This is a genomic window from Enterococcus sp. H57 (assembly GCF_003112495.1).
GTDB lineage: Bacteria > Bacillota > Bacilli > Lactobacillales > Enterococcaceae > Enterococcus_B > Enterococcus_B faecium.
Window position 1 is genome coordinate 57,672 of record NZ_BEHC01000007.1, and the last position, 57,671, is coordinate 115,342.

56 protein-coding genes, 1 tRNA gene and 1 pseudogene (1 of these 58 only partly in view) are annotated in these 57,671 nt (G+C 36.4%); 10 read left to right on the plus strand and 48 right to left on the minus strand.

Translation table 11 applies throughout. The annotated features are described in order from the left end of the window. Together DIZ30_RS02365 and DIZ30_RS02370 are read right to left on the minus strand one after the other, a co-directional pair. Positions 1-800: the 5' portion of a hemolysin family protein gene (locus tag DIZ30_RS02365; RefSeq protein ID WP_002295395.1), read on the minus strand. The gene continues 577 nt to the left of window position 1, outside the view; only the first 800 of its 1,377 coding nucleotides appear in the window; the start codon lies at positions 798-800; the stop codon falls past the left edge of the window. Positions 801-927: 127 nt separating this feature from the next. Next, the gene (locus tag DIZ30_RS02370; RefSeq protein ID WP_002290821.1) at positions 928-2,046 is read right to left on the minus strand and encodes an AI-2E family transporter; all 1,119 of its coding nucleotides are present in this window, start codon (positions 2,044-2,046) and stop codon (positions 928-930) included. A 141-nt stretch (positions 2,047-2,187) separates the two neighbouring features. On the opposite strand from DIZ30_RS02370, the gene DIZ30_RS02375 reads away from it, so the two are divergent. Then, positions 2,188-2,622, plus strand: coding sequence for a GNAT family N-acetyltransferase (locus DIZ30_RS02375; protein ID WP_002290819.1), 435 nt, complete (start codon positions 2,188-2,190; stop codon positions 2,620-2,622). Positions 2,623-2,699: 77 nt separating this feature from the next. On the opposite strand, the gene DIZ30_RS02380 is transcribed toward DIZ30_RS02375, so the two are convergent. The 3 genes from DIZ30_RS02380 to recX all read right to left on the minus strand — a co-directional run bounded on the left by DIZ30_RS02380 (position 2,700) and on the right by recX (position 5,295). After that, on the minus strand, positions 2,700-3,233 hold the full coding sequence (locus DIZ30_RS02380) for a DUF402 domain-containing protein (protein WP_002290817.1): 534 nt from the start codon (positions 3,231-3,233) through the stop codon (positions 2,700-2,702). Between the two features lie 93 nt (positions 3,234-3,326). Further along, positions 3,327-4,505, minus strand: coding sequence for an A/G-specific adenine glycosylase (mutY, locus tag DIZ30_RS02385; protein ID WP_002296955.1), 1,179 nt, complete (start codon positions 4,503-4,505; stop codon positions 3,327-3,329). After that, on the minus strand, positions 4,498-5,295 hold the full coding sequence (gene recX, locus DIZ30_RS02390) for a recombination regulator RecX (RefSeq protein ID WP_002326064.1): 798 nt from the start codon (positions 5,293-5,295) through the stop codon (positions 4,498-4,500). The genes mutY and recX overlap by 8 nt, the downstream gene beginning before the upstream one ends. Positions 5,296-5,401: 106 nt before the next feature. On the opposite strand from recX, the gene rlmD reads away from it, so the two are divergent. Continuing rightward, positions 5,402-6,784 carry a 23S rRNA (uracil(1939)-C(5))-methyltransferase RlmD gene (rlmD, locus tag DIZ30_RS02395; protein WP_002295399.1) on the plus strand — a complete coding sequence of 461 codons (1,383 nt, stop codon included), beginning with the start codon at positions 5,402-5,404 and terminating at the stop codon, positions 6,782-6,784. Between the two features lie 173 nt (positions 6,785-6,957). On the opposite strand, the gene DIZ30_RS02400 is transcribed toward rlmD, so the two are convergent. Next, positions 6,958-7,536: a lytic polysaccharide monooxygenase gene (locus tag DIZ30_RS02400; RefSeq protein ID WP_002292856.1), complete on the minus strand. Its 579-nt coding sequence runs from the start codon at positions 7,534-7,536 to the stop codon at positions 6,958-6,960. Positions 7,537-7,857: 321 nt separating this feature from the next. On the opposite strand from DIZ30_RS02400, the gene DIZ30_RS02405 reads away from it, so the two are divergent. Next, positions 7,858-8,328, plus strand: coding sequence for a TspO/MBR family protein (locus tag DIZ30_RS02405; RefSeq protein ID WP_010722490.1), 471 nt, complete (start codon positions 7,858-7,860; stop codon positions 8,326-8,328). 107 nt (positions 8,329-8,435) lie between these two features. Here DIZ30_RS02405 and DIZ30_RS02410 read toward each other — a convergent pair whose 3' ends face one another. The 5 genes from DIZ30_RS02410 to DIZ30_RS02430 all read right to left on the minus strand — a co-directional run bounded on the left by DIZ30_RS02410 (position 8,436) and on the right by DIZ30_RS02430 (position 12,876). Continuing rightward, the gene (locus tag DIZ30_RS02410; RefSeq protein WP_002295400.1) at positions 8,436-9,662 is read right to left on the minus strand and encodes an LCP family protein; all 1,227 of its coding nucleotides are present in this window, start codon (positions 9,660-9,662) and stop codon (positions 8,436-8,438) included. Positions 9,663-10,416: 754 nt separating this feature from the next. Beyond that, a complete protein-coding gene (locus tag DIZ30_RS02415; RefSeq protein ID WP_002292860.1) occupies positions 10,417-10,617 on the minus strand; it encodes a cold-shock protein in 201 nt (66 codons plus the stop codon). Between the two features lie 133 nt (positions 10,618-10,750). Continuing rightward, positions 10,751-11,359 carry a superoxide dismutase gene (locus DIZ30_RS02420; RefSeq protein WP_002298541.1) on the minus strand — a complete coding sequence of 203 codons (609 nt, stop codon included), beginning with the start codon at positions 11,357-11,359 and terminating at the stop codon, positions 10,751-10,753. A gap of 84 nt (positions 11,360-11,443) precedes the next feature. Then, complete coding sequence (locus tag DIZ30_RS02425) at positions 11,444-11,914, minus strand: GtrA family protein (RefSeq protein WP_002292862.1); 471 nt, start codon at positions 11,912-11,914, stop codon at positions 11,444-11,446. A gap of 47 nt (positions 11,915-11,961) precedes the next feature. Further along, positions 11,962-12,876: a cation diffusion facilitator family transporter gene (locus DIZ30_RS02430; protein WP_033624212.1), complete on the minus strand. Its 915-nt coding sequence runs from the start codon at positions 12,874-12,876 to the stop codon at positions 11,962-11,964. Between the two features lie 145 nt (positions 12,877-13,021). Between DIZ30_RS02430 and DIZ30_RS02435 the strand changes: the two genes are divergently transcribed. Both DIZ30_RS02435 and DIZ30_RS02440 read left to right on the plus strand, forming a co-directional pair. Further along, on the plus strand, positions 13,022-13,825 hold the full coding sequence (locus tag DIZ30_RS02435; RefSeq protein WP_002289147.1) for a DUF1189 domain-containing protein: 804 nt from the start codon (positions 13,022-13,024) through the stop codon (positions 13,823-13,825). Between the two features lie 177 nt (positions 13,826-14,002). Beyond that, positions 14,003-14,950, plus strand: coding sequence for a phosphoglycerate dehydrogenase (locus DIZ30_RS02440; RefSeq protein WP_002289148.1), 948 nt, complete (start codon positions 14,003-14,005; stop codon positions 14,948-14,950). A gap of 67 nt (positions 14,951-15,017) precedes the next feature. On the opposite strand, the gene DIZ30_RS02445 is transcribed toward DIZ30_RS02440, so the two are convergent. The 7 genes from DIZ30_RS02445 to mltG form a co-directional block, all read right to left on the minus strand. Continuing rightward, a complete protein-coding gene (locus DIZ30_RS02445) occupies positions 15,018-15,311 on the minus strand; it encodes a HesB/YadR/YfhF family protein (RefSeq protein WP_002289149.1) in 294 nt (97 codons plus the stop codon). 27 nt (positions 15,312-15,338) lie between these two features. Next, the gene (locus DIZ30_RS02450; RefSeq protein WP_002289151.1) at positions 15,339-16,004 is read right to left on the minus strand and encodes a TrkA family potassium uptake protein; all 666 of its coding nucleotides are present in this window, start codon (positions 16,002-16,004) and stop codon (positions 15,339-15,341) included. A 139-nt stretch (positions 16,005-16,143) separates the two neighbouring features. Beyond that, positions 16,144-16,776 (minus strand): response regulator transcription factor, encoded by a 633-nt coding sequence (locus DIZ30_RS02455; RefSeq protein WP_002295404.1) that lies wholly within the window; start codon positions 16,774-16,776, stop codon positions 16,144-16,146. 6 nt (positions 16,777-16,782) lie between these two features. After that, entirely contained in the window at positions 16,783-17,850 is a 1,068-nt protein-coding gene (gene liaS, locus DIZ30_RS02460) for a two-component system sensor histidine kinase LiaS (protein WP_002318624.1), read from the minus strand. Continuing rightward, the gene (liaF, locus tag DIZ30_RS02465) at positions 17,847-18,578 is read right to left on the minus strand and encodes a cell wall-active antibiotics response protein LiaF (protein ID WP_002295408.1); all 732 of its coding nucleotides are present in this window, start codon (positions 18,576-18,578) and stop codon (positions 17,847-17,849) included. The genes liaS and liaF overlap by 4 nt, the downstream gene beginning before the upstream one ends. 167 nt (positions 18,579-18,745) lie before the next feature. Then, positions 18,746-19,225, minus strand: coding sequence for a transcription elongation factor GreA (gene greA, locus DIZ30_RS02470; RefSeq protein WP_002295409.1), 480 nt, complete (start codon positions 19,223-19,225; stop codon positions 18,746-18,748). A gap of 135 nt (positions 19,226-19,360) precedes the next feature. Beyond that, on the minus strand, positions 19,361-20,536 hold the full coding sequence (mltG, locus tag DIZ30_RS02475; RefSeq protein WP_002295410.1) for an endolytic transglycosylase MltG: 1,176 nt from the start codon (positions 20,534-20,536) through the stop codon (positions 19,361-19,363). A 164-nt stretch (positions 20,537-20,700) separates the two neighbouring features. Between mltG and DIZ30_RS02480 the strand changes: the two genes are divergently transcribed. Then, a complete protein-coding gene (locus DIZ30_RS02480) occupies positions 20,701-21,861 on the plus strand; it encodes a serine hydrolase (protein WP_010777078.1) in 1,161 nt (386 codons plus the stop codon). Between the two features lie 39 nt (positions 21,862-21,900). Here DIZ30_RS02480 and DIZ30_RS02485 read toward each other — a convergent pair whose 3' ends face one another. The 27 genes from DIZ30_RS02485 to map form a co-directional block, all read right to left on the minus strand. Beyond that, positions 21,901-22,848 (minus strand): NAD-dependent epimerase/dehydratase family protein, encoded by a 948-nt coding sequence (locus DIZ30_RS02485; RefSeq protein WP_002295412.1) that lies wholly within the window; start codon positions 22,846-22,848, stop codon positions 21,901-21,903. Between the two features lie 201 nt (positions 22,849-23,049). After that, a complete protein-coding gene (locus DIZ30_RS02490) occupies positions 23,050-24,474 on the minus strand; it encodes a lipopolysaccharide biosynthesis protein (protein WP_002295413.1) in 1,425 nt (474 codons plus the stop codon). Positions 24,475-24,484: 10 nt separating this feature from the next. After that, positions 24,485-25,456: a glycosyltransferase gene (locus DIZ30_RS02495; protein WP_002295415.1), complete on the minus strand. Its 972-nt coding sequence runs from the start codon at positions 25,454-25,456 to the stop codon at positions 24,485-24,487. Positions 25,457-25,521: 65 nt separating this feature from the next. Continuing rightward, positions 25,522-26,346 carry a phosphorylcholine transferase LicD gene (locus tag DIZ30_RS02500; protein ID WP_002295416.1) on the minus strand — a complete coding sequence of 275 codons (825 nt, stop codon included), beginning with the start codon at positions 26,344-26,346 and terminating at the stop codon, positions 25,522-25,524. Positions 26,347-26,381: 35 nt separating this feature from the next. Beyond that, positions 26,382-27,815 (minus strand): O-antigen ligase, encoded by a 1,434-nt coding sequence (locus tag DIZ30_RS02505; protein ID WP_002330257.1) that lies wholly within the window; start codon positions 27,813-27,815, stop codon positions 26,382-26,384. Between the two features lie 66 nt (positions 27,816-27,881). Next, on the minus strand, positions 27,882-28,853 hold the full coding sequence (locus DIZ30_RS02510) for a glycosyltransferase (protein WP_002295420.1): 972 nt from the start codon (positions 28,851-28,853) through the stop codon (positions 27,882-27,884). Then, a complete protein-coding gene (locus tag DIZ30_RS02515) occupies positions 28,846-29,913 on the minus strand; it encodes an NAD-dependent epimerase/dehydratase family protein (protein ID WP_002324408.1) in 1,068 nt (355 codons plus the stop codon). The genes DIZ30_RS02510 and DIZ30_RS02515 overlap by 8 nt, the downstream gene beginning before the upstream one ends. Before the next feature lie 7 nt (positions 29,914-29,920). Next, on the minus strand, positions 29,921-30,622 hold the full coding sequence (locus tag DIZ30_RS02520; RefSeq protein ID WP_002297058.1) for a 2-C-methyl-D-erythritol 4-phosphate cytidylyltransferase: 702 nt from the start codon (positions 30,620-30,622) through the stop codon (positions 29,921-29,923). Continuing rightward, positions 30,619-31,491, minus strand: coding sequence for a phosphorylcholine transferase LicD (locus DIZ30_RS02525; RefSeq protein ID WP_109023071.1), 873 nt, complete (start codon positions 31,489-31,491; stop codon positions 30,619-30,621). Before DIZ30_RS02525 ends, DIZ30_RS02520 begins: the two co-directional genes overlap by 4 nt. Positions 31,492-31,670: 179 nt before the next feature. After that, positions 31,671-32,711 carry a glycosyltransferase family A protein gene (locus tag DIZ30_RS02530; protein ID WP_010777076.1) on the minus strand — a complete coding sequence of 347 codons (1,041 nt, stop codon included), beginning with the start codon at positions 32,709-32,711 and terminating at the stop codon, positions 31,671-31,673. Between the two features lie 19 nt (positions 32,712-32,730). Continuing rightward, positions 32,731-34,122, minus strand: coding sequence for a sugar transferase (locus tag DIZ30_RS02535; protein WP_010727881.1), 1,392 nt, complete (start codon positions 34,120-34,122; stop codon positions 32,731-32,733). Positions 34,123-34,415: 293 nt separating this feature from the next. After that, positions 34,416-36,554: a glycosyltransferase family 2 protein gene (locus tag DIZ30_RS02540; RefSeq protein WP_109023072.1), complete on the minus strand. Its 2,139-nt coding sequence runs from the start codon at positions 36,552-36,554 to the stop codon at positions 34,416-34,418. A gap of 38 nt (positions 36,555-36,592) precedes the next feature. After that, positions 36,593-38,179, minus strand: a complete 1,587-nt coding sequence (locus tag DIZ30_RS02545; RefSeq protein WP_002294528.1) for a bifunctional 2-polyprenyl-6-hydroxyphenol methylase/3-demethylubiquinol 3-O-methyltransferase UbiG — start codon at positions 38,177-38,179, stop codon at positions 36,593-36,595. Beyond that, complete coding sequence (locus tag DIZ30_RS02550; protein ID WP_002289079.1) at positions 38,169-39,389, minus strand: ABC transporter ATP-binding protein; 1,221 nt, start codon at positions 39,387-39,389, stop codon at positions 38,169-38,171. The genes DIZ30_RS02545 and DIZ30_RS02550 overlap by 11 nt, the downstream gene beginning before the upstream one ends. A gap of 11 nt (positions 39,390-39,400) precedes the next feature. Continuing rightward, positions 39,401-40,207, minus strand: a complete 807-nt coding sequence (locus DIZ30_RS02555) for an ABC transporter permease (RefSeq protein ID WP_002289081.1) — start codon at positions 40,205-40,207, stop codon at positions 39,401-39,403. A gap of 209 nt (positions 40,208-40,416) precedes the next feature. Further along, positions 40,417-41,697: an EpaQ family protein gene (locus tag DIZ30_RS02560; protein ID WP_002322625.1), complete on the minus strand. Its 1,281-nt coding sequence runs from the start codon at positions 41,695-41,697 to the stop codon at positions 40,417-40,419. Between the two features lie 43 nt (positions 41,698-41,740). Then, the gene (locus DIZ30_RS02565) at positions 41,741-43,774 is read right to left on the minus strand and encodes a hypothetical protein (protein ID WP_109023073.1); all 2,034 of its coding nucleotides are present in this window, start codon (positions 43,772-43,774) and stop codon (positions 41,741-41,743) included. Between the two features lie 33 nt (positions 43,775-43,807). After that, positions 43,808-44,659, minus strand: coding sequence for a dTDP-4-dehydrorhamnose reductase (gene rfbD / locus DIZ30_RS02570; RefSeq protein ID WP_002294531.1), 852 nt, complete (start codon positions 44,657-44,659; stop codon positions 43,808-43,810). Between the two features lie 97 nt (positions 44,660-44,756). After that, positions 44,757-45,785: a dTDP-glucose 4,6-dehydratase gene (gene rfbB, locus DIZ30_RS02575; RefSeq protein WP_002294532.1), complete on the minus strand. Its 1,029-nt coding sequence runs from the start codon at positions 45,783-45,785 to the stop codon at positions 44,757-44,759. A 21-nt stretch (positions 45,786-45,806) separates the two neighbouring features. Beyond that, entirely contained in the window at positions 45,807-46,379 is a 573-nt protein-coding gene (rfbC, locus tag DIZ30_RS02580; protein ID WP_002286442.1) for a dTDP-4-dehydrorhamnose 3,5-epimerase, read from the minus strand. Positions 46,380-46,392: 13 nt separating this feature from the next. After that, positions 46,393-47,259: a glucose-1-phosphate thymidylyltransferase RfbA gene (gene rfbA, locus DIZ30_RS02585; RefSeq protein WP_002286449.1), complete on the minus strand. Its 867-nt coding sequence runs from the start codon at positions 47,257-47,259 to the stop codon at positions 46,393-46,395. A 99-nt stretch (positions 47,260-47,358) separates the two neighbouring features. Then, positions 47,359-48,066, minus strand: a complete 708-nt coding sequence (locus DIZ30_RS02590; protein ID WP_002286451.1) for a glycosyltransferase family 2 protein — start codon at positions 48,064-48,066, stop codon at positions 47,359-47,361. A gap of 4 nt (positions 48,067-48,070) precedes the next feature. Next, positions 48,071-48,898 carry a glycosyltransferase gene (locus tag DIZ30_RS02595; protein WP_002323264.1) on the minus strand — a complete coding sequence of 276 codons (828 nt, stop codon included), beginning with the start codon at positions 48,896-48,898 and terminating at the stop codon, positions 48,071-48,073. Further along, complete coding sequence (locus DIZ30_RS02600) at positions 48,898-49,698, minus strand: glycosyltransferase (protein WP_002286455.1); 801 nt, start codon at positions 49,696-49,698, stop codon at positions 48,898-48,900. Before DIZ30_RS02600 ends, DIZ30_RS02595 begins: the two co-directional genes overlap by 1 nt. Further along, positions 49,691-50,830, minus strand: coding sequence for an MraY family glycosyltransferase (locus tag DIZ30_RS02605; protein ID WP_002286457.1), 1,140 nt, complete (start codon positions 50,828-50,830; stop codon positions 49,691-49,693). Before DIZ30_RS02605 ends, DIZ30_RS02600 begins: the two co-directional genes overlap by 8 nt. A gap of 75 nt (positions 50,831-50,905) precedes the next feature. Further along, a complete protein-coding gene (locus tag DIZ30_RS02610) occupies positions 50,906-51,829 on the minus strand; it encodes a YihY/virulence factor BrkB family protein (protein WP_002286461.1) in 924 nt (307 codons plus the stop codon). 31 nt (positions 51,830-51,860) lie between these two features. Next, positions 51,861-52,625 (minus strand): type I methionyl aminopeptidase, encoded by a 765-nt coding sequence (map, locus tag DIZ30_RS02615; protein WP_002294533.1) that lies wholly within the window; start codon positions 52,623-52,625, stop codon positions 51,861-51,863. A 157-nt stretch (positions 52,626-52,782) separates the two neighbouring features. On the opposite strand from map, the gene DIZ30_RS02620 reads away from it, so the two are divergent. After that, positions 52,783-53,223: a flavodoxin gene (locus DIZ30_RS02620; protein WP_002286465.1), complete on the plus strand. Its 441-nt coding sequence runs from the start codon at positions 52,783-52,785 to the stop codon at positions 53,221-53,223. A 177-nt stretch (positions 53,224-53,400) separates the two neighbouring features. On the opposite strand, the gene DIZ30_RS02625 is transcribed toward DIZ30_RS02620, so the two are convergent. Continuing rightward, positions 53,401-53,970, minus strand: coding sequence for a TetR/AcrR family transcriptional regulator (locus DIZ30_RS02625; RefSeq protein WP_002286467.1), 570 nt, complete (start codon positions 53,968-53,970; stop codon positions 53,401-53,403). A gap of 254 nt (positions 53,971-54,224) precedes the next feature. On the opposite strand from DIZ30_RS02625, the gene DIZ30_RS02630 reads away from it, so the two are divergent. Together DIZ30_RS02630 and DIZ30_RS13615 are read left to right on the plus strand one after the other, a co-directional pair. Then, positions 54,225-55,457, plus strand: a complete 1,233-nt coding sequence (locus tag DIZ30_RS02630; RefSeq protein ID WP_109023074.1) for an aminopeptidase — start codon at positions 54,225-54,227, stop codon at positions 55,455-55,457. A 382-nt stretch (positions 55,458-55,839) separates the two neighbouring features. Beyond that, positions 55,840-55,953, plus strand: a pseudogene (locus DIZ30_RS13615) (tyrosine-type recombinase/integrase); the annotation flags it as partial. 45 nt (positions 55,954-55,998) lie between these two features. Here DIZ30_RS13615 and DIZ30_RS02645 read toward each other — a convergent pair. Then, positions 55,999-56,072 (minus strand) — tRNA-Arg (locus DIZ30_RS02645). Positions 56,073-56,225: 153 nt separating this feature from the next. Between DIZ30_RS02645 and DIZ30_RS13485 the strand changes: the two genes are divergently transcribed. Next, the gene (locus DIZ30_RS13485) at positions 56,226-56,390 is read left to right on the plus strand and encodes a hypothetical protein (RefSeq protein ID WP_002286676.1); all 165 of its coding nucleotides are present in this window, start codon (positions 56,226-56,228) and stop codon (positions 56,388-56,390) included. Positions 56,391-56,460: 70 nt separating this feature from the next. On the opposite strand, the gene eis is transcribed toward DIZ30_RS13485, so the two are convergent. Then, positions 56,461-57,642 carry an enhanced intracellular survival protein Eis gene (gene eis / locus DIZ30_RS02650; protein ID WP_002286589.1) on the minus strand — a complete coding sequence of 394 codons (1,182 nt, stop codon included), beginning with the start codon at positions 57,640-57,642 and terminating at the stop codon, positions 56,461-56,463. Positions 57,643-57,671 lie beyond the last annotated feature (29 nt).

Consider the following 57,671-nt stretch of genomic DNA (forward strand, 5'->3'; position numbering starts at 1 on the left):
TTTGTATGAAGGATTCCGACTACTTTATCTTTGTCTTCGTTATAAACAGGGATTCTTGAATAGTTTTCGGATAAAACTTCATTCACATTTTCTTCCACAGTGTCGTTGATATCAATCATAAATGCATCCGTTCGTGGGACCATGACTTCTCGGGCAACTTTCGTATCAAGAGAAAAAACCCCTTGGAGCATTTCTAATTCTTCATTATTCAATACGCCTTCGTTTTCAAGCATATAACGCATTTCATCTCTGGTCATTTTTGAATCTTCATCATCAAAAGTCATCGGCGTGATCCGCGCCAATAAACTTGTGGAAGCAGAAAGCAGCCAGACGAAGGGCTTAGCTACTACACCAATCAAGCGTATCAGCCCTGAAGTGAACTTTGCGACTTCTTCTGATTTATTTAAAGCAATACGTTTAGGGTACAATTCTCCAAAAACAATCGATACATAGGTCAAAATAGCCAGCACAATGATATTTGCAATATTTTTTGCCGCTGTGCCGCCACCTAATACCGGAGCTAACCGTTCCGATAAAGTATTAGCTAGTGAAGCACCAGACAAAATGTTGACCAAAGTGATTCCTACTTGGATTGTCGATAGGAAATTATTTGGATTCTGCAATATTTTTAAAAGCTTTTGAGATTTCACATCTCCTTCATCAGCTTTTTGCTCGATTCGATTCTTATTGATCGAAACAACAGCAATTTCGGAAGCTGCTAAAAAAGCATTGATCAATGTCAAAACGATCAATAATAAAATCTGCGCTAACAGCGACTGACTCTCAGGGTCAGCATTCATAATCGCATTCTCTCCTTATAAAATTAATTTTTAGTTTACGATAGAAAAAAACGTGGCACTATAGCCACGTTAAAATGGTATCACAAAGCAATTTTCTTTGCAATAAAAACAAGTGTACTAAAACTACCTACGAGGTCGTAGCAATTTTCTTCTTGTTTTCATTTTGCTTGTCTTCTTTGACGATTTTGATTATATAGGAAATGATCGTCTTGCAGATTGCGTAAAAAGGAACACCTAAGAAGATACCAAGCAATCCGGCAATATTTCCAGCTACTAGAAGAACGATAATGATCGTTAATGGATGGATTTTCAGTGATTTCCCAATTACATTAGGATAAATGATATTCCCATCCAACTGTTGAACGATTAGCACAACCACACAACAAAGTAATGCTTTTACCGGATCATTGAAGACTGTTACTAGAAATGCAGGTGCTAGTCCTAGATAAGGTCCTAAATATGGAATTAGGTTTGTCAATCCCGCAATGACCCCAAATAAGAAAGCATAATCCACACCAATTACCATATATCCTAAAAATGTGAAGGTACCAACGAATAAACATTCGATTGCTTGTCCGCTAATGTAATTAGCCAATGTTTTATTCAGTTGCCCCAATAACTCCACAATTTGGTTTCTTCTTTTTTCTGGGAAAAACTGTTGGATGTTTGGGACTAGTTTTTCTCCGTCTTTCAACATATAGAACAAGATGAATGGTGCTGTAATGATTACTACGGTTGCCGAAGCGATCGTTCCAACGATCGAACCTAAACTATTGGATACTCCACTAAGGAATTGCTGAATGATTGTCCCGTAAGAAATGTCTAATTGCTCAAAATATTTATTGATATCTACTTCCTTGAACAAAGGCAATTCGGCTACCTCTTTTAACCAGCTTTCTACCTGTTTGATGAAATCAGGCATATTAGATGCCAATGAGGAAATTTGCTGTACTAGACTTGGGATGACACTAAGTAAAATCCAAATAATTGCTGCAACTAAAAGGAGCAGCACAATTGCGACAGCCCATATTCTTTTGATTTTTGCTTTCATCAACAGCTTGACAATAGGATTCAATAAATAGTAAAGAAAGCCTGCAATCAGTACAGGTGCAAATAACGTGGAAAAAAATGTCCCGATCGGTTCGAAAATAAAGTTTATTTCTGATGAAATCATGATCAATGCAGCTATGATCAATAATTCAAGCGACCAAAACATTAGTTTAGACTGTCTAAGTTTTTCAAACAATAGATTTCCTCCTTTCTTTCTTACTAGTATATATTATATTCGTTAAAAATTCTTTTATTCTTTTTTTATTTTTGAAAACTTGCCATACTTTTTATTTGTTTTATTTTCCAGTATACTATACGAAAGGAAGGTGGCTAGACCATGAAAGTTGTACAAACAAAAGATACAATGAGCAATATTTACTTAGATGCTGTACGGATCAGGCATCAAGTTTTTGTAGTCGAACAGGGTGTGCCTTTGTCTCGAGAAATAGACAAAGATGAAGCCCATTGTATCCACTTCGTCCTGTACTCAGATAAAAAAGAACCGCAAGGAACTGTACGTCTTTTGCCTTTAGAAAACGGAAAAATGAAATTACAGCGGATGGCGATTCTTTCTGAATACAGACACCAAGGGTTAGGAAAAATATTGATTGAAGAAGCAGAAAACTTTGCTAAGAATCAAGGCTATAATACGATTTTATTAGGGGCACAGTCCACAGCTGAAACTTTTTACGAAAAACTAGGATATACAGCTTACGGCGATCCTTTTGAAGATGCTGGCATGCCTCATATTTATATGAAAAAGACTTTATAAAAATTTATTTCGAAAAAAGCAAAAAACAGCAAGCTTTTGAGAAAAATCTCTCACTGGCTTACTGTTCTTTTTTGTGTTTACTTACGCGACAATTGCTTGTAACGGTTATACCAAATATCAATATAGCCTTCCGAGAACGGGCCATCTCCATTATTGATCCAGTCAACCAGAATCTTCACATTTTCTTTTAGGATGAAGTCAATATCGTTCGGATAATTCATCATTTTGCTGTGCATCTCATATTCATCGACATCCAATAGTCGTTTCTCGCCGTCAGGAAATACCTTGATATCCAAGTCATAGTCGATATATTTCAAGGCCTCATCGTCCAGCAAAAAAGGTGAAGCTAGATTACAATAATAGGAAACCCCCTTTTCTCTGATCATTGCTATTACATTGAACCAGTATTTTTTATGAAAATAAACAATCGCTGGTTCGCGCGTTACCCATCGGCGTCCATCAGATTCAGTGACTAATGTGTGATCATTCACGCCGATCATAGAGTGTTCGCTTGTTTTTAATACCATGGTATCTCGCCACGTTCGATGCAATTTGCCGTCGTGCTTGTAACTTTGGATCGTCACAAACTCTCCTTCTTTTGGAACTCCCATAGCAACCCTTCCTTAAGCAGCATTTTGTGCTTTGTGTTTGGGTGTTCATTACACCGACATCATAATTATTATATCAATAAAAATGAGCTTTGCCTAGAAAGGATTCCTATTGTTTCGATTTTTCTCTAACTGATCTACCAGTTTCATTTGGACCTTAGGAAAAACGACCGAATCAAATGCATCAGGCTTCAACCACTTCGAAGTTTTGTTCTCGGTAAATTCTTGTTCTGCTCCCTCGGTTGCCCGTCCGTAAAAAAGGAGAACATGCCATTTCAGATGACTAAAAATATGAGTAACTTCTCCTAAATGTCGTGTCTGCCAAACAAAGAGTTCCTGCTTTTCAAATGGGAGATTTTGCTCTTCTTCTGCTACTAGGTCATCAAACAGATCGATTTCTGGCTTTGTTTCCCATTCTTTTTTCAATCGCTCATACTCCTCTTGTGTCACTTCCATCATTGGAAATGTCCACATATTCGCCAGCAATTTTTGGCTATCTCTTTCTTCAAAATAATACGCTCCAGAATGATTTTGAAGAGCCGCACTGATATAATAAACGTCTTTTGGCTTTGCTTTTTTTGTTTTTACAGGAAAACTCGTTTGGATTCCTCGTTTGTTAGCTAAACAAAAGGCTTGGATCGGACAAGTCTCACACTTTGGAGAAGTTGGTGTACAGATAGCTGAACCTAGATCCATCATTGCTTGGTTGAATTCACCTGGATGCTTTTCATCAATGATTTTCCGCATCGCTTCATCAAAGATTTTCCTGCTAGAAGCTTTTGCGATGTCTGCTTCAATGCAAAACAATCTGCTGACTACTCGCATCACGTTGCCGTCAACTGCAGGTTCTGGAAGTCCAAATGCGATACTTGCAATCGCGCCTGTCGTATATGGTCCTATTCCCTTCAATGAGCTAATTTCTTCAGGCGTTTGCGGCATTTCCCCATCAAATTCTGACATGATCTGTTTAGCAGCAGCTTGGATGTTCCGGGCTCTTGAGTAATAACCAAGGCCCTCCCATGCTTTTAAAAGCTTTTCTTCTGGAGCATTTGCTAGCTCTTCAATTGTAGGAAACCATTCCATGAAACGATAAAAATAATCGATCACTGTGTCTACTCTGGTTTGCTGAAGCATGATCTCAGAGATCCAGATACGATAAGGATCACGATTATAGCGCCAAGGCAGGTTTCTTTTTTCTTGTTCATACCATTGAATGAACTGATCTTGAAATTCTTTTGTTTCTTTATCTGTCCATTTTTCCCATTCTTTATTCACTTTCCTCTTCCTTTTCCGTAATGAATCGCTGGATCATATCCAAATCAAATCCTTTTTGATATAAGCTTTGCTTTACTTTTAGATTTCTTTTTTTAGGTTCAAACCTTAAATTTCTTCGCCATAGTTTATCTCCTTGTTTGACTAAATAATCATATTCTATTTCTTGATCTGCTTCTTGCGGAAGATCAGCCATCGCTTGTTGGATCACTTCTTGAGAAAAGCCTTTCGTCATCAATGTTTGTTGGATTTTTCTCAATAATTCTTTTTGGCTTTTTCCGTGATTTTTTCCAAACGCTTTTTCGGCTGTCTGATGTGCATTTTGAACTTGGTCTTCAAATGTATATTGGCTGAGCGCTTGTTCAATGATTTCAGGTTTCAAACCTTTTTGCTGCATCTGCTGCGCTAATTTCTTTGGTCCTTTGTCACTTAAGCGCATATTCGTGCGCACATAACTTTCCCCATAGACCAAATCATCGACAAGGTCCAATTCTTTTAAGCGGGCTACGATTTTATTTCGATCTTCTTGAAGGATTTCCTTTTCTTTTAAGTATGTTCGGATTTCTTTTTCCGATCGCAACTGATAACTTAAGTAATTCATTGCTAGGTGAAAACCGAAATCAGCTCCGCTACTCTTCTTGATCTCTTGGATAGTTTCTTCGTCTAATTCCCGTCCTTTTAATAATCGATAGCGTACTAATACATCTTCAGATACTTGTAAAGCTTCTCCTTCAGATAAATCTACGCGATAGAAAGGGCCTTTGCCTTTACTGATTCTCGTAACGGTTAACATAAACATCCTCCTCGAACATATATTCTCTATCATACCACAGAAAATCCCCGTAATCAGGTATTATATGTTAGAATAAACCACAGAAAAAAGAAAAAGGGAGATACTTATGGCAGAAACAATTGTCAAAACTGGACAAACGGTTCCTTTGAAAATCAAGCGTTTAGGCATAAATGGTGAAGGAATCGGTTATTTCAAACGGTTGATCATATTTGTTCCATATGCACTACCAAAAGAAGAAGTACTAGTGAAAATCACGAAAGCAACTCCTCGCTATGCAGAAGGAGAATTAATAAAAGTCAAAAAAACAAGCAAAGATCGCGTAGTGGCACCATGTCCTGTTTACTATGAATGCGGTGGCTGTCAATTACAACACTTAGCTTATCAAGCTCAATTGGATTTTAAAAAGGATCTGCTTTTGCAAGCATTGGAAAAATTCAAACCAGCAGGCTTTCGATCTTATCAACTTTTGCCGACGATCGGGATGGATGAGCCTTGGCATTATAGAAACAAAGCACAATTTCAGTTACGAAAAAATAAGCAGACTCAAAAAATTGAAGCTGGTTTATACGAAGCAAACTCTCATCAGTTAGTCCCTATAACAGACTGCTTGGTTCAAGAACCTCGAACACAAAAAGTAATGAATACTGTTGTTCAACTATTGAATAAATTTGATGCACCCATCTATGATGAACGGACAAACAGTGGAATCTTCCGCACAATCATGGTTAGAATCGGTGTCAAAACTGGGGAGTTACAAGTTGTTTTTATTACTCGCAGTAAAAAATTCCCGCAAAAAAACGCAATGATCCGTGAGATCAATGAACGACTGCCCGAAGTTGTTTCAATCATGCAAAATGTCCAGGCACAAAAAACGTCTCTCGTGATGGGGGATGAAACGATCCACTTATGGGGAAAAGAAGCCATTGAAGAACAAATCAATGAAGTGACTTTCGATCTTTCTCCTCGTGCCTTCTTTCAACTCAATCCTCAGCAGACCGAATTGCTTTATGGCGAAGGAATCAAAGCATTAGATGTCCAGCCTAATGAAACGATCGTGGATGCTTATTGCGGAGTTGGGACGATCGGCTTAAGTGTAGCAAAACAAGCCAAAGAAGTACGGGGAATGGATACCGTTCCTCAAGCAATCGCTGATGCAAAAAAAAATGCGGAAAGATTAGGATATCACAACACTCGATATGAAGTCGGGACAGCAGAGCAAGTTCTGCCTAAATGGTTGAATGAAGGTTTTCAGCCTGATGGTATCATCGTAGATCCACCACGTACGGGTTTGGATAACGCATTGATTCAATCATTATTGAAATACCCTCCAAAAAAACTTGTTTATATCTCCTGTAATGTTTCTACACTTGCCAGAGATCTGGTTAATTTAAGTAAAAAGTTCAAGATTGAATATTTACAGTCTGTCGACATGTTTCCTCAGACTGCACGTTGTGAAGTTGTCGTGAAGATGACGAGACTCGCTGACTAAATGAAAGAGGTTGTGAAAAAGTCTGCCCTGTATCAAGTAATAAGAATAGCCAAACAAAAATAGCTCTTCATGTTTTATGAATACTGTACTTGTGACCGAAGAGTTAACAGGAGGTCACTATTTATTTAAAAAAAGGGTTGTGACATAGTTTTTGTCACAGCCCTTTTTGATTATTATTGGATATTCACGTCTATCACTTGATAAAATGCATTTGTCGTATCGCTGATATTCCATACTGCTAAAATCACATTATATCCTTTTCGATCCTGCGGAAGTGTGATCGTTTGGTTGACTGTTTTTGGTGGAACAGTTGCTTTGTCGTCTATTTTTGTGATCAATTCAAAATCACTAAATTTCAAAGGTTGATTAGGATTCCAAGTTGGTTTGGTAATGTAGTAATCCCAAGTACTTGTCCGATGTTGTGCTGTTAAATTCCAAGTAATATTTAATGTTCCTGGATTAACCATGTTTTTATGCCATCTGTTAGATGTCTGTTCATCTAAAGGCTCAAAGCCGCTGACTCCTGCACTAGCAATTTTTCCATCAATGAATGTATTTTTGGTAGCTTCGATACTTTGCGGTTCCCATTGTGCTCTTCCGACATTTTGATTTAAGTTTCCTGCTGCTGATGTTCCTAGGTATGCACGGCTTCCTGGAGAAGTAATATAACCATGCGCAAAACCTGGAATGCTAAAACCGAACAACCCTAAACTAACTAACCCAATAAACAATAACGTACTAATCTTTTTCATGTAGAAACCTCCTTCATTTGATAACCACATTGTAAACGCTTTATTGCATTAACCCAAACATTATGCTTTTATAATTTTATGTTGAAGTAAAAAAGGTGAAAAAAGTAAGATGCAGATTATAACAGAAGTAGACGAGAAAAGTACAAATAGAAAACATGAGAATCAAATCATATGATCTTTTTCAAAAACATCATTCATATAAACAAATGTTCAACTTTTTAATAACAACAATCATCAATTTTTTTCTTACTTCACAAACTAAATACAGGTCTTGCTGTGAGCCTTCATGGTAAACTAATATTATAGAAAGGAGTTAGTAAAATGAAGATGATAAAAGATATTCGTTTTTGGGTTTTTGTTATAGGAATTGTCATATTAGGCTTTTTATCAGGGTTGCTTAGCGGAAATCCCGGAGAATATTACTATTCTTTGCAACTTCCACCATTTGCACCACCTAGCTGGATATTTGGGCCGATGTGGACCTTACTGTATATATTGATGGGTATTTCTCTTTATTTGTTACTTAATCACAACAACAAAAAACAGCGAAACAATCTTGTCGGTCTTTTTGTGATTCAGTTCATTTTTAATTTTATATGGTCTGCTCTATTTTTTAATTTAAGAAATATTTTCATTGCAGCAATCGATATTACACTTTTAGTTATTTTCTTGTCAGTGCTTATGTATCAGTTGTGGCTGCATCATCGCCTGGCAATGTGGCTCATGATTCCTTATTATTTATGGGTACTATTCGCAACTCTATTGAATTATTCAATTTATTTTTTAAACTAAGCGCTAAAAAGAGACGTCCTGTAATTTAACACATAGAAAAAGTGCCACCTAAGTTAGATTTTTTGTCTAATTTAGGTGGCACTCTTTATTAACCAAACTATTTTTTTCTAGTACCCACTTGTTGTTCCATACTCATTATTCTGGTCATAACCATAACCATTTTGTTCCTGTCCAGCGTAAGGATCATAACTTTGAGTATCTTGACTTGGTGTATAGTACTGACTTGTATCTTCTGTTTGCTGATAATAGGTATTCGGATCTTGGTACTGATCATATGTGTTTTCTGAATAGGAAGAATAATCGGTGTACCCTTCACTATTCGATCCATCACCGTTTGTCGAATCGCCATCTTCCGAATCATCAAAGAACATCATTGAAGCATTCTCATTTTTCAAATTAGGTAATGTATCGCTTGTTTTTATATTTAATTGTTTCTTCAGTTCATTTTGGATCGAAAGAAGATCATTTTTTCCTAAAATTTGATAGTAGATATCATTGATCATTTGTCCTTCGCCTTGCAACTGGTCTTGTTTGATTGTTTCAAACGCCGGGGTGTAGTTCGTCGCTACATCAAGCATGTCATCCCAATCTAAGTCCGTCGTCACATTGTTCTCAACTGCTTTTAAAATTTTTCTATAATTGCTTACACCATCTAAACTTAAAACTTTATTGACGATTTTCGTCACTACTTCCCGCTGACGACGTTGTCGACCGATATCGCCTTCTGGATCTTCGTGTCGCATTCGAGAATAGGCTAAACCTTTTTCTCCATTCAATGTTTGTTCACCTACTGGTACATGGACACCATCCAAAGTAAAGTCAATTTTATTATTCACTTTGATGCCACCGACCGCATTGATCAAATCTTCCATGCCATCCAAATTGATCGTTACATAATGATCAATAGGAATATCGAGCAGTTGCTCAATTGAATCCATGGCCATTTCGACACCACCAAATGCATAGGCATGATTTAATTTATCTACCGTTCCATAACCTACGATATTCGTATAAATATCTCGGTCCAAACTGATGATCGTTGATTTTTTTTGTTTCGGATTAACTGTTACTACCATCATCGTATCAGAACGTCCTTGTTCCGTTCTTCCTAATCCACCGGTATCTAAACCTAATAGCAAAACCGAAAAAGGTTCTTTGTCATCAATGCTTACTCTCTCAGAACGTTTGGAGGATATTCGATTAGAGTTTTTAGAAATTTTGTTTACTGTTTGGCTCGCTTCTCCCATAAATCTGATTCCGTATGCTGATAATCCGGCAATCAGCAAAACGAATACCCCTAACAAGGTTAATAGAACTTTTTGCCATCGCTTCATAATACACCTCTGTTTCACATTTTCTAAAATATTGTCTCATATAACTGTTCAATCAGCAAATTCACTTTTTAATCATAAGAAAACTTTAAAAAACATTTTTGTGTAACGATTATTATTTTTTAAAATTTCTCAAAATTCTTAACTATCATACCATACCGTGAAAAAGATCGAAAGACCGAATACACGCAGTTCGCAATCGTTTTATCTTTTTTTATGTATTTTTTCCAGAAAAAGCGAACAACAAGGTATTTTCCAAATAATCGTGCAGTAAAATGATCGCACATACCTTTCTCATCTTTTTAACAGTCTTTGCCTACCGTTCAGATTATCATTCGATTTCACGAAAATTTCTTCCTATGACTGGTCCTTTTGTTAAACCCATCTTCTATTCGTTTTATTTCCAGCTCACTGCATGGCTATTAAAATGACTCGAACTAGTGATTGCATTACCATCATCTTTTAATGGATAGATATGCTCCTCTTCAAAGTAAAACGATTTTCTTTTAAAGTAATAGAATTGACATGGTAATGAGTATGTATACTAGTGGTTTCACAAATGGTCTTTTATTCAACATCCAAAAAACTGAAATTTCTTTAAAATCTATTACTAACGAAGAAAATGTTCCTTGCTTGATAATTAGTTAGGACATGTCAAGTGAACAAATGCATTTACTTAGCCAAAAAATCTAAAAACTTCATAAATAGACAAAAAGACACGACTCTCTAAGAAGTCGTGTCTTTATTCAACAAATTATTATAATTTAGTCACTTCAGCAGCTTGAGGTCCGCGTGCACCTTCAACAATCGTGAATTCTACTTCTTGACCTTCTTCTAGGCTCTTGAAGCCGTCTCCTTGAATTGCTGAGAAATGAACAAATACGTCATCTCCGCCGTCTACTGTAATAAACCCAAATCCTTTTTCATTGTTGAACCATTTAACCGTTCCGTGTTCCATAAATGTATAGCCTCCAAAAAAGTTCTTGCAAGTAACCTTGCAAGAACATTATACCCAATTTAGAAAACGCTAGCAAGCTTTCGCTCTTTTATTTTCCAAATTATTTTTAAGACTGATATGACGGAGGAAATGGTTATTTTGCTGCTTCGAAACGTTTGTTTACTTCATCCCAATTAATAACATTCCAGAATGCTGCAATATAATCTGGTCGGACATTTTTATATTTCAAATAATAAGCATGTTCCCAAACGTCCAAACCTAGAATTGGTGTCTTTCCTTCCATCAATGGAGAATCTTGATTTGCAGTAGAGGTAATAGCTAATTTTCCATTTTCCATTACAAGCCAAGCCCATCCAGAACCAAATCGTCCAGCGGCTGCTTTTTTGAATTCTTCTTTAAAAGAAGAAAAATCACCAAAAGCTTCATTAATCGCTTCTTTTATTTCTCCTGTAGGTTCGCCACCAGCATTTGGTGCCATGATTTCCCAGAAAAATGAATGGTTAGCATGTCCGCCACCATTGTTACGTACAGCTGTCTTGATATCTGTTGGAATAGCGTCCATATCAGATAATAATTCTTCTATTGTTTTTTCGCCTAATTCTGGGTATTTCTCAATTGCTGCATTTAAATTCGTCACATAAGTATTGTGATGCTTATCATGATGCAGATGCATCGTTTCTTCGTCAATATAAGGTTCCAATGCGTCATATGCATAAGGTAGATCTGGTAATGTGTAAGTCATAAAAAAATTCCTCCTCAATGTTTTCTTAATAATGTCTACATTACAAAGAGTAACAAAGAGAAGGAAATTCTTCAATTGTTATGCCTAGTCGTCTTTTTCACTTTGACCTACTTCTTCTTCAAAAACCTCAGTTTCTTTAAAAATAAACAACTTGCTGAAAATATAGTTCGCTAGGATAACAATAATTTGAGTGATGATTTTCGCCACATACTCATTGCTGTTCATAACATTGATCAACAATACCATTGCCCCCATGTCCAATCCGTAAGAAAGGATACGGTAGAAGAAGAACTTACCGCATTCAATAAGTGCATGTGTAAAATTCGGTGATTTTGAATGGAATACCCAAAGTTTGTTCGTTACAAAAGCAAACAATACAGAACAAAACCACGAAATAGAATTGGATAAGGCCATACTTAAATCAAAATATTGGCGTGCGAGAGCAAAACTAACAAAATTTACAATCGTAGCCAAACCACCAAAAAAGAGATAGACTAGTATCTCCCAATATCCTTTTGCTTCTAAATATCCTTTTAACTGTCGATACTGCTTCATGAGCCAACCTACCTTATTAAAAATTCTTATTTATCATACTCTATATTTCAATAACTTTCATCTTTATTTAAAAAAATTAATTTTTTTTGATCCTTTGCCTTTGTCTCTGCTTGGATCGTCACATGTGTAATACCATATTTTAATTTTAATAAAGAAATTATACGAGGATATATCTTTTCAATCTCGCTTAGTAGCTGATCTTCAAAATCAATATGTCCGTCGAAAATAATTATCTTTTCGCTATACTGCCAAATATGGACATGATGAACATCCTTTACCCCATCGATTGCTTCAATTTCTTGTTCCATTTTTTCATAGTCGATAGCAGGTGCACTTTGTATCAAAATAGCGGCAGCTTTTTTGATCACCATTATCGCTTCTATCAATATATATATCGAAATGATCAGTGTAATAACTGGATCGATCCAGTAGATATCGAAAAAACGGATCAAAATTGCTCCGATAATCACACTTACCGAAGACAGTGTATCACTTAACAAATGCAAATAACTAGATTTTATATTCAAACTTTCATCTGCTTCTTGTCGTAATAATAATACTGAGAACAAATTCGCGAGCAATCCAACAACTGCTACTGTTAGCATCAAATGACTATTTATCTTTTCTGGTGAAGTGAAGCGCTTGAATGCTTCAACGGTTAAAAACAAGGATAATATGATCAATATGAATGAGTTGATGAAAGCACTCAATATTTCTAAACGCTGGTAGCCATACGTACGTTTTTTATTTGCTTCTTTTCGGGCCATTTTTTGTGCCCCGTAAGAAAAAATAATTGCCAATGTATCACTAAGGTTATGGAAAGCATCTGAAACAAGAGACAAACTCCCTGACATAATCCCTCCAATAAATTCTGATAAAGTGATCACCGCATTCAAAACCACTACTCCAAATAGTTTTTTTGATGATCTCTGTGGCTGTGTAGGCACTATACCTTCCTCCATTTTATTTATATTGGATAGTCTTTAGACAAGAATAACATTTTTTTGATATTTCACCAATCATTCAGCTGTTTCCCTAAAGCACTTGTATTTCACTTGATACTTCGCTAGAATTGCAAGTGATGACACTACTAGATGAGGAGTACTTATGACAACAAAACAATTAATTATCAGTTCCTTTATACGATTCAAAGACCTAAAGGAGGCGAGAAATGTCCCATTTTGGAAAGCCATTGTCTATCTTTTAGTTTTGAGTATAATTATGGCTTTGCCAATCTCTTTTCAAGTTTTTCAAGTCTTAAACAACATTCAATTGGATGGGCAAAAGATTGCTACTCGCATTCCTGATTTTACAATCCAAAACGGGCAGCTTCAAACCGAAGAAAAAGAAGGATTCATTTACCAAACAAACTCCATTATCTTCACATTTGATCCAGAGGGAAAACGAACAGAACAGGACATCTCTACTGATTTGATGGGGAATTTTGTTAGTGTCGGGATGTTAAAAAACAAACTTATCATAGCTCTTCCTAATACAGGCACGACTTCTGCTTTGTTGAACAATAACCAATTAGAACTTCCCTACACCAATGAATCTTTAAAAAACTTAACAGGTAAGCAGCTCCGTTCTTTTTTAAGTGAAGCATCTATACCACTTTGGATAAAAGTCCTGACATTTATATTTTCTATTTATCCTAGTTTTCTGAATCTGCTGATCACTTTGCTATTTACCAACATTGCTGCTTTTCTCTATGCACGCTTTCGACTAACAAAAGCTACTTTTCTTGATTGTTTAAAAACATTGATCTATTCAATTTCATTGCCTACTATAATTGCAACAATCTTGATGGTCTTTCTTCCTTCTTTTGACACTAGCGCCTTCATTGCTTTTGCAGGAATCTTTATTTTTGCTCAAGCTGTCAAAGGATGGGCAAAAATATCGATCAATTAAGAAATAAAGACAACTCGTTATTTCTACTTCAATAGACCCTTTTAGAGGTTGTGACATTTTTTTGTCACAGCCCCTTTTTTATTTGAAAAATATTTCTTTCTCAAAAAACAAGCAAGGCGCTTCAAAGTTCTTCTTGTATGCGCTACACTTAGAGTAAAGAAAGGCGGGAAATTAACTATGTCAGAAAGAATCATTTATGCAGATCGTCCATTTCGTGATGAATTTATCGAAGAAATCCATACTATAGCGCCTGGTTATATCTTTAAAACAGAATTACAACCAGAGGATCTACAAAATGTAGAGATCAGTTTGGGCTGGAACTCAGACTACCAAGAAAAACTATTAGCCTCTTCTACCTTGAAATGGGTCCAATCTATCTCAGCTGGTGTTGATCAGCTACCCCTTGAGACTTTTTCAAAGAAACATATTTTACTTTCAAATGGTAGTGGCATCCACAGTGAATCGATTACGGAGCATGTCTTAGGAATCATCCTTGGGTATTCTCGTGGTCTTTTTCAAGCACAAAAGGCACAGAGTGACATGAAATGGTTAGGTTCATCGGTCCATTACCAATCTATCCAAGGGAAAAAAATACTAATCATTGGAACTGGCCATATTGGAAAAATGATTGCAAAAAAATGCAAAGCATTAGACATGAACTGCTATGGAATCAATACATCCGGTCATCCAGCAGAAGGAATGGAAAAGACTTTTTCTTTAAATCAACTAAAGGAAGTTCTTCCTGAAGTAGATTTCGTAGTCAATATCTTACCTCTAACGGAGGAAACAACTGGGCTCTTTGATCAGCATATGTTTGAACACTTTGATCCAAAATCTGTATTCATCAATGTTGGCCGTGGTGCTTCTGTTAAGACACAAGATCTGGTGCAGGCTTTAAATAACCAGCAACTTTCCTTTGCAGCATTAGACGTTTTTGAGGAAGAGCCTCTTCCACAAGATCATCCTCTTTGGAAAATGGACAATGTACTGATTACTTCCCACATTGCAGGTTTGACACCTGATTTTCAAAAGAAATTAATGGCTATTTTTTTAACCAATCTGAAAAGCTACTTTGCCACCCATGAGCTTCAAACCAATCAAGTAAAATTGTCTGCAGGATATTAATAGCTGAAAACAATATTTTCAAAAGAAAAAAGAGAAGGTGACAAAAATTGTGTCACCCTCTCTTTTTTTATTGTTTTTTAAAGTGATAGGTTGGCTCCTCCAGGTTGGGATCATAATCAACAAGTAAATCATATCCTTTAAAGAACCATTCATCTGCTTCCTCGATAAAAAAAAGTGTCCCATCCATTTCCACTTTCTTTACAGGATGTTCTGGCTGTTCAACTGACATTCCAATCGAAAAACCATCATGAACCTCTGTTTTGCCGTAGACTTTTCCAAAAAAACGTATTCCGTAAGTTTCTGGCAGATCAATTTCTGAGTCAAACCACTTTTGTGCTTTTGGCGTTACCGTTAATTTCATCCCAACAACCTACTTTCTCTTTTCTTTCTATTGATTCATCTTATCGTCTAGAATATCCACATCGCCTGTCTCTCCAATAACCAGTAGATTATCATTTTCACGAACATATTCATCTGCTGCAGGAGAAGCGATAACCGTTTGATCTACTCTTCGTATGGCGACTACTGTTAAGTCAAAACGTTGCCTGAAATTTAATTCAGCTAATGTTTTGTTGAAAAATTTAGGATTGGAGACTCGGATTTCTGCTAAAGAATATTTATCTGACAGCTCTAAGTAGTCTAGAATATTCTTTGATACTAAGTTATGTGCAATCCGTATCCCCATGTCTCGCTCAGGGTGTACGACACGATCTGCTCCGATCTTCTCTAGTACACGGGCATGGTACTCATTTTGGGCTTTTGCTAAAATATTCGGTACGCCCATTTCCTTTACCATCAGAGTAACTAAGATGCTGGCTTGGATATCTTCTCCAATAGCGACAATTACATGATCGAAATTTCTTATACCTAATGAACGAAGTGTCATCTCATCCTGTGCATTTGCCACAACAGCATGAGTGGCTATATTCATATATTCATTGACTCGATCTTCATTACTGTCAATAGCCAGTACTTCTTGTCCAGCTTCGATCAGTGTACGGCAGATGCTTCCGCCAAATCGTCCAAGGCCTACAATTGCAAAATTTTGTTTCACCATTTTCCTCCTTTAGTATCTTCTTTTCTCAGTATAACAAAGCCTTTCCAAAAACAAAAGCAAGCATCATTATTGTAAAAAAGCCAAGAAAAATAATAGTTATTTTCTCAGCTTTTGATTATCCTCTTTATCATCGTTTTTATTTCACCAAACCATGTTTAAACGCATAGATAGCTGCTTGAGTTCGGTCTTCTACCTCTAACTTAGCTAATATATTCGACACATGCGTTTTAACTGTTTTCAGTGTGATAAACAATTCATCCGCGATTTCCTGATTACTTTTCCCTTCAGAAATCAGCATCAAAATTTCATTTTCTCGATTCGTTAATTCTTCATGCAATACTGGATCATTTCGCCGACTCATTTTTTCCATCATTTTTGTTGTCACTTCAGGTTCCAATACTCGCTCGCCGCGTTGCGTAGCCCTTATAGCATCAGCTATTTCATGTGCGGTAGACGTCTTCAATAAATATCCTGCTGCTCCTGCTTCAATTGCAGGATAAACTTTTTCATCATCAATAAAACTTGTGACGATAATGATTTTGGCTTTTGGCCAATCTTTTAAGATTGCTTTTGTTGATTCGATGCCATCCATTTCTTCCATGACTAGATCCATTAAAATGACATCTGGTCGAAGTGCCATCGCCTTTTCATAGCCTTGACGTCCATTTTCAGCTTCTCCAATCACTTCAATGTCTTCTTGGATAGATAAATAAGAAGAGACGCCTAAGCGTACCATTTCATGGTCATCTACTAATAAAACTTTTATCATCTTTATCTATGCCTCCTTCATCAAAGGGACCTTGATCTCCACGCTCGTACCTTGCCCTTTAAAACTAATGATTTTTACTGTTCCACCAATACCAGCTACTCGTTCTTTGATATTGTTCAATCCATAACTTCCCGTTTTGGTTTCATTCATATTAAAGCCTGTCCCGTCGTCAATGATACGTAATAAAAGATTGTTATCTATTTTATGCAAATAGACTTCTAATTCATTAGCCTTAGCATGTCTTAATGTGTTTGATAACAATTCTTGAACGATTCGGAACAAGTGATCCTCAATGGAACTAGTTAATTTTACATCTTCTACATCCCATTTTAGCGAAATCTGGATTTTATTCTGCAATTCCTTCAATAACTGCTCAATGCCTTGTTTTAAACTTTTTTCTTCTAAATTGACTGGACGCAGATGAAGAAGCAGCGCACGCATCTCAGACTGGGAAGCGTTGATGATCTCTGCCACCATTTTCAACTGCTTACGGAACATTTCTGGTGTCTCACTTTTTTCTGCTTGCTCCGTCAATGCCGACATCATCATCATCGCTGCAAATAATTGCTGTGAAACTGAATCATGAAGCTCACGAGCTAATCGATGCCTTTCTAATTCTAAAATCTCTTCTTTGGTTTGTCCATCTACATATTGAGGACGGCTAGTCATAATCTGTAATTCACTGGATACTTCGATCATTTTTTCTTTTATTTTAGTAATTTCCATATCAATATCTTTGATGTACAGATCATCCGACGCGCTTGGGATCGGCTGATGCAAAAGTTTGGATTCATAATTGCCAGAAGAAAGTGCACGAAGCTTTTCTTCGATTTTCCCGTATTTTGCCTTTTGAATAAGTGATAACAATAGAAATACGATCAATCCTACACCTAATGAAATTGCCATCAAATGGAAGATAAGCGGAACGTATAATAAACGCGCACGCAGCAATTCTCCCCACCAATGACTTTGGTTACTGGCATAAAAATAAGTGAAAAGTGAAAATAGAATAATAAGGAAAGCCGCAATCCCCGAATAAACAGCTAGCATTGCTTTGGATATTCTTCCCATCATATTCGTATCACCTCGACATCTCCAACCAAGGTATTGGTAATGATCTTCAATCTGCGAGGATTTTCATCATAATCACTGCTGCAGATTTTGATCTGTTCGTTTTTTAAGGAAAACTGCTCTTCTTCAAACAAGACATTTCCTACTAATGTCGCATGCTCTAAACGAATAGCCACTCCCAGGGGTACTAAGATCCGTGTTCTGCCTATCCCTTTTCTTACAATCACAATATTATCATCTTTTGGCAAAAGTGTATTGCCCAAATCGATGATAGTATCACCAGAAATGATGGCAATGTTGATGTCATCCCATTCATAGACGTCGTTTCCAATACGTTGGTTACCAAATAATTGCTGTCTTTTACGCTCATTATTATGTGTTTTTAATTGCTCTGTTTGGACCATCATGATCTGTTTTTTTCGCCAAAAAGCATTTTTTGTCAAATCTATTCCTGAAATCTCTACACCTTTCAGCCCGATAAATAAAACGGCCAATACAACCATCATCCATAAAGCAGGACTGTTGACTAAGCTAAAAAAAATGACTAAGCTCCCTAAGATCAATTGAAAATTTTGAAATTTAGTACGAGGATATTTGCGCATAGCTAGATATATATTGAAAATACCGAATATTACTAAAAGCAAAAGTCCAGTATTGTTTACGATTTGCCAAACAGCAAATAACAGCAGCAGTGCTTCGACTACCACAAAAAAACGCCAAGAACTATTCATCGCTTTTTCTCCCTCCTGACACATTCTCATTTCATCATACCTATTTTTTTGACTGTTGGCTATAGGACTTTAGATGTAAGATCGTTCAGTGAAACCTGCAATACTCAAAGAGAAAAGATCTAGAGTGCGTCATCAGTAAGATGAACTCTCTAGATCTTTCAGTCAGACTACGCTTGTTCTACTTTGACGATTTTAACTAACATATCGCCACCTGGTGTAGCAATGGTTACTTCATCATTTTTACGTTTGCCAATCAATGCTTGCGCGATAGGAGAATCATTGGAAATCTTTCCAGAAAACGGGTCTGCTTCAGCACTTCCGACAATCGTGTACTCTTCTTCATCTCCATCAGGCAACTCGATGAACGTAACTGTTTTACCGATCGATACCTCATCTGCATCTACGCCGTCATTATCGATGATTTGTGCAAAACGGATCATATTTTCAATTGTTGTGATTCTTCCTTCAACAAATGCTTGTTCATCTTTAGCTGATTCGTATTCGGAGTTTTCGGAAAGATCTCCGAAACCGCGAGCGATTTTGATTCGTTCAATGATTTCTCCGCGTTTAACTGTTTTTAGTTCTTCTAATTCTTTTTCTAATTTTTCTTTACCTTCTAGAGTCATTGGATAAACTTTCTCTACCATGTGTAACGTCTCCTTTTTTCGATAAAATACCGCAAAAGGTAATCTTTTGAGGAATATAGTCCAAAAAAGATTACCACGCTTTTCTTAAAATGTAAATGTTTTTCTAAAAATGATCAATGACTAGCCCCTGTTTTTCTAAGAATTATTTACATATTTTTGCACTAGTTCCATATGTTCTTCATACGTTTTAGCGAAATAAACATTTCCAGTGCTCGTATCTGCTACGAAATAATAATAGTCATTTTCTGCTGGTTCTAATACTGCCTTGATTGCCTCTTCGCTTGGATTGTCAAAAGGACCAGGCCCATAGCCGGTATTGGTATACAAATTGTATGGTGAATCTACAGCTGTATCTTCATACGTCACCAATTCTTTATGTTCTCCTAATGCATATAAAACAGAGATATCTGACTGAAGTGGCATATTTGCCTTGATTCGGTTAAAGAAGACTTGTGCAATATTTTTACGATCATTTTCTTTTACGCCTTCTTTTTCAACTAGAGAAGCCAAAGTTAAAACTTCTTGTACAGTCAAATTTTTCTGTTTGATAGCTGAATAATAGTTTTGCATGACCGTATTTGTCTTGTTCACCATCTCAATCACAAGATCCTTAAGCGAAGTACTCGTGTAGTAATCATAAGTAGCTGGGAATAAGTAGCCTTCCAAACGGTATTTTGTGTTCTCAGCTTTAGAGGCACTTTCCAACAATTCTGGGAATTTTTGATACAACTCGTTAAAGAAAGTCTCATCATTTACTAAATCTAAAAATTCTTTCTTGTCTTTACCAGTTACCTTCGCTACCCGCTCAGCAATCTGATCGATGTCGTAGCCTTCTGGAATGGCAATTTTCCCATCTGCAACTTTTGTTGGCTCAGATGTGCCGCCTTCTTGCAACTGCTTGCCAATCTCATCAAGAGTCATATTAGGCGCTAACTGATAATAACCAGCTTGAAAGCCAGTTAAGTTTTTAAATTTTGTATAATAATTGAAAACAATCCCACTTTTAATAATATTGTCTTTCTCCAAAATTTCGCCAATCTGCTTATTAGAAGAGCCGCTTGGGATTTCCACCTGGACTAATTGGTCGTCCGATTTATCTAAAGGCTTCAACCCGCTATCTACATAACGATATACGGTAAACCCGAGAAATCCGCCAATAATCAATAATGTAAGAGCGATCACTAAAATGATCTTCCTCACGATCTTATCTTCTTTTTTACGCAGATTTCTCCGCTTGTCGATTATATCTGCTGTAGCTGCCTTACTGGCTTCTTTTTTGTCTTTGCTTGGGTGTTGTTTGTTTCCTGACAAAACAACTCCTCCTTACTATCATCTTCGTAACTCTGTTTATTATACATGAAATTTCTACTGCCGTGAATTATTTTACCAAATATTATGTCAAAATTGTAAGTGGCAAATGCTCTTTTTGAGGATTACAATGAAAAATAGTTAAAAATGGATAGAAAGGAATTAACATGGCAAAAGGAAAACATCAAAAAAAACAGCAGATCTCTCTTTCTTTTCTCGCAGTTTTGTTGCTGGCTGTCAGCTTCTTTTCAACAGGCATCATTACAGGATGGCAATTAACAAAACAACCTCAACCACAAATTTATAAAACGGAACCCGCACAACTTGCTTCCAATTTAACATCTAATGAGCAGATGCTTGCCAGCAAAATTGATCAATTACTGCAAAAATCAGATTATATCGGTTCGATTTATGTACGCAAAAATAATCGAGTGATATTAGAAAAAGGATATGGGTACGCAAATCTACGCATAAAAGAATCGAATTCTCCTTCTCTTTACTATCAAATCGGTTCGATCCAAAAAGCGATGACTGCTTTACTTATCCTAAAACAAATTCAATCTGGCAAGATAACTTTTGACACAAAGCTATCTGAATTTTATCCTCAGATTCCTGGAAGTCAGCAAATCTCAATCAAAAATATGCTTTACATGCGCTCTGGTCTTCATCGAACCGCTTCTCCAAAAAAACCTATGTCAGATAGTGAGATCATTCAGTTTGCCCTTCATCATTTGAAATTTACTGATTATGATACGTATCATTATGAACCATTAAATTATACATTGCTTACAGGGGTATTGATCAAACTAACGAATCAGCCTTATGAAACTCTTTTAAAAAAAGAAATCATTCGGCCACTCCATCTAGAACATACAGATTTTTATGAAAATGTAAAAAATTCCCCTCAGCATGCTGTATCTTACCAAATGTCTGCAACTGACGATTATTCAAAAGCATTGGTCGAGCCTGAAACAGACATCCGAAATGAATTAGGCACAGGAAATATAAGTATGTCTGTTTATGACTTGAACAAATTCTTTACCAGTGTTCTGTCTGGCGATATTATACCAAAAGAACTACTTTTCTCATTGTGGCAAAATAATGGTGATAAACATCCTTACAGCGGCGGTGTTTACAGTGGAAATGATTATATCCTTGCTCAGGGAAATATCAATCGATTCCATGCAGTAGTGGCAATGAAAAAAGACAAAAAAGATGCAATCGTCATGGAAAGTAATATCCAATCTGATAAAAACATCAAATTGCCGGCCACTGATTTAAGAAATCAGATTTACGAACTGATGGAAGGTGTTAATTTAAAAAGCTAAGTCGAAACAAAAAAACCAGCAGGATGCTGGTTTTTTGTTTTAATCGATTTCTGTCTTTAAATAACGTTCCATTCCGTTCAATATATCAAATTTGGGTTGATAACCTAAAGAACGGATCTTTGAAATATCCGCTAAAGAATCACGAATATCCCCTGAACGCTCCGCTTCATATTTAAGCGCTAGCTCTGTTCCTAAGATTTGATCAATTGAATGAATCAATTCAAGTAGCGTAGTGCTTTTTCCTGTACCGACATTGAATTGCTGTCCTAAAGCTTTTTCTTCCTTAGCAACAAGTAAAAGTGCTTGTATAACATCTTCTATATAAACGAAGTCTCTAGATTGGCTACCATCACCAAATAAAGTAAATTCTGTTTTTTCTCCTGCCAATTGTTTTTTGTATCGGTCCACTAGAATCGAAATAACTCCGCTATATGGAGAGTTAGGATTTTGATTTGGACCATAAACGTTAAAAAATCGGACAGCACTAGTCGGAACATCATATAAATGACAGTAATCCAAAACATATTGTTCTGCTGCAAACTTATCGATGGCATATGGTGTTAAAGGACGGATGACCGATTCTTCTTTTTTTGGCAACGTTGGTTCATCGCCATAAACTGCAGCTGATGAACTAAATACCAATCGTTTTAAACCAGATTGATATTTTCGTACCAATTCAAGCAATAAAAGCGCACTGTCAAAATTTACACGATGAGTTTCTAGAGGACGTTCTACAGAATCTGCCACACTAGCTACAGCAGCTAAATGAAAAATATAGGCAAACTGATACTGTTTCATGATTCTTTCCATCAATTGAGGATCTGATACATCCCCCTCAATGAAAGTCACTTGTTTCTCCATATCCAAGTTTTCTTTTTTTCCCATTGATAAATCGTCGACTACTACGATTTTGTTTTCTTTTCCCAAATAATTCGCTAGCGTTGAACCGATAAAACCAGCTCCGCCAGTAATCAATATAGTATCCATCAAATTCACTCCAATTATGCATTCTTATACTTAATACAGTTAGTTTACCATTTTTAACCAGGAAAAACTATATAAAGAATATACTGCCAGTATGTGCTGATTGCCGAATTTAACAAATTAATCGCTTCAAAAAATAAAAACAGCAGAGTAAATCCTAATCGGACTTACTCTGCATTATTTTATATTTCAATATAGCTTAGCTTAACGATCTTTTAGTAGAGAGCGGAATTCACCAAAGCTAGCAAGGAAGCTGCGATGTACATATAGCAAATAAATCACATAAATCAAGCTATAGATACCTAGACTAATAAAGTCACCGCCAAACCAGATGTTACTAAAGATAAAAGCAATCGTTAGAATCGTTTCTACCAATTGTCTGTATCCAACAGGTAATTTCATTCCACGACAAAGAAAATATTCTGCTAAATTACATCGAAACGCTAGACTCAACAATATCAAGCCTACTGCTAAATTCAAGTTACCTATCACAAATATAATGACTAATGAAGCCACTAATGAAAAGGATAGCGTCATCACATTGACCATCAATATCGTTTTTTCTTTACGCAAGCTCTTTAAATACGTATTGATAAGTAAAGACATTCTTCCTTCATAAATGACGATTGGAAACAAGATTCCCATAAAATTCAGACTTTCCGTATATTCGGGTAGCCACATGGTCAAAACAATTTTTGCTGGGACGTAAAAAATCAATAAACCATAGGTTAAAGGAACAAATAAGTCCCGTAAGATACGGAAGAGTTCAGGGAGTCTTTGCTGATTTGTCCTTCTTAATAATGGAAACATAACAATTCCTACTGCATTGACAAATGTTAGGAACATATTTGAAATACTCAATGTAAAGGATAGTTTACCAAAAGTTTCAATTGACCATCGTTGTTGTACGAAGAATCGAATAGTTCCAAGAATGAGCATGCTAGCAATACTACTCAACATTAACTTACTACCAATATTGATATTATCAAAAATTTCAGGGACAAGTTCTTTTAGACTAATCATATTGACTTGCAACATATCTTTGATTCGAGACATTCCCCAAAGTGTCACGATCAATTTAGAAGCGATATCCATAATGATCAGCCAATAAAAATCTCTGCCGCCTAAAGCAAAGTAAATAGCAATAAACAAGACATAAAGATAGCGATCATTCCTAGAAAGCTGTGCATATTCTTTTATTCGATTCGTCGACTGGAAAATATACAGAATAAAAGTTTTAACGATCGTAATCACTGAAACAACAGCTGTCAATATTAAAATAAGTGATTGGGAACTGTTTGGCATAAAGAAATAAGCCCAAACAACTATAGCTATTGAAACAAAGAACTCAAAAATCGTTAGATACCAAAACTGTGATCCGAGCGAGCGTTTATCAAGTTTATTATATTCTTCCCCTCCTATTTTTAAATAGATTCCATCAATCCATCCAAAATGCAAAAAGCCTACGTATGAAGAATAGAACACATACAACTGCCAATAACTATACTCTGTTACTCCCAATAGTTTTGGTACAAATAAATTAAGCAAGATTGAGATACCTAATGTAGCAAAATTTGCGGCTACTGTATAATAAAGATTTTTTATAACTGATTTTGCTTTAGTATTCATATTGATATCCTCACTTTTTATACTTATGTTTTAGAAGATGATAGATATCAGTTCCAAAATAAAATTTATGTTTGTATTTCCAGAACGAGAAAATAACTGTTCGTATTTTTTCTTTTTCTAACATGTAAATACGCATTTCTAACTCTTTAATCAAATTATCCAGTAATTTTTTCTTTTTGTCATAATCTACTATAGTCACATTATTTATCAAGTAATTTCTGGCAGCTTCAACACGTTGCAATCTTCTTTGCAAAGTCATGAGCCTTTTGTAGTATAATTGCTCTTTATTTGACTGATCTATTTCTTTTTTAAAAGAACTTTGTCCATGTTTTCTCCATTCTATCAACGGTTTTCTCAATAAATATAAACCATTTGTTAGAACCGCGCTCCCCCACATCGACATATCATGAACCGGGTTTTCCATGTTAGACGCATAGAGATTAACTTGTGGGATAAATTCTTTCCTAACTGCATAGACGCACCCTGGTCTTCGGAGAAACAAATTATTCTCATTAAAAATGACTCGCTCTTCTATTTGTTGCTCATTTTTTTCTGTATCAACTTTTTTCAGTTCTTCACATAAACCGCCAAGTTCTACTAATTCATGATAATCCGTAACTAATACTTGAATTTTCTTATTTCTGAAGAGGCTACTCATCTCTTCAATTTTTGTTTCGTGCCAAATATCATCTTGATCACACGTAAATATGATATCCTGGCTAGCTAAATTTAATAAATGAAAGAAATTTTTTCTCCATCCTAGATTTTTTTCGTTAATTTTTAAATGCCAAGTTGATGACAAATTGTTTTTCTCAATAAAACTACTGATAATATCAACTGTATTATCAGTAGAACAATCATCACAAATCAGTACTTCATTGATTTTTTTTGTCTGGCTTAGTAGTGAATCTAATTGTTCCAAGATATTCTTTTCACCATTGTATGTAGCCATTACAACAGACGTACTTAGTTGCTCATACATAAAATTTCACTCTCTCTAATTTTTAAAAATCTGTGGTTTGTATTTAGATAATCAAATCAGTTGGATCACTTTTCATAAAAATCATAAGGATGGTGTGTTACTCGCTCTTTTTCAGGAGGCATTTCCATGTAGTTTCCATAACGCAACTTCAAGAATTTTTTTCTATCTTTGATAGCCATGACTTTATGACCTTCAAATTCTACATCTTCAAATTCATGAAACCATTCTGTTGGAAAAACACCCCAGTTAATATGAATCCATTCCATATAACCACATGTTTTAGTTTCCCCAAAAGGAATACTTTTGGCCATCTCTTGATACTTATCTCTCCAATATCTATCATTTCCTTCTTTTAATAATTTTCGGTGATATGGATACCGCATAATAAGTTTTATTAAAGCTTTTGAAAAATAAAAACTCCGAGCATAGCACCATTTAAATGTGTCCATCAGATTCAAACGATATTGCTCTGTAATTTCTCTCAATTTTTCTCTTTCTTTTTCTGTATCTGGTATTCCATCAATAGGAAATATATCTACAAAGACACCTAAGTCAGGGTCTTCCCCACCAAAATATTGTTTTGTTTTTGCAATTGTATTGGGATCTATAAGTTTCGCAAAAGGGTAGCGATAGTGTGTTCTAGTTTCAAAAGCTAATAACGTATAATTTTCATCTGTTTTCAATAAATCAATCAGCTTGTTGTAGTCTGGCCTTGGCATAACTATATCAATATCATCATCCCAAGGAATAAAACCTTTATGTCTTTCTACCCCAATCAAACTGCCGTAAAAAATTGTATATTTCAACTCATTTTTTCGACAAATCTTATCAATATACATCAAAATATTCACTGCTCTTTGCTGTACCTCTATCATCGTTAATTTTTTCATTTTTGTACTCTCCTAAAGCCGCCTATATCAAACAACTATTTCTTATTACGTAATTTCACTTTCATCAAATCAAAAGTGTGCTGAAGTTTTCCTAAATACAACCAAAAGACAAAAGTTGCTGTACGCCGTGTAAGAACAATTTCTGTAATCAGTAGGCTTGATACCAAAATAACCAGTACAACCTGATTATCAATAATGAATTCAATATAATCTTTATTGTTATTAGAAAAAAGGATTCGAAGAGAATTCACCATTTTAGTGATTAAAAATACTACGAAAATAATCGTTCCTGTAATACCAGTGGCTGCTAGCAAATAGAAAAAGGCACTGTGCGGTGTTTGCCCAGTTCTTGCTATATGAGTCTCAGGAATTTTTTCTTTAGCAACATCTACAAATCCTTTTGGCGTAACTCCGAATAATGGGTTTAACCTCATAAGTTCTGTTGCACTTTTCCATAATTTAAATCGACTATTTGAAATATCCGTATTCTCTTCTACATCGGGTCTTTTAGCAGACAATTTATTATTTTCTGTGTTAGCTGGCGTTCTTTTTTCAAAACTATCTAACATCTTAGGACTGCTTACATGGATTTCATTCCCCAAAAAAATGTAACCGGATTGAACAAACGACACTCCACCATAAGCAATAGCTGAACAGACTATTGCTGATAATACAGCTTGAACGAGTTTGGTAGCAACAAATTTACGATTTGTAGGATTCTTATATAAATAAACAAAAAAAACACCAAAGAAGGTTGCAGCCATTAATTGTATAATACCTGATCTAGATCCTGAAAGAGCTACATAACTGAATTGAATCAAAGCTATAAACGAGTATAGTGTTCTTTGAATAATTTTTTTATTTTTAATTATGTTTCTTATAGCAAATAATATACAGATTAAAGAAATAGTGCAGGCATAATTTGGATCAACAAAGATACCATATAATCGGTTTTCATAAAATCCTATTCTCATTCCGTAATACAATGTTTTTACAGGCATTGAAAAATTGACGTGTGCGAAAAACAAATACAAGGCAATACTCGTAAGAACTGTCCAAACGATAAGCAAAACATATTCAAAAATTTTAAAAATACGCTGGTTATTTGTTCTTCCAACTTCAAATACACAAAAGAAAAAAATACATTGCCAAATAATAAGTTTGATATTTTCTGTAAATGCATAAGAGTGATTGATTAAAGTAGTTATAACCAATATAACTATAAATAAGACTAACCAGTATTCAATTTGTATCTTCTTTTTTTTTAGTATCATAGGAAAAAAATGACAAAAAAATACTATTCCTGAAAATACAATGATTATCAATGTAAAAATTGAATCAATTTTTGTTGGAAGTGTCGAATAGACACTAACCATTCTTGCTATTAAAACCAACTCGAAAAAAATGATGTATGGTAATGATAGTTTATTCCCTATTTTTTCTATTCGTTCTAAAACATTACTAGACATATGAACCTCCGATAATCTATATTTATCCATGAAATTTAAAAATCTTTTAGTTAAAATCCAACATTGCTATTTATTATTGGCCAATTTTTTTCTTCTCAACTCCACAGGAAATTTATATAAATGAATACTAAATAGCAATAAAAGCATGGAAAGTTTGCGACTTTTCGTAAAAATTCGATTTCTCATAATAAATAGGAAATTATTTCTTAGATAATGAACGATTTTTTTGGTCTCTGGCAAGTTGGTTGCCTTGGCTGTTACGATTTTATCTAAAACTAAAAAATTGGCAAAACAGACTCTTTGGTGCGCAGCTTCTTCAATTTTTTTGCCTCTTCCTCTTAGCTTATTCTCGTTTATCACCCATGCTTCAATGAACTCAAATTGTTTGGCAGAGAATGTTTCCGTATTTATACTATCTAAACGATGATAGTAATAATATTTTTGCTTTGAATCTATTGCTATTTTTTTGCAACGGTCTAAAAGATCAACAATAACAAAAGAATCTTCATGATATTTTCCCTCAGGATAGCGGAGTGTAGAAAACAGCTCTCGTTTGTATAGTTTATTCACAGCATGAACAGAAATAATATTTCCATGTAATATTAATAACAATCCTTCCGTTGCAGTTACCGTTTTTTTGATAGTTGGTTTATTTACTGGTTTTTTCCCCTCATATACATCATAAATCCCACAAATAGAAAGATCTGCTTGTTCTTTGACAATGTTGTCGTACAAAAGTTCATACATATCTTTTTCGATATAATCATCACTGTCAACAAAACCTAAATACTTTCCTCGTGCCACATCAATCCCGGCATTTCTTGCACTACTTAATCCGCCATTTTTTTTATGGATAACACGGACACGACTGTCTTTCGATGCATATTCATCACATATTTTACCGCTATTGTCAGGAGAACCGTCATCTACTAATATCACTTCGAAATCAGTAAATGTTTGTGCTAAGATTGAATCTACACATTTTCTTAAATAAGGTTCTACTTTATAGACAGGAACAATAATACTAATCTCACACATTTTGCTTCTCACCTTTAACTAATTCTACTGTGTGTATCAATGATTCTTTCAATTCAAATATTGGATACCAACCATTTTCTTTGATTTTCTTGTTATCAAGTATCGCTGTGCTAGCTTTTGAGAAACCTTTTTGTTCAATCTCATCCGGCAATTCAAAAATTACTTGTTTGCCGCTGATATCAGCTAGCTGTTGGGCTAATTCTTTTAGTCGTAAATCAAAGTTTTCTGAAGAAACGTTGTACGCCTCTCCTTTTTCTCCTTCAAGCAGTAAATGAAGAATAGCAGAAACAGCATCTCCAACATATACATACGAAAAATATTGGTTTCCTTCACTTTTTAAAACAATATCTTTTTGTTCGACTGCATTTAAAATAAATTGTGAGGATGCTTTCGTATCAGATAAAAGCATCGTCGGACCAAACGTACGGCAAAGCCTTGGAATCACGATGTCGAGGTCGTGTTTTGCGATGTAGGCTTGGCATAATGATTCACTGACTCTTTTTCCTTCAGGGTAGCCTGCTCTCAGTGTATTACAATCGATGTATCCACAGTAATCTTCTGTGAATTTTTCTATATCGCCTCGATTTTCGCCATAGATTTCTACTGTTGATAAAAATAATACTCTAACCGGTTGGGTTGCTACTGCATGTTTCAATACTTGCTCTGTACCTGCAAGATTAGTCATGATCGTACCGATTGGATCAGTTGCGTAAGCCTTAGGATGTGTGTTACTTGCACCGTGTATCAAATAGTCAGCTTGAATTTCTTTTGGTAAGGGTTCTGTGACGTCACCTTCAACAATTTCGAAAGTATCTAATTCAAGATAACTGGCAAACCTTTTTTCAAGCTTCTGACGGTTTCTGCCCATTGCATAAACTTTGATTTTGATGCCTAGTTGTTCATTAGCAGCCATCAACGTATCAATCAAAAAAGAGCCAATCATTCCAGAAGCACCAATCATCAGAACGGATTTTCCATGTAGCTGTTTTATTTTTGGTGTATGATTGATTACTTTTGCCAAATCTTCTTGGTACATTGGTTGTTTAATCAACGTCATCATCTTTCACCTAGTCTTTCATTTTTAAATATGCTTTGAACAATTCTAGATCATCTGTTGTTGTCAATTTGATATTTTTATCAGAACCAGCAGCAAAATATAAAGTTTCTCCCAAATCTACCATCATGGTATTCGTATAAGAAGAATCAGTCATACCGATGTCTTCTTTCACTGCCCGGTCATATGCTGCCCGTAGTTTTCCGTATTGATAAGCTTGTGGAGTTGAGACACGCCTCAATGTGTTACGATCGACATACTGTTCCGTCGTTTCTTCTGTTTTCTTGATAAAAATTTGTTCGTTGTAAGGTAGAGAGGTTACACCGTTACCAAATTCTTTACATTTAACGATTACATCTGACAATACCAGTTCGTCTACTAGTGGACGGATTCCATCATGGATGATGATCGTATCATCATCTTCAGAATAGTCTTTCAAAAACTGAACACCATTATTGATCGACTCTTGTCCTTTTGATCCACCTGTAATGACCCATTTGACTTTGCTAATATTGAATTCTTTGATATACGCCCACATCGTTTCTTCCCAACCAGATTTGCAAACGACTAAAATCCGGTCAACTTGAGGATGGTGTTGAAATGATTCTAAAGTATAGATAATAATAGGTTTTCCTTCAATTGTAATGAACTGTTTTGGGATATCTTGTCCCATTCGTTTACCCACACCACCGGCAATAATAATAGCTGTAATCATTTTTTTTCTGCTCCTTTAGTTAAATAATATTTTCCTTTGTACATTGTGTATGGATGTTCTGGATCAATATAAACTGCTTCATGATGAGAAACCTGATCTTTTTCAGGCGGAAGCTGCATATAGTCACCAAAAACTTGACTTAAATAATTATCATAACCAACCGGTACTGGCATCTCTGTATCTTCGAATGGCACCCACACAGCAGATTCAAAGTCTTTTGTAGGATAAACATTCCCCATATATCGAGGTCCGACACAAAGTTCTGTAACGAAATTCGTTGGATTATCATTGTATTTGGTCATCTGCTTTTCAGCATATCTCCATATTTTATACTTCGTTTTTGCAGATACACTATTTAACAATAGCTTTCCAGCTAATTCCATCGCTTTCCCATGGTTTTGCGGTACTTGCTGACTTCGATAAATCGCATAGATCATTGCCCATATCTTTTGCTTTTTCCGTTCAGTTTGCTTTTCAGGTGCAGTATCTAATGGAAAAATATCTAATTGGATACCATGAGGGATATCTAAATCTTCCTGATACGTTTTGATAAAGGTCGTTTGAACATTACGGATAGTTGTAAAGGAGTTCCGATCGTGATTCGTCAGAGCTGGTCTTAATAAAACAAATTTATCTTTTTGTGGGCCGGTTTCCCATAATTCTGCTAAACGATCATAATCCCTTCTAGGCATGAAAAAATCTAAATCATCATCCCATGGGATAAAACCTTTATGCCGGATTGCTCCGATTGCGCCGCCACCACAAAAATAACACAACAAATCGTGACTTTTACAAAAATCTACAAAGTATTGTGCCATTTCGAGATTTACTTTTTGAATTTTTTTTAATTCAGGATCTGTACTGTACATTATAGTTGCCTCAACCATTCTTTTATTAATCTTCCCTATTTTCTCATAAATAGAGGCGGTTTTCAATCTTATGCAAATGGTTCTTTCTTTACTGACTGAAAACGGATAGATAAATAGCTATTTTTTGTTTTTAAAAGGGTTGTGACAAAAGACAGTCACAACCCCTTATTCCGACTTTTTTAATAAACTCTCTTCAACAATGCCATGATGCTTGGCATTTTCACTTCCACAAAGCTACCAGCTTTCACCGCAGATAATAAGAGAGGAGCTGGCAAATTATACAGCCATTTTGTTACTTTTTTCGCGCTAGAATCAGTCAATGCAATCTTTTTAGCTTCTTGGATGGCTGGATCATTCAAAATATGCATGGCTTCTTCTCTTTTTTCTTTAGCAGTTCGCTCAGAATTCTCATAAATAGAAAAAATCACAGAGGTTGTTCCTTTTAAAAGAAGAGAAGCCATACCTGGTTTATCTTTATCACTTGTCACGACATTTGCTAATTCATAAAATTCTTTAAAGGTTTCAAATTTATTCGGTTTATATTGGTTGGTTATCCCTTTTCCACCTTCAAAATGATAGATATACTCGATTCTTGGATTCAATACTACTTGCTGACAATGTTCATAATAGTTCAAATTGAAGATACGGTCTTCACAACTGCTGTAATTTTTGAATAAAATCTGTTTTTCCATCAAGATTTCCCTCTTGTAACATTTGTTCCAAACCACATACATCAGCTGTTGATTCATCAGTTGATACATATCATCCACGAACTGTTTATGATCTGTATATTGGTATTCTGGAACAAGATAGTCCTTTTCCGAAATAATTTCTTCCCCGCTTAACGTACGGAATGTAAAAGAACTGATAAGCAAATCTGCTTCAGGATGCTGTTCAAACAACTGCTGATAATCTGCCAAAATTTCTTTGACTGGCTCATCGTCTGCATCGAAAAATAATACATATTTCCCTGTAGATTGCTTGATGCCTTCATTTCGAGCAAGTCCAGGGCCTTGGTTTTCGGTTGTAAAAAGTTGAAAATGACTATCTCCTTGGATAGCTGATTGAATCAGCTGTTCTGTTTTGTCCGTTGAACCGTCATTGACCAAAATCACTTCATATTCTTCGAATGCCAGATTTTTTAAAACTTCTATTGTATGAGCAATCGTGTCTTCTGCATTATAAATTGGAATAATTATACTAAATATCGGATGGCTCATTTCATTTCTTTCCTCCAGCCTAGCGATAAATTTTCTCTTGTGAAAAGTCGATTTCTGCTAATGAACTAATATTTTCATCTTCATCTAGTCCTTGAGATGACATCTTATCAAATAAGATTTTGATTGTTTGAAGTAAAATCTTCAAATCTAATAGTAATGAATATTTTTTGATATACAACAAATCAAAACGTAGTTTACTGTTATAATCTGATACATATTTTCCGTATACTTGTGCATATCCGGTAATTCCCGCACGTACATTGTGTCTTAAATAATAATAAGGATTTTCTTCATTGAACTGATCAACGAAAAATGGTCTTTCTGGCCTTGGACCGACAATCGACATATCGCCTTTCAATACATTAAAGATTTGAGGTAATTCGTCAAAACGTACAGCACGGATAAATTTACCTACTGGTGTCACACGTGCATCGTTACTTTTAGCCAAGACTGGTCCTGATTTTGCTTCAGCTGTCGCACTCATGGAACGGAATTTATAGATTGAAAATTCCTTTTGATTTTTCGTAATACGTACTTGTTTATAGATGATTGGTCCAGGTGAAGTTGTTTTTACCAAAATCGCTGTGATTAGCATAAAAGGTGAGGCGAGGATCAGTAAAATAAGCGAAACGATGATATCAAAGAGACGCTTGAATAGTTCGTATTCTGGTTGGATTCTGAACCCAGAAGCTTCAATGATGCTTTCATCTTCAAAATTCATAATATTCGGATTTATCATTGTCAGATTCTCAAAAGTCGTATTTAAAAATAACTTCTTCTCTTTTTTAGTCACTAATTGATAAATGCTGATTTTTTCATCTTCTGGGATTTTAGAAGCCAAATAGACGATATCCATATCATCGATCAATTTTTTTGTATTTTCGTAATAATTATCGATTGCCACTGCTTCAACTTTATGTTTATTGTTTTTCTTAGATTGAAAATTTTGGATAGCTGGTGCGACATCTTTCTCCAAACCTACGATAAGGACTTTCTTATCACGACTGACTCTTAAGTACAGTTTGTAAACGACTATCCGGTAAACACTAAGTAATATCGTACCTAGGATAAACGAGATCAAAATGACGCCACGCGGAAATGCAAACCATCGGCCAGCAAAAGTAACTACCATGATCCCCAATGCTATTAGTACTTGTCCAATAACAGTAATGAAGACAATATCACTGATCATTCGGTTATAGAATACATAAGCTCCTAACAAAATATTCAACGCAATAAAGATGATGGAAATAAAAATTGCTGAATGCTGAAAGGTCTCTAAGTTTCTCACTGGTACTTCTCCCTGGAATTTCAGCAAAAAACTAAGATAGATCGACACATTTAATACAAGTACATCCATAAGAATAATGAATATTCTGCGTGCCGCATTCCACTCCCCATTTTTATTCATATATACACTCCTAACCATAAAATAATGCCTCTATCATCTTACCATAGCAAAGTTTAAAAACCTAGTGAATAACCAAATTGTAAAGGAAATTAAAAGAAACGGGGAAAAGCGTCTATTGTCTGTTTATATGTGTATTTCTGCATAACAGAAAGTTGTCTCAGAAGTCCCATCACTTCCTTTATGCTGAACTAGTATTCTCCTGCTAATTCCTTATTCACAAGTTACAATATTCATATAATTAAATTAAAAGAACTGTATTTTCATTAATAAAAATGAAAATACAGTTCTTTTAATCAATCAGGTCTCAACGAAAAATCGCCGATTCCTTCTTTAGTTAGATTATCGTTATAAAATGGGTCATGAGCAATATAAGAAGGCCACTTATCTTGCATTTTTTTGATTTCCCCAGCAAAACGTCTTTGTTTTTCTGGTGTATCTTCATAACCTCTTGATTTAGATTCGAAATGGTACAATTCTGCTTGATGTGCATAGACATTGTAACGACCCAGTTCATAAACTTTCAAGCACAAGTCAACATCGTTGAATGCTACTTCTAATGTTTCATCAAATCCATTGACAGCATTGAAGTCAGCTGCCTTGACCATCATACAAGCTGCAGTGACTGCTAAGTAATTGACGTCAATGACCAATCGGCCAAAGTAACCACAATGTGTTCGATCATAGTTATTCAATGCATGTCCTGCAACGCCACCGATCCCTAATAATACACCTGCATGCTGCGTTGTATCATCCGGATAAAATAATTTTGCTCCTACACAGCCGATTCGATCAAACTGTGCATAAGAAACCATCGCTGTCATCCAGTCAGGTTCAATCACTTCTGTATCGTTATTCAAGAATAAAAAGTATTTGCCGTTAGCTTTTTCTGCTGCCAGATTGTTGATACGTGAATAATTGAATGGAATGTCAATTAATTCGACGATAAATCGGTCTTTCAGCTGATGCTTGTATTCTGCAAATAATTCTTGCATTTTAGGATCTGTACTTCCATTATCTGCAATAATGATTTCATAATTTGGATAAGACGTTTTTTCGATGATCGAATCCACACAAGTTTTTAGATCTTCATAGCCATTCTTAGTTGGAATGATCACACTGACCAAGTCTTCTTGCAAAACATCATAAGTGATTTCATAAAAACCAGAAATTCTCCCAGGATGTACGCTTCCCTTGATATTTCTTCTAGATAGAGCATCTGTCAATGCTTTCACTCCAGAATCATAGATGTAGCTTTTAGCTTCTCCATTGCTTGCAGTTGATCCCGGGATCGTCCGCCAGTGATACAAGACACGGTCAATGTGGTAAATGTGTTCTGCAGGAATTTGTTCTGTCACACGAAGAACCAAATCATAATCTTGAGAGCCTTCATATCCTTTACGGAAACCGCCAAGTTCCTTAACAATGCTTGTCCGATATACGCCTAAGTGAGAGATATAATTATTTCCCATCAATGTATCGGGAGACCAGTCTGCTTTGAAGTGCGGGTCAAAGCGATTCCCATCTGCATCGATTTTATCTTCGTCACTGTAGATCAAATCCAGTTCTGGATGTACGTTTAGCACTTTTGCCACTTCATATAATGCAAATGGGGGTAATTCGTCATCATTATCTAAGAGCGCTATAAACTCTCCTTCTGCCATTTCCAATGCAGAATTTGTTGCCAGACTGATGTGTCCATTTTCTTGTCGGAAAACGACTTTGATTCTATCATCTTTTGCTTGATAGGATTCCAGACACTTTTGGATAGCTGGATCGGTAGAAGCATCATCACTGATACATAGTTCCCAGTGATCATACGTTTGACCAAGTACCGAATCAATGCATTTTTCGAGCCATTTGATTTCAACGTTATAGACAGGCATAAGTATGGAAATCAATGGGCGGTAGGCAAATCCTTGTACTTCCTTCCTTTGCTCTTTCAGATCAGGTTTCTCATGACGACTGATCCACTCTGCATAGTCGATCGATCCTGGTTTCAATTCCAGTTTGACCCGGCGGATTGCTTTTTTTACGCCATGAGTCCTTGCATAATTTATCCCTTTTTTCAGTAATCTTTTTTTTCTTTCCCATGAAGATTCAATGCCGTCATCATAAGGATATTTACCGTTTAATTTCACAGCTATGCCATTTTGATGTCTTGCTGTTTGGAAGTCTAAGATTGCTTTTCCTCTCATTTTCCCTGATAAACGTACCTTAAAACCGCTTTGGGTCTTAACATCAAGATTATATAAATGATTGATATCCAATCTTACGACATGTGTTGCTTCAGCAATCACATTTTCTTTTTCTACCTTTATCGTAGGGATTTCTTTGGTCACTTCATCAATTGCCCAGCCCACAATAAGCAAATCGCCAGTGGCCCGTTCACGAGTGATTTGATCGATAAATACGGCAATTTCTTTTTTTTGCACGATTCGTTTACTCCTTATCTTTATAAGTTAATCATTATTTACATTTCAATGATCCATGATTGACCATTTTGAGCCACTGCTTCCACTAAGAATGAACGTTCCTTCTCGCAAAGGATCCGCAGTTCAAATCCTGCTTTTGCTCCTTCAGCTAGCTGTTTTGCTTGATTGACTTCTTCTCGTAAAACAGGAATTGCTTCAAAAAATGGTGATTGGTCGGCTGATAACTTATAGGACAATGGTTGGCGATCCGAATTAGCGATTCCCCACCCGATGATTTTCAATATCTTTGTTTCTGCATCCCAGATTTTTTCGTCAATACATAGAGAAAGCTCTTTTTCTTGGATTTTTTTCGATGTTTCTTTCTTACGTCGGCCTAATCTATGTTTGATTGTCCATTCATCACTTTCCAACAACGTGCAATAGCGATTTATGGTTGTTTTCAACGTCTGATCTAATCTTGTATTATTCTCAATAAGATGATGATTTTCTCTTTCTAATTCATCATTTTTCTCAGAAAGCTGCTTTGTAACTTCAGCCATTGGACGGATCGTTTCCAGCAATTCTTTCATTGTTGGTGTCAATTCTCCGATAAAACGATAGTGACAATGGATAGTCACTTCTTTCCCTGCAATATCCGTTAAAAAAAACTCTGGTAAATCTTTACCATCAAACAAATAACAATCATTTACTGTTTTGACTACAGCATTTGAATCGATAAATGTGAGTTTTTCTCCAGCAGCTTCTGCGCTGAATTCGATAAAGCTAGGTTGCTGCGCGAAGCGAAACACCATTCGTTCTGCTAATTCTGATACATGGAAACTTAGTGTCTCATTTTCCCCTGTGAAATTATTGAATGGTATTTGTTGAATTATTTCATCTTGTTTCGTTTGCTGGATTACTTCTAATACTTTCACATAATTAGAATTTTGTGGCTGCGCAATGGAACTTTGTGCTACTGGATGTTTCATCAATGAGAAGAAGTATTGGTAGACTTCGCCAAATGGTCGCATTTTGAAATCATAACGTACAGCTTCCGGCAATTCTTCATAAGTTGATTTTAATTCTGTATCACCTACAGCTAAGTACAAATAATCTTCAATATTGATGTATAATCCTGCTTTTTCAAAAACTTTTTGGAAGCCATCATGAGTATAAAAAGAATTATGGGTTTCATCTAGCAAACCATAAGAAGCCCATGGCAATTGATTATTGAACAAATCAATCATGACAGAATTATGCGCCAAGTTAGGGAATGTAATTAGAATTTCTCCTTCTTCATTCAAAAATTCTCTAACTTTCTTCAACGTTTTTCCAGGATCTACCAAATGTTCTAAAACATCGGCAAACAAAACGTAATCAAATGTTTGTCCAGCATAATAGTTTGCCCATTCAAAACTTTCGATATCTCCATAAAATCCATCTTGGGCAAACTCGCTGACAAAATCGAACAATTCCTTATCTAGCTCGACAATGCTCACTTCACATTGTTTTGCTCCGATCAAATGTTTCGTTAATCGGCCGTTTCCAGGACCAAACTCTAAAACTTTACTTCCTGGTTTGATCTGTGCGGCAATTTTTCCCACACTGCTTTGTTCATCTAGGTCCATTTCAAAATCATATTTCATTGCTATGAGTCCCTTCTTCCCATTTATGGTCTAAGACCACGATGCCTTCTCCGATATAAGAACCGCTGACAAACAAGTTCATGTATTTTGTCTTGTATACCAAAGGAACCGTTGCATTTTCTTCAAAGACCGCAACGTCAAAATAATATTCACCAGCTAACAAACCTAACTTTTCATACTCCAGATAAAAGATATTCTCACCTTTTTTCCAAGGGATCTTGATACCATCTAGTAGAGTATTGAGTCCGCACACATAAAAATTGTCGACTGTACGCAGAGCAATTCCTAAAACTGGATTTTTGATTGTATCGTCTTTTACTTCATAGGTTACTTTAACGTATAGTTTTTCTCCTTGTTCCAGCATATCCACTGGATTTTTATCTTTATCCAACAATTCGGCTTTCGTCACGTCTACGATATCTGGAGCTGCGAAGCGTTCTACTTGGTTTTTATTTCGATCTACTGTTTTAACTGATTTTTTCTTCAAAAAGTTTTCGTAATTCGTCGTTACTTCCATCGTATCACCATATTCGACAACTTCTCCATTTTTCAACCAATAGGAACGATCACAAAAACGGCGAATCGAACTAATATCATGAGAAACGAATAAAATCGTTTTTCCCGAGTTCTTAATTTCTGTAAATTTTTCCATACATTTCAGTTGGAATTCAAGATCTCCTACTGCCAATGCTTCATCCACAATCAAAATATCAGGATTCACATTGATCGCTACAGCAAAAGCTAGACGAACGAACATCCCACTTGAATAGGTTTTTACAGGTTGATAAATATGGTCGCCAATATCAGCAAATTCAATGATATCATCGACCATTTCATCGACTTCTTCTCTTGAAAATCCTAGAACCATTCCATTTAAATAGATATTTTCATAACCAGAATACTCAGGATTGAATCCTGAACCTAGTTCTAGCAAAGCTGAGATTTTTCCTTCGATTTCCATCGTGCCGGATGTTGGTGTCAGTACTCCCGTAATGATTTTCAACATTGTAGATTTTCCCGATCCGTTTTCTCCCACGAAACCGATCATCTCACCTTTTTTTATTTCTACATTCACGTTTTTCAACGCATAAAATACATCATGATAGGATTTCTTAAAAGGATTGAGGGCTTCACGAAATCGATCCGAAGGTTTTGCGTACATATTATAAGATTTTGTGATATCTTTTAGTCTAATTGCATATTCTGTCATAGCTATTCTCCTTACAGCACATCTGAAAAATGTGGTTTCAATCTACGGAACACTGCAGAGCCGATTACGAACATTACTAACGTGAAAACCCAGAAATACAAAGTATATGTTCCATGCTCCCAGAACCAAGCTTCACTTAAAAATGACTCACGATAACCTTGAACAACATAGTACAGCGGATTTAATTTCAATATGCTTACAAGACCTGAATCAAACTGATTAGGGCTCCATAATATCGGTAATGTCCACATGATCAACTGCAGCACGATCGTAATTAATTGCATGATATCAGGTAAAAATGGTTGGATCGATGCCGTCAGCCAAGTCAATCCTGTCAAGAAAGCACACATGCAAAATAAATAATAAATCAGCTGTAAAGACATTGCTGAAGGATATATACCATTTATAAGCGCGACAGCTATGCCAATCAGAATGAAGAATAAATGGGTGTACAGATTGGATAGGATTTTCGTCGTGGGCAAGATACGAATATTGAATACGACTTTCTTTACTAAATAAGTATATTCCCGAAAAACAACCGTAGTTGATGCAAATGCATCTGAGAAGAAGAACCAGGGAATCATCCCGGTAACTAAATATACGATAAATGGGTATTTTGCATCGATCATTTGTGCTTTCAGTCCAACACCAAATACCAGCCAATAAATCAATACAGTAAATAGCGGATTGATAAACGCCCATAAGATTCCTAAAAACGATCCTGCATATCTTGATTTGAAGTCATTGATCGAAAACTGTAGCAATAATTTTCTGTTCTGATAAATGTCCTTCATAAATAAATACAAATCTTTAAACATTTGTGTTCCTCCAAGCGATTTTCAGTGAATTACAGTCAAGTGCCATTTTACCATATTTTTGGTACCGAGCTGCGTTCTTATTTCTTTCTTAATTTTCTATGATACAAGATTTTCTCTAACGTTTCTATTTTACAGAAGATGCTAGACAATTGCAATAAACCAAAAAAGGCTGCGACGGTTGTCACAGCCTCTCTCGTATTTTGTGCCTATCAATGATAGCGTTGGATCCTGGAAGAATGAGCGCTATCTGGTTGTTCCTCATAAGATGTATCATCATAAGTCATATCGTCATATGCCTCTTCCATAACATAGAATTCCTCCGCAACTTCTGGTTCATCATATCGATGAACGGCCATAGCCAACAGGATATAAATAATCGGAACCCATGGGTATGAAGTCAATGTATCCTCCATAAATGACTGCATCATCACCGCAAAAAAGGCCCAGATAAAAGTCATCTGCCCGTTGGATAAATCTGCTTTCAACGTTAAGCGACCAATAAAAAGGATAAGCAGCAAAGCAGCAATCCCAAATCCTATCAATCCATAGATATTCAAAATAGAATTATAACTATTGTGGTTTCCTAAAAATTGGTTTCCTCGTTGGAAGATAAATGTTTTCATTCCTAGTAAAATTTGTTCAGATTTTTCTCCTAGCGTCTGATAGAATTTATGCCAAATATCTTCTCGACCGGTAAACAAATTGACTTTTTCAGAGACAGCCGCCAGATAAGAAATCGGCAAAGCTAAAAGAATCGTAACCGTGTAAGCAATAAATGGCGCACGAATGACACGCATCAACGATTTAGGTAAAAGATCCAATATCGCAAAAACAATCAACGCGACTAATGCACCTCTAGATTGGCAGACCCAAATCCCGAGAAAAGCTGCAACAACTGCTACTGCACCGATGATTCGTACATACCATCGTTCAAAAGAACTGGCAAATCCACTGATCAATAAAGCAAGAGTCATCAAAGAACTTCCGATTGTATTCGTATTGATCCAAATATCAGAAAGCGAATTGCCTGGAGCCCAGATGCTTTGTCCTTCTGGTACTTGGATCTCTGTAAATACACGATATAACGTGATTCCGAGGAAGACCGAAAAGACAATCAGATAAATACCGCGATCCCATTTTGTCCACTCGATCCATTTAATTACTAAACAAAATAAAATAATCAAAGGAAATAGTAAGTCTCCAAATAAAGACTCATTTCTTAATTCCCGAAAGTAAGAAAAGAAAATGAAAAGGGCAAGCGCAACACCTAGATAAAGAAAATCGACGCCTTTTGCTTTATAAACATTTAAAATGAGCAAAATAGCCACACTAAAAGCGATAAGTAATGAACTATTGTTATATATAAACAAAGTTGCTGGAAAACCTAACCCTGCTGTCCAAACAAAAAAGACTAGCGTCAGCAACAAAAGCAAGAAACCGACACTCATTTTGTTGACAAATTTTTGTACGATTGCTTGAATTATCTCCACTCTCCTTTCTACTAACATTTCAGGATTATTCTCAGCTAGCCTATTACTGTACGACTAGCTGATTTTCCTGAGTTTGTGTTTGTGGTACATCTGGATAATCCGGATATTCTACTTTAAAAATCATATAACCGTCTTTATCCGGTCCATATAGCTGCGTGAACTGCGCTTCATATAATTGGTTGTAATCAGTTAATGGTCGTTTACTGATCACATAGTCGATCCCTAATTTTTCTGCGTCTTCAAAATTCAACGTGACCGAAAACATATCTGGACGATCTAAAATGAACTTTGTATCTTCCTTAGCGATAAAAGCTCTTGTATGAGCATACCGATTATAATACTTCTCGTATTCTTCTTTCGGATCGATTTTCTTCCATGCAGCTATATCTGGATAAAAGCGTACTGTATTGAAGGATTTCACTCCCAATGTTGGGGTGAAGTTATATAATTCATCTTCAGACAACCAAACTTTACCAGGATCTTGTTGATCGATTTTTTGGATTTCTTTTGCCAGTGTTTTTTCAAAAATCGCTCCTGTACCTTCTACGACTGGATTGACGAAAAAGCCAGATACGATAACTAAGGCGGCAAAAGCGAGGTAAAACAAGCGTCTCCAGCCAAATAATGCAAAAGCTAAAATCACTGTTCCCAACACAGCAACTGCGATGGTTTCAAAATCCGAAAAATAATTATCCATTTTCGAATGCGTAATCGCATAGAAATAAGACCATGCATTTACTGCCAACAAAATGAATTTATACCAAATAGGAATAACATTTTCTCTCCAAATATAAGCGATAAACCAGATCGATAATAAACAAGCCGCAAAACTAAAAGTAAGGATGGCTCTTAATGGAGGAACATAAGACAGCAGAGTGATTTCTGCTAGCCATTTTGGCAACCCAACGGTAATCCAAAAGATAGAAAACAGACAAAAAATCATCAAAATACGTCCCAGTAACTTTTGTTCGCTATCTTTTTTGCCAAATAACACAAATGGACTTGCTAGGAATACAGTTGGAAAAAAGTGATAGAACAGGGCCACTTCAGAGTTATTCGAATAGTTGATATCTTCAAAAGGAATTTTCCAATTTGTAAGGAAAGAAAAAAATTCGCCAATCGTCCACTTTCCTCCAGTACTTACCCGTTTTCCTGGATATAAGGTATTCAAAGAAGCTAACAATGCGTCTTTTGACGTTAGCCAGAAATGAACCATGACTCCGCCAATAAATAAAACTGCCCCTCCAATCAACACTACATCCAACAGATCCCATGAAACTTTCTTGCTATAGTAAATAAGCAGGCCAACAAAATAAAAAATCAGCAAGTACGCCAGCATCACTTGATGGGCTGGGTAAATCACTAAAATAAACCCAATACCGAAAATAACCACCAAAAGCATCATCAACGTTCGTAGCCATTTTTTATCATGATTGTAGAAATAATGATAAAAAGCAGTCATCAGTCCCAAAGTAAAGAAAATCAAATCGCCCACATGTTGCATGAACCACCACTGGACTGCTGGAGAAAATGTCAGCGCAAATGCACCGATTAGCGATAGAGCTTTTTTTCTCTTCGTTAATATCATCAGTACTTCGAATCCAAGCAAGACCATGACGACTAATTTCATCGCCCAATAAAAGGAAAGTCCTCGATCTCTTCCGAGGAAAAAGAATCCCCAGTTGAATGGTTTTCCGATAACCGTAATATCCTTTACAGGAGAATTATACGCAATGATCATGTTTTGTCCGTTTAATGAATAATCCTCGTTCACCAACGGAAAGTCCTCTTCAGCTTGTGAGAGGTAAAAAGGTGTCTGCACCAGCCATTCGTCTGACCGCACTTCCCGATTCTGTCCAAAAATCACATCAGTTTTTTTCCCATCGTCTCTTTGCGACACATATTTATCCCAAACACCAAGTGAACTTCCGTTTAAATTAAAAGTAACGATGACCACGATGACTAAAACGCCAATAAGATAGCGGAGTTTTAGAAACAGGTCAAGCACCAAATTCGAATCTGCCTGGTTCGCTTTTGGCTTTTCTTTTCGTCGTGCACTTCTTGTTTGTTTTTCCATATCATGCTCCAAATTCTATTTGATAAAAGGAAATTACTTATTCATTTTTTTGGCAGCTTCCAGCATTTGCGCAAGTGCTTCTTGCCAAGTTGGTATGACAAATCCTAACGCTTCTGTCTTTTTCAGGCTCATGACTGAATACTGCGGACGTGTTGCTTTTTGCGGAAATTCTTCTGACGTAACAGGTGCAACTTCTACATCTGTATCTTTCAATATTTCTTTTGCGAATTCATACCAAGAACAGCTATTTTCGTTCGACAAATGATAAATACCAAATGGTGCTTTTTCTTCGATGACATATACCATAAATTCTGCCAAAGTACGTGTCCAAGTTGGTCGCCCAAACTGGTCATTTACTACAGTCAGTTTGTCGCGGGTTTCCGCTAGGCGTTGCATCGTGAAGACGAAATTGTGTCCATAGATCCCGAAAACCCAAGAAGTTCGTATGATATAATAGTCTTCTAAAATCTCTTCTACTGCTTTTTCGCCTAATAATTTCGTACGACCATATTCATTTAGTGGATTCGTTTGGTCGTCTACTTCGTATTCTACATTTTTGTTTTTTCCATCGAAAACATAGTCTGTACTGATATAGACGAATTGAGCATTCACAGCTTTTGCTGCAAGTGCTACATTTCTTGTACCATCAACATTGATCTTCTCATCTAATTCTTTTGCTTCTTCTTCTGCTTTATCTACTGCTGTGTAAGCTGCACAATGGAAAATAACATCAGGTTTTAATTCTGTGATGTAAGCCATTGTTTTCTCGGCATCTGTGATATCCAAGTCTTTTGCATCTGTTGAAACATATGGCAGATTTTTTTCATCTAATAAATGGCGCAATTCTGTACCTAGTTGCCCATTTCCTCCAGTTAATAAAAACATATGATTATCCGCTCCTTGATTTTTATTTTAAAAAAGAGACAGGCGAGCGCCTGCCTCACATGTGTTTTTCCATTAATACAGTGACATTTTCTCTGTATTATTGTCCATTTTTGGCATATGCTGCTTCAACGGCCTCTTTTTCTTTTTTCCACCAGTCTTCATGTTCTTCGTACCATTTGATCGTGTCAGCCAACCCATCACGGAAGTTCGTAAACTCAGGCTTCCATCCTAACTCTTCCCGTAATTTTGTCGAATCGATTGCATAACGCAAGTCGTGTCCTGCACGGTCGTTTACATGGTCGTACGCATCTTTTGGTTGACCCATCATTTCTAAGATCAATTCCATCACGGTCTTATTATCTTCTTCACCGTCTGCACCGATCAGATAGGTTTCGCCAATTCTGCCTTTCGTCAAAATCAGCCACACTGCTGAAGAATGATCATTCGTATGGATCCAGTCACGAACATTCTTTCCTTCGCCATATAATTTTGGACGAATACCGCTTAAGATATTCGTTACTTGGCGAGGAATAAATTTTTCAATATGCTGATAAGGACCATAGTTGTTTGAACAGTTTGAAATGGTTGCACGTAAGCCAAAAGAACGCACCCATGCTTTTACTAACAGATCTGAACCAGCTTTTGTAGAAGAATATGGACTTGAAGGATTATATGGTGTTTCCGCAGTGAATTTTTCTCCTTCGCCTTCCCCATGTCCTGGCAGGTCTTCACGTAATGGAAGATCGCCGTAAACCTCGTCAGTAGATACGTGATGATAGCGTACATCATACTTGCGGCAAGCTTCTAAAAGTGTATACGTACCAATGATATTCGTTTGTACAAATGGGAAAGGATCTTTTAATGAATTATCGTTATGGGATTCTGCCGCGTAATGAACAACTGCGTCCGCTTCTTTTACTAGACGGTCCACTAATTCTGCATCTGCAACATCTCCTACGACCAATTCTACGCGATCGCTAGGAAGTCCAGCCAAGTTCTCTTTGTTTCCTGCATAAGTCAGTTTATCCAAAACAGTGACATGCACTTCTGGATGATTGTTTACCACGTAATGAACGAAATTAGAGCCGATGAATCCGGCACCTCCGGTAACAATGATGTTTTTCATAAGAAAATTTCTCCTTAATTCTTAGATTTCTCCGTAAACAAATGGATTTTCTGCTTCAAATTCTTTTAATGTCGGATGACGGTGATCTTTTTCCGACATAATCGCTCTTGATGGATCAATTGGCCAATCAATCGCTAAATCTGGATCATCAAATGCGATGCCCCCATCTGCTTCTGCATTATAGTAATTATCACACTTATAAAGGAAGTTCACATTTGGTGTCAAAGTAACGAATCCATGGGCATATCCTTTAGGTACAAGCAACTGTCGATGATTATGTTCAGATAAGATAAATCCGTCCCATTGACCATAAGTCGGGCTACCTTTGCGGATATCCACTACTACATCTAAAACTGCTCCAGTGACTACCCGAATCAATTTTGTCTGTGCAGCTTCTCCTTTTTGGAAATGAAGCCCCCGAAGGACACCAGCTTCAGCTGATAGTGAATGGTTGTCTTGAACAAAGTCATATTTCAATCCATGTTCTGCAAATTTTGCTTTTGAATAACTTTCTGTGAAGAAACCGCGATGATCGCCAAAGACGTCCATTTCTACGATTTTGACATCTGTTAATTTTGTATCTGTTACTTTCATCTGTAAGGACTCCTTATTCAGCGGCCAAATTCAATAAATATTGACCGTATTGATTTTTTTTCAATGGCTGTGCAAGGGCCAGCAATTGTTCCTTATCGATGTAGCCCATACGGTAAGCAATTTCTTCCAAACAAGCCACTTTTAAGTTCTGACGTTTTTCAATTGTTTCGATAAAGGTAGATGCTTCAAGCAATGATTCATGTGTTCCTGTATCAAGCCAAGCAAATCCGCGTCCCATAAGTTCTACGGATAGTTTTCCTTTATCCAAATATGCTTTATTGACATCCGTAATCTCTAGTTCTCCACGTTCTGAAGGTTTGATACCTTTAGCGATAGAAATTACCTCATTGTCATAAAAATAAAGGCCAGTTACAGCGTAATTTGATTTTGGCTGAGCAGGCTTTTCTTCAATCGACAAAGCTTGCATATTCTCATCAAATTCTACTACACCAAAGCGTTCTGGATCATTGACATGATAGCCAAATACTGTCGCGCCTGTATCTTTTGAAGCTGCTCGTTGCAACATTTTAGACAGACCGCCACCATAGTAAATATTGTCCCCTAATACCAAGCAGACACTATCATCTCCAATAAATTCTTCTCCAATGATAAACGCTTGTGCCAATCCATCTGGACTTTCTTGTACTGCATATTCGATCTGCAGTCCTAAATCATTTCCGTTTCCAAATAATTCCTTGAAACGTGGTGTATCTTGTGGCGTTGAAATAATCAGAATTTCTTTGATTCCCGCCAACATCAGAGTAGACATTGGATAATAAATCATTGGTTTGTCATAAATCGGCATCAATTGTTTCGATGTTGCCTTTGTTAAAGGGTACAGACGTGTTCCGCTGCCCCCAGCAAGAATGATTCCCTTCATGGATATATGCTCTCCTTTTTGATTTCAAATTTCACTTTGTTATTATCTCATCAATTGTTATATTTGTCATGGAAATATTAAGGATTTAAACATCTTTTATCAACGTTTAAACCATTTTCGTTTGATCAACGCCGTAATCAGATGAACACGCCAAGAAATTTTTTGCCGTAATTTAGAATGTGTTTCAATCTCACTCGCGTTTAAATCATGTCTTCGGTACAGAGTTAACGGTTCTCTTAGGAACCCAGTCTTCTTTCCTCCCAGCAAACCAATCCACATATCATGCATCGGCACTTCTGACGGGATCGGCAAAATATCGGGTTTTAAAGAAGACCGGAAAGCCATACCAGCACCAATATAGTGACTTCTTATCACATTATTAAGCCATCCTTCTTTGGAATTTCGAAACGAAAAATACGAATCATGGATCTCTTGCAGCTCGCTGTCCACAATGATTAAATCAGAAACTACTACTAGCTGATCCGGATTCTGCTCAAAATAGTCAGTGATCTTTTTCACTTTTGTCTCCAACCAAACATCATCTTGGTCTGCCAAAAAGATTAGATCTCCTTTCGTCTGCTGGATCGCATAACCAAAATTAGCGATCAATCCTTGACGAGGCCCCGAAAAAAGCTGGATTCGCTTATCTTTTTCTGCGTATTCAGTTAATATATCCCATGTATCATCTACTGACCCATCATCAGAAATGACTACTTCATCTTCTGCTGAAAGCTGAGATAAAATACTATCTAACTGCTCTCTTAAATATCTGCCTCCATTAAAGGTAGCTATACAAACCGAACGCACGAATTCACACCTTCCAATTCTTAACATATGAGCGCAAAGTCATCCGCCAGATATGCCGGTTTTTGACGGTCAAGAACTGTTTAGCTGTTCTTAACAATAATTGTCGTCGGTGACTGGATAAATGCCTTTGATCATATTCATGATAAAATCGATTTTCTGCTTGTAAAATAGAACGGTATCGATTACTTGAAACTTTTTCATAGTCTAAAACCGAAAGATCATGTTCCATTCGTACAGGAAGGATCTCCACAGTTTTTTCCAACTGATCCACTTTCCAAAACAGCCAATGATCCAAAAAATCTAAAGAAAAAGCAGGATTAAACCCGCCAATCTTTTTTAGAAATTTGACAGACCAGGCAACACCTGAATTGATTGCCATGATTCGGTCAGCTGTTGGGCCTTCAACTTCTACTGCTTGAGCTGTACGATTGATATAACGATCTGAATATAGGGGAGAAACTTGTCGGCTCCCAGAAAAAATCATCGGAACTGCAGCAACACATTCATCTGTAAAGGTTACTTTACGCAATAGTTCAAAATAATCGTCGACTAGCCTCGTATCCTGATCCAGAGTGACGAGACAACGTGTTCCTTCATCTGCTTGAGACAACGCAAAATTATAAGCCACCGCTAAACCAGGATTTTGCGGATCATGATGATAAACGATATTTTCTTTTTCAAACAGCTCATTTTGCTGCCTTTGAGGACTATTATCGTAAATAATAAGCTGAATTTGCTTTTCGCTAAGTGCTTTGCTTAATGGTCCATAAGCTGGAGATTGACTGAATAGTTGCTGATAAAGCACAACGACTACTAATATTTCTGGTTTCATCAGAAAAAACGCCACCCCCACTTATTGAAAAATTTCATCATAGAAGTCAAAAACACGCGAAACAGTTTTGCATTTCGATGCGCACCCTTCCCGTAAAAATGGATAACTGCATAAAAGGGTGTGTACAATAACTTGTAACCTGCTTTTTCAAAACTCAAACACAAGTCGTTGTCTTCAAAGTACATGAAGAAACGCTCATCAAACCCCTTTATCTCTTTAAATTTATCAATATCAGCTACCATAAAACTACCTGAGATCATCCGTACATAACTATTAGCATCAGTAGGCAATCCTCGGCATTCAAACACAGCCAGTCGTTTGTCAAACTTTTTTTTGACCCATTTGAAAGGCACAAAGCGCAAAACGTAATCAAAAACAGCCAGCTGCTCACGGATGAGGTGCTGAGTTGTTCCATCTTCATTAAGAATCTTAGGTGCTAACATCGCACATTCCGGATGTTCTTTCAATAACAAGACCAATGCTGTAACTGTCTCTTCATCCACTAAAATATCTGGGTTACAAATAATGCCATAGCGAGAATCGCTAGCTATCAGATTGTGATTATGTCCATAACCAAATCCGGAATTTTCATCATGAAAATAGATATCGATGTAGGGATATTTCCTATACTCTGTTAGTCTTTTTTTGTACTCGGGAAGTGAATTGTTGTCAAAAATTCGGATTTTTACTGCTGTTTCATCTTTTACAGTTGAAATAAAATTATCTAGTGTCCGAAAAATTTTATCACTGTTTGCCGTCACAATACTAATAAGGATCGGCTGGTTTAATTTGTTATTCATCTATATGACGGTTCCATTTCTTCAAATATTTCTGTTTTACTTGCGTACGGTACTCTTTATTCCCTAAAAATCGCAATGTTTTTAAAATAAACTGATGTTTCTCATTGATCAGACCAATCAATTCAAATAATAAAATTGCAGCAAACAACATGGCAATAATCAATATGATCGTTCCGATTCTTCCAGTATAATTCATGACCATAGCTGTGAAAGAAAACATCAAAGCCATCGCATAAATCGTCAGGACAGCACCTTTATGAGTAAAGCCTAAACTGATTAGTCGGTGATGAAGATGTTTTTTATCTGCTGTAGAAAAAGAAACACGGTTTGCTTTTCTCCTAATGATAGCAAAAAACGTGTCTGTTACCGGCACTCCCATGACGATCAGCAAAGAAATCGATGAAACAAAAGTCACGTTCTTCAGCCCTTGTAGTGAAAGGACGGCCATCATAAACCCTAGGAATAGAGCTCCTGTATCGCCTAAATAAATCTTTGCCGGATAAAAATTGTAAGGAAAAAAACCGATAATACTTGCTACAAGACAGAAAATAACAACTGGAATATACACTGTAGAAGCATGGAGGAAAAAATATCCAATGATTCCTATCGTAATTAAACCGATCAATGAAATCCCTGCCGCCAGCCCATCCAAACCGTCAATCAGATTGACCGCATTCGTGATACCGAAGATCCAAAAAATCGTTACGGGAAAACTAAGCCAGCCTAGTTGGATATATCCAATAAAAGGAAGCGTGAAGGAATCAATACGTATATCTGCTACAAAATAAATAATAAGAGAAGCAATCAAGATCCCTATACTTTTTTGTTTAGGTGTCAGCTCATATTTATCATCGAGCACTCCTGTGACTATGATTACTAAAGAAGCAATCAAGATCGGTACAATATACGATTGAGGGATAATTTTACGGAATAAGAATAAAGTCGATATAACAAATGAAATAAAGATAGGCAGTCCGCCCGCTGAAGGCATTGGAACTTTATTTATTCTTCTTTCATTTGGTTTGTCGACCATACCTGTTTGTACTGAAATGATTTTGAATACAGGTGTTAATATCAGTGATAATAAAATTGTCAGAAAAAATCTTATAACCATACTAAAAGAAACAAGCATATGGGCACCTACTTTAATTAAGAGTCATAATTATTATAAATTACTGATATAAATTTACAATAAGAACTCTTGTTTCTACTTTTTTTTATGAGAAAATTTAGTTTTCAATTTATTGAACCATTTTCGGCTTGGATCTCGACGTTTTTTGATTTGATGACCCGTCACGTATTCTTGAACAACTGCATTGATGATTCCGCCCAAAATGATGATCGTAGCAGCAAAATTAAGCCAAAGCATGAGTACAATAAAACTTCCTATGATCTGATAACCGCTGATCCTCGTTGCAAAATACCTAGCATAGATACTAAACACTTGTGATAACAGCATCCAGCCGACAGTAGCGAAGATCGTGCCCGGAATGATCGTCTTCAACTTCAACTGAGCATTAGGGACAATTAAATAAATCAAGAACATGATGACAAATAAAGCTACCAATGTGATTGGCCACTTCAAAGTTTGGAACTGATCGATAAAGTTCACGGGTATTTGTACGATTGGCTGAATAGCATCCAAAATCAGCTGTCCCAACCCAAGAACGATAGTTACCCCACTAATAGCAATCATGAACAAGACAATGACAATTAGTGAGAAGAAACGGACGATCAAAAAATTTTTTCTATTTTCTACGCCATACGCTTTATTCATCGCAATTTGCAAAGCATTGATACTTTGACTTGCAGACCATAAAGCCGCTAATGCAGAAACGGATAACAAGCCTCCTGAACTTTGTGTCAAAAGGTCTTTGATTGCAGGACCGATAAACTGGTAAACGGTCTCAGGAATCACTTCTCGTAAATAGGTCAGTACAGTCTCTTGATCGATGTGGAGAAACGGTAAAATATTACCAAAAGCAATAATCAATGGAAATAAAGACAAGAGTAAATAATAAGCAACGACGACAGAGGTCGTACTCATTTCTGAATCAGTGATGCGCTTTTGAGTCGTCTCAATAAAGCGCATCAGATTTTCATTTTGTTTTATTTTGTTCCAAACTTTCATGTACCTCTCCCGTACCTATTGACTGGCTAGATCAATAAGTGCCTTCTTCTCCTTGTGATGTCAAAATTCTTGGACCATCTTTAGTAATAGCCAATGTATGTTCATATTGGCAAGAAAGTCCGCCGTCTCTTGTATACGCAGTCCAGCCGTTAGGATCCATTTTCATTTTCCAAGTTCCGGTATTAACCATAGGTTCGATCGTGATAACCATGCCTTCTTTCAACCGCAACCCTTTTCCAGCTTCTCCGTAATGAGGAACTGCTGGTTCTTCATGAATCGTAGGACCAACGCCATGACCAATAAAATCACGAACGATCGCTAGATTTTCGCCTTCTACATAAGTTTGGATAGCATGACCGATGTCACCAATCCGATTCCCTACTTGTGCTTGCTCAATACCGATGTACAAAGCTTTCTTCGTTACTTCCATCAATCGGTCGATCTCAGGTGTAGATTCTCCAACTACATAGGCCCAACAAGAATCAGAAATGCCGCCTTTCAAATCGATACACATATCGACTTTTACCAAATCACCGTTTTTCAAAGGCTTTTTACGAGGGAATCCATGACAAATTTCATCATTTATACTGATACAAGTCGCATATTCATACCCTTCAAAGCCAATTTGCGCAGCAATTCCGCCATGACTCTCGATATAGTTTCTGACAAATACCTCAATATCCCAACTTGTGATTCCTGGTTTTATAAAATCACGCAGATTTTTATGTACATCTGCTAATAAAGCTCCAGATTCTGCCATCATTTCAATTTCACGTGCTGATTTTAAAGTAATCATATTTTCGTCTCCTTTTTACAAATCCCTCTCATTTTAACATAGCGGCATACATTTAGCCAAATGACATTCCCCAGGTGTCTCTAGGTTTTATTTTCTTTTCAATGATGTTTTGGTATAATTCATAATTGTTAAATAATTATAAACGAGGAGGCACATCATGGCTTTAGCAAAAATCGTATATGCTAGCATGACAGGAAACACTGAAGAAATCGCCGATATTGTTGCAGAAGCATTTGAAAATCTGGATATCGAAGTCGAAATCAACGAATGTACCCAAGTAGATGCAGATGAATTCGAGGAGGCAGATATTTGCGTAGTAGCTACTTATACATACGATGATGGCGATCTGCCTGATGAGATCGTAGACTTTTATGAAGACTTGCAAGAATTGGATCTATTGGGAAAAATTTACGGTGTCTGCGGATCTGGTGATACTTTTTACGATGAATTCTGCAAATCGGTGGATGATTTCGATGCTGCTTTTGCAAAAACAGGCGCATCAAAAGGAGCCGAAAATGTTAAAGTGGATCTGAATGCTGAAGAAGAAGATATCGAAAATTTAGAAGCTTTCGCTAAAGAACTAGTCGCAAAAATTTAATATACTTGCAATAAAAGAGCCATCCAGATTTATTCAATCTGTATGGCTCTTTTATTCATTGCATTCATGGAAGAGTTCTTCGGGAGTTAAAAATGCATACGCTGTAAGAAAAACGAACTTTTCCTTATTTTGACACATCTCTTGTTACCTACTGATTTGTGGAACTTTTGAGTATATTCAATCGATTTCGATTGGTTCTTTGAATTTCAAGATAGCATCTATACTGTCTTGGATCATCTTTTCAATCTGTTCATCAGTTGGATGGATGATGCTTGAAGACATCAAAGCTGCGATCCCAGTAGCTATGATCCATGTCCCATTATACAAAGATTCGATCTGCTCTTCTGAAAGATTCACATAAGCTGGATCGCGTTTCACTGTATTCACAAAGTAAGTATAAGAGAAATTCTGCATCTCTTTTCCTCCACCATATTCTTCTAAGTACAGTGAACGATACAACTTCTTCTCTCTTCTTGCAAAATGGATATAATTAAAAGCAAGATCGATAATCGTATTCCCTGTATGCTCAACAGTGAACACTTCATATTGTAAATGATCATAGATCTGCTCAAAAAGAGCTTGTCTCAAGTCATCCATATTTTTAAACTCAAGATAAATCGGTTGCGTGGAACAATTCATTTTGTTCGCGATGTTTCTCGCAGTAAATCGTGTAAATCCATCGGTGGCAGCTACTTCATAAGCAGCTGCCAAAATCTGTTCTCTAGTAATCGTCTTTTTTCTTGCCATATTTTTTTAATCTCCTTAATTTTTTTATAACGCTTCCACCATTGATTAATTTCATTGTAACATGTTTTTTTGATATGCAAAATTAGTTTTTGATTTTCTTCACAAGCTGAAATAGCAAGTAGTAACATATATCATGAAACTTAACCTTAAAAAAATAACCTCCTTTTTTTATTTAAAGCCTCATTGTTTGAATCATAATTAAATGGTATCATGATAATAGTTACCAGAAAAAATGGTGAGGAGGAATTTTTATTATGTTATCTGATTTTAATGAACTTCTAAAAAAATATGCACGCTTAATTGCAGAAACTGGCGTAGCCACAGAAAAAGGACACACAGTTGTTTTACAGATCAGCGTGGAACAGGCACCCCTTGCTCGATTGATCACACAAGAAGCTTATAAACTAGGAGCCGCTGAGGTTATCGTTCAATGGACTGACGACCAGATCCAAAGAGAATTTCTTTTACATGCTGCAACGGATCGTATTGAGAATGTACCACAATCTAAAATCGATCAAGCGGATGAATGGCTTGAAAAAGGAGCAAGCAGGATCAGCGTTGTTTCTGCCGATCCCGATGCATTTGCTGGTGTAGATAGCCATCGAGTAGCGTCTTATCAATCAGCGAATGGCAAAGCACTAATGAATTTACGCAAGGCAACTCAAGCAAATAAAGTCAGTTGGACTGTCGTGGCTGCGGCTGGTAAACAATGGGCAGCAAAAGTCTTCCCAGAACTGCCAGAAGAAAAACAAGTTGAGGCATTATGGGATCAGATTTTCAAAACGACTCGTGTCTATGAAGAAGACCCTGTCTTAGCATGGAAGAAGCATGATGAAAAATTAGCAAAAAAAGCAGAAGAATTGAATCGAGAACAATTTTCTGCCCTTCACTATACTGCTCCCGGTACAGATATCATTATCGGATTGCCTAAAAACCATCTTTGGGAAGGCGCTGGAAGCTATAATGCTCGTAGAGAAAAATTCATGGCAAATATGCCGACGGAAGAAGTGTTCACAGCACCTGACAGTCATCGAGTAGATGGTTACATTTCAAGTACAAAGCCACTGAGTTATGCTGGCACCATCATCTCGGGTATGAAATTTACTTTTAAAGATGGAAAAGTTGTTGATTTTTCTGCCGAACAAGGAGAAGATGTCTTAGCAAAACTGCTTGATACAGATGAAGGTGCGCGTCGTTTAGGAGAAGTCGCACTTGTACCTGACCCTTCACCTATTTCTCAATCTGGCATCATCTTTTTCAATACATTATTTGATGAAAACGCATCGAATCACTTAGCACTAGGTTCTGCTTATGCCTTCAGTGTGAAAGGCGGTACAGAAATGTCCGATGAAGAATTAGCAGAAGCTGGATTGAATAGAAGTCAAACCCACGTAGATTTCATGGTAGGATCTGACAAGATGGATATCGACGGAATCCGTGAAGATGGCTCTACAGTACCGATTTTCCGAAATGGCGATTGGGCTTGAGTATACTTTCGCACACATGCAAAAAATAATATAAAGCATAGAATAAAGGATCTAAGCTATTGGCTTAGATCCTTTATTTCGCTAAACAACCCCACCGTTTTTTTATATGGTACTTTGAAAAGGAAAGTTGTAAGTATTAACCCATCAGCTATTACTAAAAATAATAAAAAGTCATCTCCAGTTCATTCCCATTGGCTTTACGTAAAGCTTCAAGTTATACCGCTAGAGTTAAGAACGATATATCTTTCGTTGGATAGGACTGGTATAAGCCAATCGAAATCGTTTAATTCGAATCTATTGAAGTATGAAAATCAACTACACCGTCGACCTAGTAAGTTTTTCTTTAGTAATCAATTTTTCCCTATTTTCTCTTCGACTGTTTATTGATGGACTAAGACATACGCATGCATCTATTTTACTTTATCAAGGAGTAAATATACTTAGCGTATCGAAACGTTTAGGACATAGCAGTTTAGAAACTACAATGTCTACTTATACAAAATAACCCCCTGTACCGCAAAGGATACAGGGGTTATTTGTACGTTCCTGACTGGAATTGAACCAGCGACCTATCGCTTAGGAGGCGATTGCTCTATCCTACTGAGCTACAGGAACAATTTCAATAAATCAATTGTAGCTTGTTTGTTTTTTACTTGCAAGCTTATCTGCTAAAAAAATCAGCTTATAAGTTAGGCAAAACGTTTCCACTAGTCCTTAACAGATGATAAACTAGAGGTAGAATGAAATAATGTAGGGAGGTTCTTTCCAATGAATGATAAGCCAAAAGAAAAAGTATACGCAGAACGCTTAGATTCATCTAAAAAAAATCGGGAAAAGATTACGAAAGAAGCAATCCAAGACCACAAAAAAGAAAACCCTAAAACAAAAGAAAACAAAAAATTCAAATTTACGAAAAAAGAGGATTTACTTTAACATTTTCCTTCAAATGCCAAATGAAAAACAAAAGGGTGGTGACAAAAATATTGTCATCACCCGTTTTTTATCAAAAATAGTCATTAAGAATTGGCTGTTGCTGTGGCAAGATTGAGCTTAACGTTTCTTCATATTCTTTTGTCACCTGTATTCTTTCTTGGAATACCAACTCTTCCACTTTACGATACCCTAATAATAGCTGCGTGATATGTTGGATACTTCCTCGAACGATTGGGAGTTTTGTTTGTTCTACTTTTGAGAGATGATTTTTTCCATTTTCGATTGTTACTTCCACGATTCCTTCATTCCATTTCGCATAATGATCTTCTTCTATTTGTAGGGCAAATGCAGCTTGTCTCTTTTTAAATGGATAATTTTCCAAAAACAAAGAAATATCTACGATCCTCGCCATCATATAAGGTGTGATCATTACAGAAGCAAATGGATTTTCTAATAGATAATTTTGATCATTACCGCCGTAGCCGCATGAATATTCAAATGTTTCAAAAGCACCATTGTGAGAACTTACGAAGCGAACAAGGCTGCAAAAAGCATCATGATCCAAAAATCCCCACTCCGCAATAATAAAGGAAGACGTTGCAAGCTGATAAACGATATATCCCGTTGCTTCCTCATTATCATCAAAATGCAAAGCAAACTGGTAATTGCCTTTTTGCTTGAATTTATACGTATACCACCAGTCTTCGCGCTTCAGACCAGCTCGTTGGTTTTCCGGCATCTGTTCATAAATTCTTCTGATTGCAGCTTTTGCATCTTCAAAATCCATACGCTTTATTTTTCCAGATTTTTTTTTGATAAACGGCACATCACGACTGTTTAGTTGATAACTGATTTTATCAAATGATTGTTCATAGCCATAGCGCCGATAGAAGGGATAGGAGAATGGCGCCAGATAAGATAAGCTTACTTTACGATCACGGCAATCTTCAAGGATCTTTTCCATGATCTGATTGATCCCGCCTTGTCCCCTTGCTTCTGGATAAGAAGCAACATAGCCAATGCCGGCCATTAGGTACTCTTGTCCGTAAAAATTCACTGGAAAAGGGGTCGCCATGACTTGACTTGTTAGCCGATCCTCCTCATCAAAAAATCCGTAATTCCAAGAATTCTCCGCAAGTGTACGAAAACGTTCTCGCCTTTCAGGTGTATCTGCCCCATTAAATGCATAAGTGGCTAAATCAAACATTTCCTCAATCGAAGATACACCTAGCTCTCTTACTTTGTTTGTCATTTTGCTGCCCCTTCCTACAAAAAAGCTAG

Coding starts and splice junctions, on each gene's coding strand:
- DIZ30_RS02515 (WP_002324408.1), bottom strand. CDS start 29,913: ATGATGACGTTGATTAAACAACCAATGTACCAAGAAGATTTGGCAAAA.
- DIZ30_RS02500 (WP_002295416.1), bottom strand. CDS start 26,346: ATGAAAAAATTAACGATGATAGAGGTACAGCAAAGAGCAGTGAATATT.
- DIZ30_RS02545 (WP_002294528.1), bottom strand. CDS start 38,179: ATGAAATATGATTTTGAAATGGACCTAGATGAACAAAGCAGTGTGGGA.
- DIZ30_RS02490 (WP_002295413.1), bottom strand. CDS start 24,474: ATGAATACTAAAGCAAAATCAGTTATAAAAAATCTTTATTATACAGTA.
- DIZ30_RS02610 (WP_002286461.1), bottom strand. CDS start 51,829: ATGAAAGTTTGGAACAAAATAAAACAAAATGAAAATCTGATGCGCTTT.
- eis (WP_002286589.1), bottom strand. CDS start 57,642: ATGACAAACAAAGTAAGAGAGCTAGGTGTATCTTCGATTGAGGAAATG.
- DIZ30_RS02435 (WP_002289147.1), top strand. CDS start 13,022: ATGACAACAAAACAATTAATTATCAGTTCCTTTATACGATTCAAAGAC.
- DIZ30_RS02600 (WP_002286455.1), bottom strand. CDS start 49,698: ATGAATAACAAATTAAACCAGCCGATCCTTATTAGTATTGTGACGGCA.
- DIZ30_RS02480 (WP_010777078.1), top strand. CDS start 20,701: ATGGCAAAAGGAAAACATCAAAAAAAACAGCAGATCTCTCTTTCTTTT.
- DIZ30_RS02510 (WP_002295420.1), bottom strand. CDS start 28,853: ATGTGTGAGATTAGTATTATTGTTCCTGTCTATAAAGTAGAACCTTAT.
- DIZ30_RS02415 (WP_002292860.1), bottom strand. CDS start 10,617: ATGGAACACGGAACGGTTAAATGGTTCAACAATGAAAAAGGATTTGGG.
- recX (WP_002326064.1), bottom strand. CDS start 5,295: ATGTTAACCGTTACGAGAATCAGTAAAGGCAAAGGCCCTTTCTATCGC.
- DIZ30_RS02520 (WP_002297058.1), bottom strand. CDS start 30,622: ATGATTACAGCTATTATTATTGCCGGTGGTGTGGGTAAACGAATGGGA.
- DIZ30_RS02380 (WP_002290817.1), bottom strand. CDS start 3,233: ATGGGAGTTCCAAAAGAAGGAGAGTTTGTGACGATCCAAAGTTACAAG.
- rfbD (WP_002294531.1), bottom strand. CDS start 44,659: ATGTTTTTATTAACTGGAGGAAATGGGCAACTAGGTACAGAATTGCGC.
- DIZ30_RS02455 (WP_002295404.1), bottom strand. CDS start 16,776: ATGATAAAAGTTTTATTAGTAGATGACCATGAAATGGTACGCTTAGGC.
- DIZ30_RS02595 (WP_002323264.1), bottom strand. CDS start 48,898: ATGAAACCAGAAATATTAGTAGTCGTTGTGCTTTATCAGCAACTATTC.
- DIZ30_RS02425 (WP_002292862.1), bottom strand. CDS start 11,914: ATGAAGCAGTATCGACAGTTAAAAGGATATTTAGAAGCAAAAGGATAT.
- DIZ30_RS02620 (WP_002286465.1), top strand. CDS start 52,783: ATGGCTTTAGCAAAAATCGTATATGCTAGCATGACAGGAAACACTGAA.
- greA (WP_002295409.1), bottom strand. CDS start 19,225: ATGGTAGAGAAAGTTTATCCAATGACTCTAGAAGGTAAAGAAAAATTA.
- DIZ30_RS02565 (WP_109023073.1), bottom strand. CDS start 43,774: ATGGAAAAACAAACAAGAAGTGCACGACGAAAAGAAAAGCCAAAAGCG.
- DIZ30_RS02625 (WP_002286467.1), bottom strand. CDS start 53,970: ATGGCAAGAAAAAAGACGATTACTAGAGAACAGATTTTGGCAGCTGCT.
- DIZ30_RS02550 (WP_002289079.1), bottom strand. CDS start 39,389: ATGACAGAATATGCAATTAGACTAAAAGATATCACAAAATCTTATAAT.
- DIZ30_RS02535 (WP_010727881.1), bottom strand. CDS start 34,122: ATGAATAAAAATGGGGAGTGGAATGCGGCACGCAGAATATTCATTATT.
- DIZ30_RS02525 (WP_109023071.1), bottom strand. CDS start 31,491: ATGTACAGTACAGATCCTGAATTAAAAAAAATTCAAAAAGTAAATCTC.
- DIZ30_RS02605 (WP_002286457.1), bottom strand. CDS start 50,830: ATGCTTGTTTCTTTTAGTATGGTTATAAGATTTTTTCTGACAATTTTA.
- DIZ30_RS02430 (WP_033624212.1), bottom strand. CDS start 12,876: ATGGAGGAAGGTATAGTGCCTACACAGCCACAGAGATCATCAAAAAAA.
- DIZ30_RS02405 (WP_010722490.1), top strand. CDS start 7,858: ATGAAGATGATAAAAGATATTCGTTTTTGGGTTTTTGTTATAGGAATT.
- DIZ30_RS02445 (WP_002289149.1), bottom strand. CDS start 15,311: ATGAAATTAACGGTAACGCCAAAAGCACAAAAGTGGTTTGACTCAGAA.
- DIZ30_RS02495 (WP_002295415.1), bottom strand. CDS start 25,456: ATGTATGAGCAACTAAGTACGTCTGTTGTAATGGCTACATACAATGGT.
- map (WP_002294533.1), bottom strand. CDS start 52,625: ATGATTACTTTAAAATCAGCACGTGAAATTGAAATGATGGCAGAATCT.
- DIZ30_RS02420 (WP_002298541.1), bottom strand. CDS start 11,359: ATGACTTACACATTACCAGATCTACCTTATGCATATGACGCATTGGAA.
- liaF (WP_002295408.1), bottom strand. CDS start 18,578: ATGAATAGTTCTTGGCGTTTTTTTGTGGTAGTCGAAGCACTGCTGCTG.
- DIZ30_RS02400 (WP_002292856.1), bottom strand. CDS start 7,536: ATGAAAAAGATTAGTACGTTATTGTTTATTGGGTTAGTTAGTTTAGGG.
- liaS (WP_002318624.1), bottom strand. CDS start 17,850: ATGATGGGAAGAATATCCAAAGCAATGCTAGCTGTTTATTCGGGGATT.
- rfbA (WP_002286449.1), bottom strand. CDS start 47,259: ATGAAGGGAATCATTCTTGCTGGGGGCAGCGGAACACGTCTGTACCCT.
- DIZ30_RS02505 (WP_002330257.1), bottom strand. CDS start 27,815: ATGTCTAGTAATGTTTTAGAACGAATAGAAAAAATAGGGAATAAACTA.
- DIZ30_RS02440 (WP_002289148.1), top strand. CDS start 14,003: ATGTCAGAAAGAATCATTTATGCAGATCGTCCATTTCGTGATGAATTT.
- DIZ30_RS02630 (WP_109023074.1), top strand. CDS start 54,225: ATGTTATCTGATTTTAATGAACTTCTAAAAAAATATGCACGCTTAATT.
- rfbB (WP_002294532.1), bottom strand. CDS start 45,785: ATGAAAAACATCATTGTTACCGGAGGTGCCGGATTCATCGGCTCTAAT.
- DIZ30_RS02530 (WP_010777076.1), bottom strand. CDS start 32,711: ATGAGCCATCCGATATTTAGTATAATTATTCCAATTTATAATGCAGAA.
- DIZ30_RS02555 (WP_002289081.1), bottom strand. CDS start 40,207: ATGTTTAAAGATTTGTATTTATTTATGAAGGACATTTATCAGAACAGA.
- DIZ30_RS02375 (WP_002290819.1), top strand. CDS start 2,188: ATGAAAGTTGTACAAACAAAAGATACAATGAGCAATATTTACTTAGAT.
- DIZ30_RS13485 (WP_002286676.1), top strand. CDS start 56,226: ATGAATGATAAGCCAAAAGAAAAAGTATACGCAGAACGCTTAGATTCA.
- DIZ30_RS02410 (WP_002295400.1), bottom strand. CDS start 9,662: ATGAAGCGATGGCAAAAAGTTCTATTAACCTTGTTAGGGGTATTCGTT.
- rfbC (WP_002286442.1), bottom strand. CDS start 46,379: ATGAAAGTAACAGATACAAAATTAACAGATGTCAAAATCGTAGAAATG.
- rlmD (WP_002295399.1), top strand. CDS start 5,402: ATGGCAGAAACAATTGTCAAAACTGGACAAACGGTTCCTTTGAAAATC.
- DIZ30_RS02485 (WP_002295412.1), bottom strand. CDS start 22,848: ATGGATACTATATTGATTACTGGCGGAGCTGGTTTTATCGGTTCAACG.